The 55893-nt window shown below is 61.8% G+C and carries 55 protein-coding genes, 2 tRNA genes and 1 pseudogene (1 of these 58 only partly in view); 26 read left to right on the top strand and 32 right to left on the bottom strand.

Annotated elements, in window-relative coordinates; all coding sequences use genetic code 11:
* From sufC to NKJ01_RS04890, 3 genes are all read right to left on the bottom strand, one after another.
* Positions 1-530, bottom strand: the 5' portion of a protein-coding gene (gene sufC, locus NKJ01_RS04900) for a Fe-S cluster assembly ATPase SufC (RefSeq protein WP_023759796.1). It extends 226 nt beyond the left edge of the window; only the first 530 of its 756 coding nucleotides appear in the window; the start codon lies at positions 528-530; the stop codon falls past the left edge of the window.
* Between the two features lie 27 nt (positions 531-557).
* Positions 558-2075 carry a Fe-S cluster assembly protein SufB gene (gene sufB / locus NKJ01_RS04895; RefSeq protein WP_023759797.1) on the bottom strand — a complete coding sequence of 506 codons (1518 nt, stop codon included), beginning with the start codon at positions 2073-2075 and terminating at the stop codon, positions 558-560.
* 186 nt (positions 2076-2261) lie between these two features.
* Positions 2262-3440 (bottom strand): cysteine desulfurase family protein, encoded by a 1179-nt coding sequence (locus NKJ01_RS04890; protein ID WP_352726560.1) that lies wholly within the window; start codon positions 3438-3440, stop codon positions 2262-2264.
* Between the two features lie 236 nt (positions 3441-3676).
* On the opposite strand from NKJ01_RS04890, the gene NKJ01_RS04885 reads away from it, so the two are divergent.
* Positions 3677-4351 carry an alpha/beta hydrolase gene (locus NKJ01_RS04885; protein WP_013532163.1) on the top strand — a complete coding sequence of 225 codons (675 nt, stop codon included), beginning with the start codon at positions 3677-3679 and terminating at the stop codon, positions 4349-4351.
* 79 nt (positions 4352-4430) lie between these two features.
* Here the strand turns inward: NKJ01_RS04885 and NKJ01_RS04880 are convergent, their stop codons facing one another.
* From NKJ01_RS04880 to NKJ01_RS04870, 3 genes are all read right to left on the bottom strand, one after another.
* A complete protein-coding gene (locus NKJ01_RS04880; protein ID WP_352726559.1) occupies positions 4431-5177 on the bottom strand; it encodes a phosphatase PAP2 family protein in 747 nt (248 codons plus the stop codon).
* Between the two features lie 126 nt (positions 5178-5303).
* Positions 5304-6947, bottom strand: a complete 1644-nt coding sequence (locus NKJ01_RS04875) for an ArnT family glycosyltransferase (RefSeq protein ID WP_352726558.1) — start codon at positions 6945-6947, stop codon at positions 5304-5306.
* Positions 6948-7288: 341 nt separating this feature from the next.
* The gene (locus NKJ01_RS04870) at positions 7289-7558 is read right to left on the bottom strand and encodes a hypothetical protein (protein WP_352726557.1); all 270 of its coding nucleotides are present in this window, start codon (positions 7556-7558) and stop codon (positions 7289-7291) included.
* Here NKJ01_RS04870 and tyrS point away from each other — a divergent pair.
* Positions 7545-8798 carry a tyrosine--tRNA ligase gene (gene tyrS / locus NKJ01_RS04865; protein WP_352726556.1) on the top strand — a complete coding sequence of 418 codons (1254 nt, stop codon included), beginning with the start codon at positions 7545-7547 and terminating at the stop codon, positions 8796-8798. The two genes, NKJ01_RS04870 and tyrS, sit on opposite strands and share 14 nt — an antisense overlap.
* Positions 8799-8804: 6 nt before the next feature.
* Here the strand turns inward: tyrS and NKJ01_RS04860 are convergent, their stop codons facing one another.
* Positions 8805-12185 (bottom strand): hypothetical protein, encoded by a 3381-nt coding sequence (locus NKJ01_RS04860; protein ID WP_352726555.1) that lies wholly within the window; start codon positions 12183-12185, stop codon positions 8805-8807.
* Positions 12186-12280: 95 nt separating this feature from the next.
* On the opposite strand from NKJ01_RS04860, the gene NKJ01_RS04855 reads away from it, so the two are divergent.
* Both NKJ01_RS04855 and NKJ01_RS04850 read left to right on the top strand, forming a co-directional pair.
* A complete protein-coding gene (locus tag NKJ01_RS04855) occupies positions 12281-12748 on the top strand; it encodes a peroxiredoxin (RefSeq protein WP_352726553.1) in 468 nt (155 codons plus the stop codon).
* 146 nt (positions 12749-12894) lie between these two features.
* Positions 12895-14199, top strand: coding sequence for a M23 family metallopeptidase (locus NKJ01_RS04850; protein ID WP_352726551.1), 1305 nt, complete (start codon positions 12895-12897; stop codon positions 14197-14199).
* 224 nt (positions 14200-14423) lie between these two features.
* Here NKJ01_RS04850 and NKJ01_RS04845 read toward each other — a convergent pair whose 3' ends face one another.
* The gene (locus tag NKJ01_RS04845) at positions 14424-15242 is read right to left on the bottom strand and encodes a methyltransferase domain-containing protein (RefSeq protein ID WP_352726550.1); all 819 of its coding nucleotides are present in this window, start codon (positions 15240-15242) and stop codon (positions 14424-14426) included.
* Between the two features lie 236 nt (positions 15243-15478).
* On the opposite strand from NKJ01_RS04845, the gene NKJ01_RS04840 reads away from it, so the two are divergent.
* The 7 genes from NKJ01_RS04840 (at position 15479) to NKJ01_RS04810 (ending at position 21057) form a co-directional block, all read left to right on the top strand.
* Entirely contained in the window at positions 15479-16645 is a 1167-nt protein-coding gene (locus NKJ01_RS04840) for an ROK family transcriptional regulator (RefSeq protein ID WP_352726548.1), read from the top strand.
* Positions 16642-17406, top strand: a complete 765-nt coding sequence (locus tag NKJ01_RS04835) for an ATP-binding cassette domain-containing protein (protein WP_352726547.1) — start codon at positions 16642-16644, stop codon at positions 17404-17406. Before NKJ01_RS04840 ends, NKJ01_RS04835 begins: the two co-directional genes overlap by 4 nt.
* Positions 17407-17446: 40 nt before the next feature.
* The gene (locus tag NKJ01_RS04830) at positions 17447-18487 is read left to right on the top strand and encodes a sugar ABC transporter substrate-binding protein (protein ID WP_352726546.1); all 1041 of its coding nucleotides are present in this window, start codon (positions 17447-17449) and stop codon (positions 18485-18487) included.
* 148 nt (positions 18488-18635) lie between these two features.
* Positions 18636-19631: an ABC transporter permease gene (locus NKJ01_RS04825; RefSeq protein ID WP_352726544.1), complete on the top strand. Its 996-nt coding sequence runs from the start codon at positions 18636-18638 to the stop codon at positions 19629-19631.
* A 13-nt stretch (positions 19632-19644) separates the two neighbouring features.
* Positions 19645-20415 carry an SDR family oxidoreductase gene (locus NKJ01_RS04820; protein WP_352602738.1) on the top strand — a complete coding sequence of 257 codons (771 nt, stop codon included), beginning with the start codon at positions 19645-19647 and terminating at the stop codon, positions 20413-20415.
* Between the two features lie 233 nt (positions 20416-20648).
* A complete protein-coding gene (locus NKJ01_RS04815; RefSeq protein ID WP_084025452.1) occupies positions 20649-20828 on the top strand; it encodes a hypothetical protein in 180 nt (59 codons plus the stop codon).
* Positions 20829-20838: 10 nt separating this feature from the next.
* The gene (locus tag NKJ01_RS04810; protein WP_352726542.1) at positions 20839-21057 is read left to right on the top strand and encodes a hypothetical protein; all 219 of its coding nucleotides are present in this window, start codon (positions 20839-20841) and stop codon (positions 21055-21057) included.
* A gap of 70 nt (positions 21058-21127) precedes the next feature.
* Here the strand turns inward: NKJ01_RS04810 and NKJ01_RS04805 are convergent, their stop codons facing one another.
* Entirely contained in the window at positions 21128-21568 is a 441-nt protein-coding gene (locus NKJ01_RS04805) for a hypothetical protein (protein ID WP_352726541.1), read from the bottom strand.
* Positions 21569-21792: 224 nt separating this feature from the next.
* On the opposite strand from NKJ01_RS04805, the gene NKJ01_RS04800 reads away from it, so the two are divergent.
* The 3 genes from NKJ01_RS04800 (at position 21793) to ligD (ending at position 25726) form a co-directional block, all read left to right on the top strand.
* Positions 21793-21993, top strand: a complete 201-nt coding sequence (locus tag NKJ01_RS04800) for a hypothetical protein (protein WP_352602743.1) — start codon at positions 21793-21795, stop codon at positions 21991-21993.
* Positions 21994-22309: 316 nt separating this feature from the next.
* Entirely contained in the window at positions 22310-23179 is an 870-nt protein-coding gene (ku, locus tag NKJ01_RS04795) for a non-homologous end joining protein Ku (protein ID WP_023759815.1), read from the top strand.
* Positions 23180-23182: 3 nt separating this feature from the next.
* Complete coding sequence (gene ligD, locus NKJ01_RS04790; RefSeq protein WP_352726540.1) at positions 23183-25726, top strand: DNA ligase D; 2544 nt, start codon at positions 23183-23185, stop codon at positions 25724-25726.
* 81 nt (positions 25727-25807) lie between these two features.
* On the opposite strand, the gene NKJ01_RS04785 is transcribed toward ligD, so the two are convergent.
* The 3 genes from NKJ01_RS04785 to ku (NKJ01_RS04775) are packed head-to-tail and all read right to left on the bottom strand — an operon-like array spanning position 25808 to position 28905.
* The gene (locus NKJ01_RS04785) at positions 25808-26806 is read right to left on the bottom strand and encodes an ATP-dependent DNA ligase (RefSeq protein WP_352726538.1); all 999 of its coding nucleotides are present in this window, start codon (positions 26804-26806) and stop codon (positions 25808-25810) included.
* Positions 26803-28053 carry a cytochrome P450 gene (locus tag NKJ01_RS04780; RefSeq protein WP_352726537.1) on the bottom strand — a complete coding sequence of 417 codons (1251 nt, stop codon included), beginning with the start codon at positions 28051-28053 and terminating at the stop codon, positions 26803-26805. The genes NKJ01_RS04785 and NKJ01_RS04780 overlap by 4 nt, the downstream gene beginning before the upstream one ends.
* Before the next feature lie 51 nt (positions 28054-28104).
* A complete protein-coding gene (ku, locus tag NKJ01_RS04775; protein ID WP_352726536.1) occupies positions 28105-28905 on the bottom strand; it encodes a non-homologous end joining protein Ku in 801 nt (266 codons plus the stop codon).
* A gap of 76 nt (positions 28906-28981) precedes the next feature.
* Between ku (NKJ01_RS04775) and NKJ01_RS04770 the strand changes: the two genes are divergently transcribed.
* Together NKJ01_RS04770 and NKJ01_RS04765 are read left to right on the top strand one after the other, a co-directional pair.
* Positions 28982-29314 carry a type 1 periplasmic-binding domain-containing protein gene (locus NKJ01_RS04770; protein ID WP_352726535.1) on the top strand — a complete coding sequence of 111 codons (333 nt, stop codon included), beginning with the start codon at positions 28982-28984 and terminating at the stop codon, positions 29312-29314.
* 73 nt (positions 29315-29387) lie between these two features.
* On the top strand, positions 29388-29828 hold the full coding sequence (locus NKJ01_RS04765) for a DUF2267 domain-containing protein (RefSeq protein WP_023759820.1): 441 nt from the start codon (positions 29388-29390) through the stop codon (positions 29826-29828).
* A 143-nt stretch (positions 29829-29971) separates the two neighbouring features.
* On the opposite strand, the gene NKJ01_RS04760 is transcribed toward NKJ01_RS04765, so the two are convergent.
* The 4 genes and pseudogenes from NKJ01_RS04760 to NKJ01_RS04745 form a co-directional block, all read right to left on the bottom strand.
* Positions 29972-30121, bottom strand: a complete 150-nt coding sequence (locus tag NKJ01_RS04760; protein WP_245266653.1) for a hypothetical protein — start codon at positions 30119-30121, stop codon at positions 29972-29974.
* 340 nt (positions 30122-30461) lie between these two features.
* Entirely contained in the window at positions 30462-30740 is a 279-nt protein-coding gene (locus NKJ01_RS04755) for a hypothetical protein (RefSeq protein WP_352485736.1), read from the bottom strand.
* Positions 30741-30824: 84 nt separating this feature from the next.
* Positions 30825-31190 carry a PRC-barrel domain-containing protein gene (locus NKJ01_RS04750; RefSeq protein WP_352602757.1) on the bottom strand — a complete coding sequence of 122 codons (366 nt, stop codon included), beginning with the start codon at positions 31188-31190 and terminating at the stop codon, positions 30825-30827.
* 276 nt (positions 31191-31466) lie between these two features.
* Positions 31467-31765: pseudogene (locus NKJ01_RS04745) on the bottom strand (DUF1236 domain-containing protein).
* 214 nt (positions 31766-31979) lie between these two features.
* Between NKJ01_RS04745 and NKJ01_RS04740 the strand changes: the two are divergent.
* Both NKJ01_RS04740 and NKJ01_RS04735 read left to right on the top strand, forming a co-directional pair.
* Positions 31980-32801, top strand: a complete 822-nt coding sequence (locus NKJ01_RS04740) for a DUF1236 domain-containing protein (protein ID WP_352726534.1) — start codon at positions 31980-31982, stop codon at positions 32799-32801.
* 294 nt (positions 32802-33095) lie between these two features.
* The gene (locus NKJ01_RS04735) at positions 33096-33263 is read left to right on the top strand and encodes a DUF3309 family protein (RefSeq protein WP_352602760.1); all 168 of its coding nucleotides are present in this window, start codon (positions 33096-33098) and stop codon (positions 33261-33263) included.
* 139 nt (positions 33264-33402) lie between these two features.
* Here NKJ01_RS04735 and NKJ01_RS04730 read toward each other — a convergent pair whose 3' ends face one another.
* The 3 genes from NKJ01_RS04730 to NKJ01_RS04720 all read right to left on the bottom strand — a co-directional run bounded on the left by NKJ01_RS04730 (position 33403) and on the right by NKJ01_RS04720 (position 35049).
* The gene (locus NKJ01_RS04730; protein WP_023759826.1) at positions 33403-33930 is read right to left on the bottom strand and encodes a YciE/YciF ferroxidase family protein; all 528 of its coding nucleotides are present in this window, start codon (positions 33928-33930) and stop codon (positions 33403-33405) included.
* 406 nt (positions 33931-34336) lie between these two features.
* Positions 34337-34768, bottom strand: a complete 432-nt coding sequence (locus NKJ01_RS04725) for a hypothetical protein (protein ID WP_352726532.1) — start codon at positions 34766-34768, stop codon at positions 34337-34339.
* A 205-nt stretch (positions 34769-34973) separates the two neighbouring features.
* Positions 34974-35049: transfer RNA gene (locus tag NKJ01_RS04720), tRNA-Val, on the bottom strand.
* Positions 35050-35265: 216 nt separating this feature from the next.
* Between NKJ01_RS04720 and NKJ01_RS04715 the strand changes: the two genes are divergently transcribed.
* Positions 35266-35342, top strand: a tRNA-Asp gene (locus NKJ01_RS04715).
* Between the two features lie 124 nt (positions 35343-35466).
* Here the strand turns inward: NKJ01_RS04715 and NKJ01_RS04710 are convergent.
* From NKJ01_RS04710 to NKJ01_RS04695, 4 genes are all read right to left on the bottom strand, one after another.
* Complete coding sequence (locus NKJ01_RS04710) at positions 35467-35784, bottom strand: hypothetical protein (protein ID WP_352726530.1); 318 nt, start codon at positions 35782-35784, stop codon at positions 35467-35469.
* A 335-nt stretch (positions 35785-36119) separates the two neighbouring features.
* Complete coding sequence (gene rbsK / locus NKJ01_RS04705) at positions 36120-37049, bottom strand: ribokinase (protein WP_352602765.1); 930 nt, start codon at positions 37047-37049, stop codon at positions 36120-36122.
* A gap of 4 nt (positions 37050-37053) precedes the next feature.
* Positions 37054-37506, bottom strand: a complete 453-nt coding sequence (locus tag NKJ01_RS04700; protein WP_352726529.1) for an RbsD/FucU family protein — start codon at positions 37504-37506, stop codon at positions 37054-37056.
* 27 nt (positions 37507-37533) lie between these two features.
* Entirely contained in the window at positions 37534-38592 is a 1059-nt protein-coding gene (locus NKJ01_RS04695) for an ABC transporter ATP-binding protein (RefSeq protein WP_352602769.1), read from the bottom strand.
* A gap of 285 nt (positions 38593-38877) precedes the next feature.
* Between NKJ01_RS04695 and NKJ01_RS04690 the strand changes: the two genes are divergently transcribed.
* The 3 genes from NKJ01_RS04690 (at position 38878) to NKJ01_RS04680 (ending at position 42724) form a co-directional block, all read left to right on the top strand.
* The gene (locus NKJ01_RS04690; protein ID WP_352602771.1) at positions 38878-40554 is read left to right on the top strand and encodes an ABC transporter substrate-binding protein; all 1677 of its coding nucleotides are present in this window, start codon (positions 38878-38880) and stop codon (positions 40552-40554) included.
* 85 nt (positions 40555-40639) lie between these two features.
* On the top strand, positions 40640-41761 hold the full coding sequence (locus NKJ01_RS04685; protein WP_352726527.1) for a carbohydrate ABC transporter permease: 1122 nt from the start codon (positions 40640-40642) through the stop codon (positions 41759-41761).
* Between the two features lie 45 nt (positions 41762-41806).
* Positions 41807-42724 (top strand): carbohydrate ABC transporter permease, encoded by a 918-nt coding sequence (locus NKJ01_RS04680; protein WP_023759834.1) that lies wholly within the window; start codon positions 41807-41809, stop codon positions 42722-42724.
* Between the two features lie 94 nt (positions 42725-42818).
* Here NKJ01_RS04680 and NKJ01_RS04675 read toward each other — a convergent pair whose 3' ends face one another.
* The 3 genes from NKJ01_RS04675 to NKJ01_RS04665 all read right to left on the bottom strand — a co-directional run bounded on the left by NKJ01_RS04675 (position 42819) and on the right by NKJ01_RS04665 (position 44628).
* On the bottom strand, positions 42819-43013 hold the full coding sequence (locus tag NKJ01_RS04675) for a hypothetical protein (RefSeq protein ID WP_352726526.1): 195 nt from the start codon (positions 43011-43013) through the stop codon (positions 42819-42821).
* A gap of 277 nt (positions 43014-43290) precedes the next feature.
* Entirely contained in the window at positions 43291-44034 is a 744-nt protein-coding gene (locus NKJ01_RS04670) for a creatininase family protein (protein WP_352726524.1), read from the bottom strand.
* Positions 44035-44037: 3 nt separating this feature from the next.
* Complete coding sequence (locus NKJ01_RS04665; RefSeq protein ID WP_502905857.1) at positions 44038-44628, bottom strand: SIS domain-containing protein; 591 nt, start codon at positions 44626-44628, stop codon at positions 44038-44040.
* A gap of 151 nt (positions 44629-44779) precedes the next feature.
* On the opposite strand from NKJ01_RS04665, the gene NKJ01_RS04660 reads away from it, so the two are divergent.
* Positions 44780-45802: an aldo/keto reductase gene (locus NKJ01_RS04660; protein ID WP_352726522.1), complete on the top strand. Its 1023-nt coding sequence runs from the start codon at positions 44780-44782 to the stop codon at positions 45800-45802.
* An 88-nt stretch (positions 45803-45890) separates the two neighbouring features.
* Here the strand turns inward: NKJ01_RS04660 and NKJ01_RS04655 are convergent, their stop codons facing one another.
* The 5 genes from NKJ01_RS04655 to NKJ01_RS04635 all read right to left on the bottom strand — a co-directional run bounded on the left by NKJ01_RS04655 (position 45891) and on the right by NKJ01_RS04635 (position 52761).
* Positions 45891-46163 (bottom strand): HU family DNA-binding protein, encoded by a 273-nt coding sequence (locus tag NKJ01_RS04655; RefSeq protein ID WP_015318196.1) that lies wholly within the window; start codon positions 46161-46163, stop codon positions 45891-45893.
* Between the two features lie 298 nt (positions 46164-46461).
* Positions 46462-48873 carry an endopeptidase La gene (gene lon, locus NKJ01_RS04650; RefSeq protein ID WP_352485743.1) on the bottom strand — a complete coding sequence of 804 codons (2412 nt, stop codon included), beginning with the start codon at positions 48871-48873 and terminating at the stop codon, positions 46462-46464.
* Positions 48874-49178: 305 nt separating this feature from the next.
* Positions 49179-50453: an ATP-dependent Clp protease ATP-binding subunit ClpX gene (clpX, locus tag NKJ01_RS04645; RefSeq protein WP_023759839.1), complete on the bottom strand. Its 1275-nt coding sequence runs from the start codon at positions 50451-50453 to the stop codon at positions 49179-49181.
* Between the two features lie 296 nt (positions 50454-50749).
* Positions 50750-51379, bottom strand: coding sequence for an ATP-dependent Clp endopeptidase proteolytic subunit ClpP (gene clpP / locus NKJ01_RS04640; RefSeq protein WP_023759840.1), 630 nt, complete (start codon positions 51377-51379; stop codon positions 50750-50752).
* 278 nt (positions 51380-51657) lie between these two features.
* Entirely contained in the window at positions 51658-52761 is a 1104-nt protein-coding gene (locus NKJ01_RS04635) for an NAD(P)/FAD-dependent oxidoreductase (RefSeq protein ID WP_352726521.1), read from the bottom strand.
* A gap of 104 nt (positions 52762-52865) precedes the next feature.
* Here NKJ01_RS04635 and NKJ01_RS04630 point away from each other — a divergent pair, with 104 nt between their 5' ends.
* The 3 genes from NKJ01_RS04630 (at position 52866) to NKJ01_RS04620 (ending at position 55324) form a co-directional block, all read left to right on the top strand.
* Complete coding sequence (locus NKJ01_RS04630) at positions 52866-54116, top strand: cytochrome P450 (RefSeq protein ID WP_352726520.1); 1251 nt, start codon at positions 52866-52868, stop codon at positions 54114-54116.
* Positions 54113-54286, top strand: a complete 174-nt coding sequence (locus NKJ01_RS04625) for a hypothetical protein (protein ID WP_352605304.1) — start codon at positions 54113-54115, stop codon at positions 54284-54286. The genes NKJ01_RS04630 and NKJ01_RS04625 overlap by 4 nt, the downstream gene beginning before the upstream one ends.
* A 153-nt stretch (positions 54287-54439) precedes the next feature.
* Positions 54440-55324: an AraC family transcriptional regulator gene (locus NKJ01_RS04620; RefSeq protein ID WP_352726518.1), complete on the top strand. Its 885-nt coding sequence runs from the start codon at positions 54440-54442 to the stop codon at positions 55322-55324.
* 56 nt (positions 55325-55380) lie between these two features.
* Here NKJ01_RS04620 and NKJ01_RS04615 read toward each other — a convergent pair whose 3' ends face one another.
* Positions 55381-55728, bottom strand: coding sequence for a cupin domain-containing protein (locus NKJ01_RS04615; RefSeq protein WP_352726517.1), 348 nt, complete (start codon positions 55726-55728; stop codon positions 55381-55383).
* Between the last annotated feature and the right edge of the window lie 165 nt (positions 55729-55893).

Genomic DNA, 55893 nt, shown 5'->3' with positions numbered 1-55893 from the left:
CCGGAGTCGGTCTCGTCGAGCACGCACAGCTTCGGCTCCAGCAGTTTCATCTGCAGGATCTCGGCGCGCTTCTTCTCGCCGCCGGAGAAGCCGACATTGAGCGGCCGCTTCAGCATCGCCATGTCCATACTGAGCGAGGCAGCTGCCTCCTTCACCCGCTTCAGGAATTCCGGAATCTTCAACGGCTCCTCGCCACGCGCCTTGCGCTGCTCGTTCATCGCCACCTTCAGGAATTCCATCGTCGCCACGCCCGGTATTTCCATCGGGTACTGAAAGGCGAGGAAAATGCCTGACGTGGCACGCTCGGCCGGATCCATTTCGAGGATCGACTGGCCATTGTAGAGGATGTCGCCTTCGGTGACCTCATAGTCCTCGCGGCCGGCGAGGATGTAGGACAGCGTCGACTTGCCCGAGCCGTTCGGCCCCATGATCGCAGCGACCTCGCCGGCTTTCACCGTCAGGCTCAGGCCGCGGATGATTTCGGTGCCGTCATCGACGATGCGGGCGTGCAGGTTTCTGATTTCAAGCATTCTTGTGTTTCCTGAATATCTGTCCGGTCAACCGACCGAGCCCTCAAGCGAAATTCCGATCAGCTTTTGCGCTTCGACCGCGAATTCCATCGGCAGTTGCTGGATGACGTCCTTGACGAAGCCGTTGACGATCAGGGCGATCGCCTCTTCCTCGGGAATGCCGCGCTGCATGACGTAGAATTTCTGGTCCTCGGAAATCTTCGAGGTCGTGGCTTCATGCTCGAACTGCGCCGTCGAATTCTTGGCTTCCATGTAGGGCACGGTGTGTGCGCCGCACTGGTCGCCGATCAGCAGGGAATCGCAGTTGGTGAAGTTGCGGGCGTTGGTCGCCTTGCGGTGCGCCGAGACCTGGCCGCGATAGGTGTTCTGCGAGAAGCCGGCGGCGATGCCCTTGGAGATGATGCGGCTCGACGTGTTCTTGCCGAGATGGATCATCTTGGTGCCGCTGTCGACCTGCTGATAGCCGTTCGACACGGCGATCGAATAGAACTCGCCGCTGGAATCGTCGCCGCGCAGGATGCAGCTCGGATATTTCCAGGTGATGGCCGAGCCGGTCTCGACCTGCGTCCACGAGATCTTCGAACGGTGACCACGGCAATCGCCGCGCTTGGTGACGAAATTGTAGATGCCGCCCTTGCCTTCGGCATCGCCCGGATACCAATTCTGCACCGTCGAATATTTGATCTCGGCATCGTCGAGCGCCACCAGTTCGACAACTGCCGCATGAAGCTGGTTCTCGTCGCGCTGCGGCGCCGTGCAACCTTCGAGATAGGAGACGTAGGCCCCCTCCTCGGCGATGATCAGCGTGCGCTCGAACTGGCCGGTGTTCTTCTCGTTCATACGAAAATAGGTCGACAGTTCCATCGGGCAGCGTACGCCCTTGGGTACGAAGACGAACGAGCCGTCGGTGAACACGGCGGAGTTCAGCGTGGCGTAGTAGTTGTCGGAGGTCGGCACGACCGAGCCGAGATATTTCTTCACCAATTCCGGATGCTCGCGGATGGCTTCCGAGATCGAGCAGAAGATGACGCCGGCCTGCGCCAGCTCTTTCTTGAAGGTGGTGACGACCGATACGGAATCGAACACGGCGTCGACGGCGACACGGCCCGATTTATAGACATTGTCGCTGGCTTCCTCGAGCTCGGAGGCGTCGGCCTTTTGCACGCCGGCGAGGATTTCCTGTTCCCTCAACGGAATGCCGAGCTTCTCGTAGACCTTCAGCAGTTCGGGATCGACATCGCTGAGCGACGTCGGGCCGGGCGTGCTCTTCGGCGCAGCGTAATAGTAGATGTCCTGGAAATCGATCTTCGGATAATGGACGCGCGCCCAGGTCGGCTCGTCCAGCGTCAGCCAACGGCGATACGCTTCCAGACGCCATTCGAGCATCCAGGACGGCTCGTCCTTCTTGGCCGAAATGAAGCGGATGATGTCTTCGCTCAGGCCCTTGGGGGCCTTGTCCATCGCTATTTCGGTCTGGAATCCATATTTGTATTGGTCGACGTCGATCTTTCGGACCCGATCGATCGTGTCCTGCACAGCAGGCATATGCGTTCTCCATCCACGCCGGGGTCAAGGCCCGACAGTTTTCAAACTATGGCACTGCCAATCAACGCCGAAAAAAGCGCTCGCGGCAGCGTGAGTTCCATATAGTGCGTCTCGACCGGAAATTCACCCGGCCAGCACGAAACGCACGGCTCTACCAGGCCGAAAGGCCCAAACTTGTCCAACCGCTCACGCGGCCTGGTCTCTATCCGCCTTCTCCCTGGCGGTTTGCCGTGCGGCGATCCCCGCCAGCGCGGTGCGGAACAGCTCGATATCCTCAGCGCCCGTCGCCGAACCGATCGACACGCGCAAGGCGCCAAGACTGTCGCCGTATCCCATGGCCTTCAGCACATGGCTCGGTCCGACCTTGCCCGACGAACAGGCGGAGCCGGCCGATAGCGCCACGCCGGCCAGATCGAAAGCGATCTGAGCGGTTTCGGCCTTGACGCCCGCAATAGCGAAGAATGTCGTATTGGCAAGCCTTGGCGCACCCGTTCCAAAGATTTCCGCGTCCGGCACCAACATTTTCACAATGGCTTCGATCTCGTCGCGGCGCTGCCGCACCGCATCCATGGCCGGCAGCCCGCCCAGAGCCGCGCGTGCGGCGGCGCCAAAACCGGCAATGGCGGCGAGGTTTTCCGTGCCGCCACGGTGGCCCTTTTCCTGGCCGCCGCCATTGATCAGCGGCTTCGGCATCATCAGATCGGAGGCGGCGACTATGGCGCCGACGCCCTTGGGGCCGCCGATCTTGTGCGAAGACAGTATCAGATAATCAGCGTAACCCGCTGACATATCGATTGAAAGGCGTCCGGCAGCCTGAACGGCGTCGACGACGAGGATGCCGCCCGCTTCCTTGACGATACCGGCGATGCGATCGATCGGCTGAATGACACCGGTCTCGTTGTTGGCGGCATGGATGGCGACCAGCGGCAGGCCATCGACCTTGTCATGCGCCACAAGTGCTGCGGCCAAGGCTGCAAGATCGGCGGTGCCGTCAGCATCGACGCCGAGCCGCGTCACCAGTCCGGCCGGGAAGCGCCCGCCGTTCAACAGGCAGGGATGATCGGCTTCGGACATGTAGAGCCGGCTCATGCGTATGGCGCCGCGTCCCATCTGCCAATCGGGTGAAAGCAGCGTCGAGGCGGCTTCAGTCGCGCCGGAGGTGAACACGACGTGCTCGGGCTTGGCGTTGACAAGTGCCGCCACATCACGCCTTGCGGTCTCGACCAGGCGTCGCGCGGCGCGGCCTTCGGCGTGGACCGAGGACGGGTTGGCGGCGAAATCGAGCGCCGCGACCATTGCCTCGCGGGCCACTGCAAGCAGCGGCGCACTGGCATTGTAGTCGAGATAGGCTCGTTTTGCGGCCATTTTCGTCCAGTTGGTCCCGTTAGAAGCCATTCCGCCGACGTATCGCGTTATTTCCTTGAAATTCCAAGGCGAGGCGTCCTATTTACGCGGCTTGCGGCGCGGGTGGCCCGGCTCGATGGCTTGCCACTCAGTTTTGAACAATTCTAAACTAGCTTCTAAGAAGACGCTCGCCCTGCGTCAAGGCCAGAGGAAGACATGTTCCGGGCGCCGCGCATTCGTTGCAAGTGGAGTATTTTATGCCTGAGGTCATTTTCACCGGTCCTGCCGGCCGCCTGGAGGGGCGCTACCAGCCTTCCAAGGAAAAGAGCGCGCCGATAGCCATCGTTCTGCACCCGCACCCACAGTTCGGCGGCACGATGAACAACAAGATCGTCTACGACCTCTTCTACATGTTCCAGAAGCGGGATTTCACGACGCTTCGCTTCAATTTCCGCGGCATTGGCCGCAGCCAGGGCGAATTCGATCACGGCACCGGCGAATTGTCGGATGCCGCCGCAGCGCTGGATTGGGTGCAGTCGCTGCATCCGGATTCCAAGAGTTGCTGGGTCGCCGGTTACTCCTTCGGCTCCTGGATCGGCATGCAGCTTTTGATGCGCCGGCCGGAGATCGAAGGTTTCATCTCGATCGCGCCGCAGCCCAACACCTATGACTTCTCGTTCCTGGCGCCCTGTCCGTCATCGGGCCTGATCATCCATGGCGATGCCGACAAGGTGGCGCCACCAAAGGATGTGCAAGGCCTGGTCGACAAGCTGCACACGCAAAAAGGCATCACCATCACGCAGAAGACGTTGCCCGGCGCCAACCATTTCTTCTCCAACGACGCCGACCTGTTGCTCGAGGAGTGCGCTGATTATCTCGACCGCCGGCTTGCCGGTGAATTGTCGGATCCGCGGCCGAAGCGGCTGAGATAGGAAGAACGGCAGCCATTTACGAGCCTCCCCATCTCAGGGAAAGGCGCACGCCAGGGCCGGTTCGAGCCAGACCGAACGCTCAGGCCTTCCTTGTCGGTCCGATCAGCCGAAACGTGTTCTTGCGGACCGGCAATCCTGACGGCATCGGACGAAAGATGAAGCCGAGCCGGGCAAAGAGCAGCCCGCAGGCCAGCGCGAAGGCGCAGCCGAGCCCGAAGCCGGCAACAGTGTCGCTGGGATAGTGCGCGCCAACGAAGACCCGCGTCGAGGCAATGCAAGCCGTGATCGCCAATGCGATGTACCAGCGCCTTGGAAACAACAGCAGGGCGACGCCGAATACGGCGCCCATGGTAGTGGCATGGCCGGACGGGAAGCCGGCGAAGCGCGCATCGAAGGCAAAGGGATGCAGGGCCAGCACACCAAAGTCGCCGAAATAGAGCGGGCGAGCCCGACCGATCGCGTATTTCAGCACATTGACGGTGAGGCCCGACAGGCCGACGGCGCCCAGCACCAGAAAAGCCAGGCAGGTCCAGTTGTATGCGAGCATCAGCGAGCGCCTTGAGAGGCTTCGCCAGTCCGTCAGGTTCGCGGCTACGAGCAGAAGCGCCGACGGGATGAGATACCAGCCACCGAGGCCGAGCTGCGTGAAAAAGTCGGCAAGCCGGACAAATTTCGCCGACCACTGGCCGTGAAGCACTCCAGCCGGTGTGTCGAGGCGGACGAACGCTGCTGCCGTCAACAAAGCCCAGACCAGTATCCAGACCGACCACAAAATGTTCGGGTATCTGGCCGGACGGACGGCAAAGCGCCTTTTGACGATCCGCATCGTATCGCGAAAATTGTCCAGGGACCGGCGCCCTAGCCCAAGGAGCAGGCCGGAAACGGAAGGGCGCGATTTTACCAACATCTGAAATTCGACCCCATTGTTGCCGTCATGGGCATCGACGAGCCGTCATTGGGCCACACGATAGAGGCCGAGAGACAGTTTGTCTCCCGACGAATAGTTGAGCCCATCGATCCGCGCCACTCGGTTTGCCGACTTGCCTTGTGCGGCCAGCAGGCCGTTCAGTTTCTGCTCGTCGCCGACCTGTGCCAGCGCCAGCGCGCAGGCAGGGTCGCCAAGCAGATGTCTGGCGACGCCATCGACATCGGTCAGCACCGTCTTCGTGCCCACCAGGAACACCAGGCTCGGCTCGTGATATTCCGCCGAAGCGAGCACCGTGGTCTCGCAGGGCCTGTTGGCACGGACCGCCGCTTCGATGGCCGGGCTCAGCCAGATCGGCTTCAGCGACGGCGCGATGATGCCGAACAGCAAGCCATAGGTGATGCCCGCGCAGACCGCGATGGCGCCGATGCGGCGCAGCGGCACTTGCAGCTCCCTGGAAAAAGCGAAGTAGCCCGCCCCCAGTGCTGCCGCGGCTGCCGGAATGCTCCACCAGTAGAAGGTGCCGGTGAGGTAGATCGGCGCTCCGATGCAGACCGCCGCCAGGCCGAGGCTGACCACGACCAGACCGAATGCTGTCGACCACCACAACCAATTCTGCCAGCGCCTAAGTGGCGCATTCGCCTCCTGCGGCGACAACGTCAGCAACCAGCCGATCAGCAGCGCCATGCCGGGATAGGCCGGCAGGACATAGTGCGGCAGCTTGGTCGGGATCAACTCGAATACCAGCCAGAACGGAATGTACCAGGCGAGACAGAAACGCAGCCGCGGATCGTCGCGCAACCGGTTGAGGGCCTGAAGGCCGGCGCCGACCGCGATCAAGCCGAAGGGCCACATGAACAGCGAATAGGTCAGCATGTAGAAACCGGGCGGCAGGCCGTGCGACTCCTCACCCGACGCGACCTTGGCCACCATGTCCTTGCCGACGGCATCCTGCAGAAAGGCGCCACCGCTCTTCCAGGTGATGAGCGCGACCCAAGGCAGCACGATAAGGAGCACCAGAGCGACGCCGCGCACGAGCTTCAGCTTCAGGATCCAGCGCCAGTCGCGCTCGAAGGCGAAAAGGGTGGCGACCGTCAGCACCGACAACAGCGGGGCGACGGGTCCTTTGATAAGGATCCCCAGGCCTTGGGCCGCCCAGAAGACCCACGGCAGATGGGCGGCTATCGGTTCCTTTCGCCGCGACGCCAGATAGATCTGGGCGAGCGCGCCTTGAGCCGCGACGCAGCAGGCCAGCAGCATCGCGTCGGTCTTGGCGTCGCGGCCCTCGAAGGCGGTGGCGAAGATCGCCGCCATCATCAGACCGGCGGCGAGACCCGCATTTGCCCCGAAGAGCTTCGTGCCTGTCCAGGCGATACCGACGACGGCCAGGGCAATGCCAAGCATGGAGACGAGGCGATAGACCCAGATCGGCGCCGCCGCGCCCTCGCCGCTCAGCGCCACGGCCGCCGATTGAAGCCAGTAGATGCCGATCGGCTTCTTGTAGCGCGAGGCATCCTGAAAACGGATGTCGACATAGTCGGAGGTTTCGACCATCTGCTTGGTGGCCTGGACAAAACGCGACTCGTCGCGGTCGACCGGCGGAAGGCTCATCAGGCCGCCGAAAGTCATCAGCAGACTGAACAGAAAGAGGAGGAGATAGTTCCTGTTCATCGCGGGAGCTTTCCGAGTCTGATCTGCGGGATGGCCCCGTCGTGGCGCTTCGGCCCTGCCCCTGCGCGGCGCCTCAATACGCCAGCCAAAAGGATGAGGCAAGAAGTGGGCTTGGCCATCCAGGGCTCCGAACTCAGGTAAAACCTGACGGCAGCCAGTTCAGCGGTGTCGGCAGCTTCTGTACCGGCAGCTTTTCACGATAGGAATTTTTTCTTGACTCCGTGACCTCAGCTAAGGTATATATTTCGTTTATGGTGCTGACTTGCGCCAGTGACCCGCCGCACAGGCGGGTTTTTCGTTTCCGTCAGCCTACGCGCCGGCAAAGGCTCCGAAGGAACCCGTCAACCCGAGTCGTTGCCCTGCTTGGCCACCCGCCCGGGCCGCAAAACCGGAAACCACTTTTGCTGATCGCGAGTTCTTTGTTGAAGTGCGATCCGACGCAAAACCGGAAACCACTTTTGCTGATCGCGAGTTCTTTGTTGAAGCGCGATCCGACGCAAAACCGGAAACCACTTTTGCTGATCGCGCTTGGATGCTAAACGCCCGCGTTCATGCACGTCCGAGCCGCAGCGGCCGGGTGCTTTCGGGAAAGAAACAATGTCCGCCTTCAAATCCGATTTCCTGCGCACGATGAGCGAGCGCGGTTTCATCCACCAGACTTCGGATGATGCCGGCCTCGACAATATCTTCGCCAAGGAGACGGTGACCGCCTATATCGGCTTCGACGCGACCGCCAAAAGCCTGCATGCCGGCTCGCTGATCCAGATCATGATGCTGCACTGGCTGCAGCAGACCGGTCATCGGCCCATCGCGCTGATGGGTGGCGGCACCTCGATGATCGGCGACCCGTCCTTCAAGGACGAGGCGCGCAAGCTGCTGACCCCGCAGGATATCGACGACAACCTCGCCGGCATCCGCCGCAATTTCACGCCGTACCTCAAATTCGGCAGCGGTCCGAACGATGCCATCATGATCAACAACGCCGACTGGCTGATGGAGATCAACTACGTCAATTTCCTGCGCGACGTCGGCCGTCACTTTTCCGTCAACCGCATGCTGGCCTTCGATTCCGTCAAGCTCCGGCTCGATCGCGAGCAGTCGCTGTCGTTCCTCGAATTCAACTACATGATCCTGCAGGCCTATGATTTCGTCGAGCTCTACAAGCGTCTTGGCTGCCGCCTGCAGATGGGTGGCTCCGACCAGTGGGGCAACATCATCAACGGCATCGATCTCGGCCACCGCATGGAGAACGCGCAGCTTTATGCGCTGACCACGCCGCTGCTCACCACCTCGTCAGGCGCCAAGATGGGCAAGTCGGCGTCGGGCGCGGTGTGGCTCGATGCGGAGATGCTGAACCCCTACGAGTTCTGGCAGTACTGGCGCAACACCGAGGATGCCGACGTCGGCCGCTTCCTGAAACTCTACACGACGCTGCCCCTGGACGAGATCGCGCGGCTCGAGCGGCTCGGCGGATCCGAGATCAATGAGGCCAAGAAGATCCTCGCCACCGAGATCACCGCCTTGCTGCACAGCCGCGCAGCCGCGGAGACAGCAAGCGAAACCGCGCGCAAGACGTTCGAGGAAGGCGCGCTCGCCGAATCGCTGCCGAGAGTCGAGGTGGAGAAGGCCGCTCTCGAAGCTGGTGTCGGCGTCTTGTCGCTGCTCGTCACCGCCGGACTGGCGGCGTCGAACGGCGAGGCGCGGCGGCATGTGCAGGGCGGCGCCGTGCGCCTTAACGACGAGCCTGTCAGCGACGAGCGCCGGCTGGTGACTTCAATGGATTTGGGTCCGGAAAACGCCGTAAAGCTTTCCTTGGGAAAGAAAAAACACATTCTGGTACGGCCGGCTTGAGGCCACTCACCGGTATTCGAAGATCGACCTGAATATACCGGGCGCGATGACCGACAGCGGATTGATGTCGAGCAGCGGCTTGTTGGCATTGCCCTTGAGCCGGTAGGTCACGCCGATCAGGCCGCGGTCGCGGCCATTGCCGAGCAGCGCGCCGACGATGGGCAGTTCACCGAAGATGCGATTGAGGCCATAGACCGGCATGAACGTGCCGGTCATGTCCATGTTGTTGTTCTGGTCGTAGAGCGTGCCCTGGAACGTCGTACCGATGCGCGGGCCGCGCAGCACGCCATTGGCCAGTTTCAGGTAGCCGCTGCCCTTGTCGATCTCGGCATAGCCGCGCTCGAACTTCACCCGCGACGTGTCCAGCTTACCCTTGACCGCCTGATTGAGGCTGCGGTTGTCGCCGGCCGGCGTGGTCGAGACGATGGAGGCCAGTTTCGGCTCGTTGACCACGAAAAAGTTGCTGGTGTCGACCTTGCCCTTCAGCGCTCCGTCGCTCGGCCCCGCCAGCGCAAGGGTGATCGTTCCGCCTTCCATATGCTCATAGATGTTGAGGAACCTGAGGACGGCGCCAGCGTCCGCGGACTGCATGTTGAGGGCGCGTCGGCCGGCACCGGTGGTGTTGCTGATGGTTATGGCAGCGCCCGAACTTGCCATGGCGCTGACCTTCAGCCCGTTCACCCGCGATCCGGCCGCACTGTAGTCGAGCTTCAAATTAGACAATTGCTCGTCGTGGAAACCGGTCAGCTGATCGACATCGGCGCTGACTGAAATGGCATCGGAACCTGTCGTCTTGGTGGCCGTGTCCACATCCGAGGTGAACTGCTTGATAAGCGATCGGGCATCCAGGGCATTGCCTGTTATGTCGACCGCATAGCTCTTGCCGGATCGCTTCACCGACACCGCGACGTCGTCGCCCCTGTTCAGGGTGACCTTGCTGAACCGCGCCGACGACAAGCTACCATTGACCAGCACGATGCTGCCGTCGATGGAGAAACTCTCTCCGTCGAGGTTGAAGTCGGACAGCGTCGTCGTATCGCCGGCCTTGGTCATGACGAATGTGACATTGGCGGGGACCCCCGCGCCCTTGCTCCAACCCGCCCAGGGGATGTCCAGCCTGGCATTGGTCAGATCGGCCGAGACGTTCTGGTTGCCGCTCCCGTTCTTGTCGATCGCTACTTTCACCGTTCCGGCAAGCAGCGGCTTCAGACCCGGCATGGCGGCGGCGCGGACTTTGTCGTCGAGCACCAAGGTCACCTTGCGGCTGCGCGCCGGCCCATCATCCCTGAGCGGCTCGATCAGCTTGAGTTCGGCCGGAATGCCGTTCAGCGACGCCTTGGCGGAGATCACCGCCTTAACGGGGTCGACGGTGATCGAACCGTCGGCATCCGTCACGGTCTGCCCCTCGAAGGGTTTGGCCAACGACATGCCGGTGTAGTCGAGCGACACCAGCCAATCGAGCTTCGAGGAGTCGACGCCGGACTGCAGGGGAATATTCGCCCTGACGTGGCCGGTGACGCTGCCCGACAGTTCTTCCGGCAGAATGCCGACATGACGCATGGCGTTGATCGGCTCGTAGGATGCGAGTTCGGCAACAGCGGATGCGTCGCCGTCGACGTCGATGTCGAGCGCGCCGATGACCGGCGGGTGATTGGCCGCCTTGACCGCCAGCGTGCCATTGCTGGCCGCCACGGTGCGGCCGCTGGGCATATAGACGGTGCCAGAGGACAGGGAGATATCGACATCGTTGCCGTGAAAGCCGACGACGCCAACCGCGTCGCGTATCGGCGGAATGCGGCCGGCCGTGTCGAAGCGCGAACCCTCGATCTGGAAGCGGCCGAATATTTCGTCGGCGGACAGCGGCACGCCGTTGCCCAGCCGGCCCGGCACGACCTGGAACTGGAGGTTGGCGTCGACGACGCGGCCACCGAACAGATTGGCAAGCACCCACAGCCGGGCGTTGCGCGCCGAAAACCACGGCCACAGCTGCTTCACGTGAGAGACCTGCATATTGTGGATATTGACGGCAAGGTTGATTCCCGGCGCCTTGCCGTCGACGAATGCCACGGCAGCGGTGCCAAGCACTTCGCTGGAAGCAGCGGACCGAAGCGCGATCTGGTCGGCGACCAGTCTGTGGCTCACCGTGTTGTAGACACCGGCAATCCGGGCGAGGAAGGTCAGCGCTGGCTCAGGCGACTCCGAAGGCGCAAGCGACGAACCGTCGCTTGTCAGGTCATAGCGATAGGAAGGCTCCTCACCCGCCGCTCCGCTTGCCGGCTTCGGCCCGATCGAACCGGCGAAATCGAATGTCGAGCGACCGGTCTTCAGCAGCAACCTGTCGATCTGGACCTTGTTGCTGCCGGCAACAAGCGTTGCGTCGACATCGACGTCGGCCGGCAGCAGCCCGCGCGTGCCCAGATCGAGAACGGAACCAGTCGACGACAAAAGAGCCGTCAGCCGCGATGCATTTGCCCCCGATCCTTCCGATCCCGTCAGCTTCAGCGCGACCGCGCCCAACTTCCCAGCGGCGGCCGCGGGACCGTCGGCATCCGCCAGGTCGATGATGGCGTCCAGCGCCGTGACGCGGTGTGCCACGATGTCGCGGGTGGCGGAAGCGGCAACGGTAACCGTCCTGCCGTTGACATCCGCCTTGGATGAAAACTGCATGCCGCCCGGTCCCGATTGCACGACGGTGGCGTCGGTTATCTTGAAGAGGTTGATCGTTCCGGTTTCGGGCAGCACGAATTCGACATTGCGAAGATCGATCTGGCGCAGCGAATCTTCCCGCACGGCATCGAGCGCGCGGTTGACGTTTCCGAACACCGCATTGGACAGCTTCTCCGGGTCGATGAGGCCGTCCGCATTGCGCAGGGCGGCGGTCCAGTCGCCGCCGGACGGCATCGCCGCCACGACAATGCGGGCATCGGAGATCCTGGCGCTGGTCAGCCGCACATCCCCCCACAGCAGCGGAACCAGGCGAACGCCGAATCGCACGCGGCCGGCATCGGCCATCGGCTTGCCGTCGGCAGTCTTCAGGCTGACATCGCTGACCTGCAGCGCTATGAAACTCGAACTGTCGAGCGTGATGCGCGCTGGCCCCACCGCGACATTGACATCGACGCCGGCCAGCTGCTCAAGAGCCGTTTCCGCCTCGATACGAAGCCGGTCGGCCCCGATGCCGGAGGCGCCAACCAGATAGACGAGCACGGCGGCCAGCAACACAAGAGCGACCAGACTGGCGAACAGCCGCGACAAGATGCGAAAGCCGCGTCCGATCCGCGCCTGACCGAGCGGCGGCACACGACATGCCGACGGGAAAGCCGCCAGGTCGGTGATCTCGCCACGCCTGAATCGGATCTTCTTGTGTTGCGGTTGCTCCTGATCCAAGCAATTTTCCGTTGTACGAACTCGATCGTGGACGACTCCCCGCTCGACACTATATCGGTGTGGCTTCGCGCGTAACCTCAAACAAGGGCATCGGTATGGCTGACCTCGACGTGGGCGATCTTGCGCCGCAATTCGATCTGCCGCGCGACGGCGGCGGATCGCTCAGCCTTGCCGCATTCTCCGGCAAGCCCATTGTCCTCTATTTCTATCCGCAGGACGACACAACAAGCTGCACGCAAGAGGCGATCAGCTTTTCGCGGCTGAAGCCGGACTTCGAGAAGGCAGGCGCCGTGGTGATCGGCCTGTCGCCCGATACCGCCAGGAAGCACGACAAGTTCAAGTCGAAATACAATCTGACCATCGACCTTGCCGCCGACGAGGAGCGCAAGGTGATCGAGGCCTACCATCTGTGGGTCGAGAAATCGATGTATGGCCGCAAATACATGGGCGTCGAGCGCGCGACGTTCCTGATCGGCCGCAACGGACGGATCGCTGGGATTTGGCGCAAGGTCCGCGTCAAGGGCCATGCCGAGGAGGTGCTCGAGGCCGTTCGCGCGCTTTGAGGATTACCGGCACGGGCGTTCGTGCCTCCCCCAACCTTATCCTCGCCTGACGGACACCCGCCGCAAGCTTGTGCACAACAAGCCTTTGTTAACCTTAATAATGTGTAGTCAAGCTGTCGTGGTGTCGTAACCGAAAGCTTGGTCCCGTGAACGCAACCGGTCAGTCAGCAGTCTTCGGCAGGCGCAAGGAGCCCCATACGGTCATCATCGCCCGGGGCAACGAGATCAGGCACTTCACGATCCGTCCCTGGCTCGCGGCCTTTGTCGGCTCGGCACTGGCCGCCATTGCCATCGGCTACCTCATGGCCACCTCTTATCTCGTGCTGCGTGACGATTTGATCGGCGCCACCACGGCGCGGCAGGCACGCATGCAGCAAGCCTATGAAGATCGCATTTCGGCGCTTCGCGCCCAGGTCGACCGCATCACCAGCCGCCAGTTGCTCGACCAGCAGCTGATGGAAACCAAGGTCAGCGAGCTGCTGGAACGGCAGAGCCAATTGACCCAGCGCCACGGTCGGCTTGGCCCGCTGCTCGAACGTGCTGAGAACGAAGTCGGCGCGGCGCCAGCCGAAGATCCGGCAGCGGTGGACAAGCCGGACAAACGCGCCGAAGTGACCGGCAGTATCAAGGAGCCAGCGCAGAACTATGCGGTCGCCAGCCTTAGCGCCGACCTCGGCGCCGGCGACACCAGGCCGTTTTCGCTATGGTCGACCCGCTCCGATCCGCTGCCCAACGATTCAGCCGCCGATCGTGCCGACAAATTGTTCGTGTCGATCAACCAGTCGCTGAAATCCATCGAGAATGACCAACTGACCCGCATCAGCACGCTTGCCGACAACGCCTACAAGAGCGCCGACGCGATCACGCAGGCGCTTCAAGCAGCGGGACTGCCGGTCGACAGCGATTTCGGCAAGGGCGATAGCGATGTCGGCGGACCGCTGATCCCGCTCGACTCCTCGATGAAGTTCGACAGCAAGGTCAAGGAATTGGACGAAGCGCTAGACGCGCTCGACAATCTCAAGAAAGAAGCGCGCCAGCTGCCGCTCACCAACCCGGCGCCGGGTCATTCCGTCACCAGCCCGTTCGGGGTGCGCACCGACCCCCTTCTCGGCACCGCGGCACTCCATTCCGGCATGGATTTCAGGGCCCCGATCGGCATGGCAGCCAAGGTCACGGCTCCCGGTATCGTCACCAAGGCAGGCTGGAACGGCGGCTATGGCCGCATGGTGGAAGTCGACCACGGCAATGGCTTTGCGACGCGTTACGGACATCTCAGCGAAATCGACGTGACCGTGGGCGAGAAACTGGATGCCGGCGCCGTCATCGGCAAGACCGGCAGCAGCGGCCGCTCAACCGGCCCGCATCTGCATTATGAAGTCCGCCATAATGGCGAAGCGATCGATCCCTTGCGCTTCCTCACCGTCGGCAGGAAGGTCGCACAGTACCTCTGACGCGCGCAGGCCGGGAGCAGAATCCCGGCTCTCAGGCAATCGAGCCGTTCGGGCAACCTCCATCTCGCCAGACCTCATTCCTTCATTCGGACTCTTGTCGCCGTTCGAGCTTTCCCCTTGCGGGGCGAACGCAGATTGTCGAAGCCCAGTTGTCGGCATCCAACGCGTTCCACCTCAGCCTCAAATGGCACCAGCGTCGACATGCCCGGCGCCGTCTTTGCCGCTTAGCTCTTTTGCAGGAGCGTGGACCGTTCCGGCCGATGCATGCCGGCAAGCAGCCATTTGATGCGCCCCGTGATGGTGCGCCGCTTTAGCTTTGTCACCTTTGAAAAGTACTCTTCAGGGTGAACACGATCAAGGAACGCAGGGGCGACCGGGACGAGACCATGATTTCTTGCGGTCTCGTCGTCAGCCAAAAAGATCAGGTTTTGCCGGTAATAAACGGGGATTGACGTGTCAGTCCAAATCACCGGCCGGATTATGTCGTAGGCTTTGAAGCCATATGTTTCGAAGGCATTTGCCCAATGGCTTTGCCATTGTTCGTTGATGTGGTGCATGCCGCCCTGAAACGGAATAGCGGCAGAAAACAGCACTGCCGGCGCGCTGCGGCACAGCCACTCGACAGCTCTGAGAGACGCCGGGCCAGAGATATGCTCCAGCACTTCTGCCGAAATCGCCAGATCGAATCGGCCAAGGTCGGGCAAATCTTCTTCAAAATTCGCTTCGGTGAATTCGTGTGGGGCGATGAGCCTCTGCTCTGCGGGCACCCAAGGTCCGTCGATACCTCTTATTTTCTGCACGCCCAGGTGTTTTGACGCGGCGAGCCACGATCCCGTAGCTGTTCCAAAGTCGACAATGGATTTCGGCCGCAGTAGGCTAATCAAAGGGCGCAGGACCGTTTCAGCAATACCAACCTCCCGGCTGCGAGATTCAAAGAATGCCGGCCCGTACTCCTTGCTTAAGTCTTTGCCCACAAAACTTCCCCCTCCAAAAAAACTGGCCCTGTACCAGAATTCGAGTGCGCGAGCGACAGTAAAGATCAAGCCCCTCAGAGTTTCGCACTGCCTTCCTCGCTTGTGGGTCGACTGGTTCACTCACCCTTGGCGCGGTTCGAAATGGTGGCAATCGGCCTACGACGACGCGTGAGCAGGTCCTGAACCGGGTGTGCGGTCCACGGCCTTCTCTGGATTTGGATTCGCCCCATCAATTTATTTTTGAATTCCATTTGACTGAATAAATAACAGGTGCGAAGCTAATCTCTCCTAAGGGCACGCAAGTCATGGCACTACGGGGGACCAATCAGGAGTTCGGGCGGCCGTACAACCGGCGCATCGTGCTTGAGTCCATCCGCCTGCATGGGCCGATCGCCCGCGGCGAGATCGCCCGGCGCGTCGGGCTCACCGTCCAGACCGTATCGACCATCGTTCGAGAGCTGGAAGAACAGGGCTATATCCTGTCGCTGCGCGAAGAGCCGAAAGGGCGCGGCCTGCCTCCGGCGACCCTGCGCATCAATCCCGAGGGCGGATATGCCGTCGGTGTTCACATTACCCCGCTTGGCATCAGTGCAGCCTTGATCAATCTGAGCGGCGACGTCATCGAGAGCACCTATCGCGAGGCGCCGAACGCGACGCCGGACCATGCCTTCGATTTGATCGGAGCGATGGTGATCGAACTGACCGGCCTGCGGGCTGGAGGACGCGTGCTGGGCGTGGGATTGGCCCTGCCCGGGCCGTTCGATGTCGAATCCATGAGTTTCGTCGGTCCGACCACCATGACCGGTTGGAAGGGTGTGGCACTGGGTGAGCGACTGGCGACTTCCACCGGGCTGCCGGCCTTCTTTGAAACCGACATGGCGGCTGCAGCCATGGGCGAGCGCCTCTATGGCCTCGGCGCCCAGTTTTCCGAATACTACTATCTCTATTTCGGCGTCGGCCTTGGCGGGGTCATGGTTCATGACGGCTCCGCATTGCGCGGCGCCTGGGGAAATGCCGGCGAGATCGGGCACATTCCCGTCGTTCCCGGTGGCGAGGCTTGCCCGTGCGGCAACCGAGGCTGTCTCGAACGCTACCTGTCACTCGAAGCGCGGGGGCGTTGGACCGGCGGCGAGGCCGAATGGGTGGCCGAAGTCGCACCGATCTTTCACAATGCCGTCGCCACCATCGAGAACCTGTTCGACCCTGAAACGGTCATCCTCGGCGGGCTGGCATCCACCGATCTGCTCGAACGGCTGGCTGGTTCGACTGTCGGCCTGCACAACTCCGTTTCGGCACGGCAGGACCGCACGACAGCTCGAATCCTCGTCGCGCGCGGCGGCCAACATTCGGTGTTGCGCGGCGCAGCCGCCCTTGCGGTTTCCGGCGTGCTGTCGCCTCGCTTCGGCCAGATGTTCGCTGCCGAACGCGAGCGCGAGCGCGACCTTCTCAAAGGCAGGGAGATTGCGGCATGAACGAACCCTTGCTGGTGCTCGACAACGTCACCAAGAATTATGGCGCCATCGAAGCGCTCAAGGGGATCAGCTTCTCGATCGGCAAGGGCGAAGTCGTGGCGCTGCTGGGCGACAACGGCGCCGGCAAATCGACACTGGTCAAGATCATCGCTGGCGGGCTGGAGCCGACCTCGGGCCGCATGCTGTTCGAAGGCAAGGAGTTCCTTGCCCGAACACCCGCCGAGGCCAAGGCGGCGGGCATCGAGACCGTCTATCAGGACCTGTCGCTGTGCACCAACGTCGACGTGGTCGCCAATTTCTTCATGGGCCGCGAGATCACCAGGAAGGTTTTTGGCATTCCCGTGCTCGATGAGCGCGCCATGGAAGCCGTCGTCGGAAAGGCGCTGGCCAGTGCCGGCACCCGTATTCCGTCGCTGCGCACCAATGTCGAGCACCTTTCGGGGGGTCAGCGGCAAGCCATCGAACTCAACCGCTTCGTGCACTGGGGCGGCAAGCTGGTGCTGCTCGACGAACCGTTCGCAGCCCTTGGTGTCGAGCAGACGCGGCGCGGTCTCGACATGATCCGCCAGGTGGCCAACCAGGGCATCGGCGTCGTCATCATCACTCACATTATGCAACAGGCCTTCCAGGTCGCCGATCGGATCGTTGTGATCCGGCAAGGCGTCGTGGCGGGCGACGTCGCACGCAATAAAACAAGTCCCGACGCGGTGATCAACATGATCACCGGGGAGACGCTTGCCGGTGCCGGACCGGCGGGCTGAGGGACAAAAAGAGGGGTCCGGCTTAAGAGGAGCGAACGACATGAAGCGAATACTTCTTGCTGTCTTCGGTATCCTGGCATTGGCCTTTGCCACGCTCACGCCGGCATTCGCGCAGTCCAAGGGTATCGTCTACTATCTGGTGCCGACACTGCTGGATGAGTTCCAGACCGGCTCGGTGAGCGCTCTGGAGCTGTTCCTGAAGCAGACCGGCTATGAGATGAAGACGCTGAACGCCGACAACAAGACCGACGCTCAGCAATCGCAGATGAACGACGTCATCGCGCTGAAGCCGGCGGCCATCATTCTGGCGGCCGTCGATTTCAATGCGCTGAAACCGTCCGTCGAGGCCGCCCGCGCGGCCGGCATCCCTGTGGTCGAGTTCGACCGCCAGATCACCGCGACCCCCTCCGACTTCACCTCCGTCGCCGGAACGGTCGAGATCGGCTACGTCGCCGCCGACCAGGCCGAGAAACTCCTGAAAGCCAAGAACGGCTCGGTGAAGGGCAAGGTGCTGCAGGTGCTCGGCGACCCGGGCGACCCCTACACGCTCGATATCCAGAAGGGGTTCGAGGAAAAAATGAAGGCGTTCCCGGACGTCAAGATTATCTCGTTGCCGGCCATGCAGTGGGAAGCCAGCAACGCCGGCACAATCGTTGCCGACCAGATGCAGGCCAACCCCGACATCGACCTGATCTTCAGCCATGCCGCGCACCTCTCGGTTGCTGCCGTCGCCTCGCTCGAGGCCGCCGGCAAGAAGCCGGGCGACGTCATGCTGATGAGCTCGAACGGCGCTCCGGTCGGACTCGACCTGATCCGCAAGGGCTGGCTCAACGTCGAAGTCGAGCAGCCGCTCTACGCGCAGGCGGCGGCCGTGGCCATGTTCATGGACAAGATCGTCAAGAAGCAAGAGATCAAGCCCGGCGAATACGACGTGCTCGGCCTGAAATCGACCGTGACCAAGGAAGCCTGGGGCCCGAATATCAAGATCCCCGGTGCGGCCATCACCAAGGAGAATGTCGACAACCCGGCCTTCTGGGGCAACCAGAAGCCGCCGACGGCCACCGTCAAGTCCGTAGAATAGTCATCCGAACGCGCTCCGGGCCGTAGCGGCCCGGAGGCTGCCCTTTCACAACGCCGCGTCCGAAGGACGCCGTGGCGAATTTGTTTCCGCGCCTGAATGCGACGAAATCGATTTGATTTCGCCGGGCATGCGCCAACCGGATCAGCCCATGAACCCGCGCACACGCAAAGCCCTGGAGTTCGTTCTCGATAACCTCGTCTGGTTCATGCTGCTGTTCGTGCTGGTGGTCTTTTCCATCTTTGTCCCGAACTATTTCCAGCTCGGCATCTTCGCCAACATCATCGAGGCTTCGAGCGTGCTCGGCGTCATGTCGATCGGCCTGGCGCTGGTCATCATCGCCGGTCACATGGATCTGTCGGTGGAATCCGTGGCCGCGCTCAGTGCCATGGCGGTCGGCATCTTGTTCTGCTCGGCTGGGATTGGTCTTGGCATCCAACTCCACCCGGAATGGCTGATGGTTCCGGTGTCGCTGCTGCTGGCGCTGGCAGTCGGCGGCATCATCGGTGCCTTCAACGGCTACCTCGTGGTCAAGGTCAAGATGAGCGCCTTCATCATCACGCTGGCGTCCTACATCTGGGTACGCGGCCTTGTGCTGGTCGTTTCGGGCGGCCGCTCGGCGCAGGACCTGGCGCCGGCCATCCGCTGGTTCGGCATCCAGCGCCTTGTCGGCCTCCCGCTCACCGCATGGATCGCGGTTGGCTGCTTCGTCGTCTTTTCGCTGATCATGGCCAAGACGCCGTTCGGCCGTCATCTCGTCATGATCGGCGGCAACGAGACGGCAACTTTTCGCGCCGGCATCCGCGTCAACCGCAATCTCGTCATCGCCTTCGTTCTCGCCGGCGCAATCGCCGGCCTCGCCGGCTGGCTGCTGGCGATCCGCACGTCAGGAGCCACCGCCAATCTCGGCGTCGGCCTGCTGTTCAATGCCTTCGCCGCCGTCGTGATCGGCGGCGTCAGCCTGAAAGGCGGTGTCGGCACCTTGCCCGGCGTCTATGCCGGGGTGCTGCTGCTCTCGGCCATCAACACGGCAATCAACCTGATGGGCCTGCCGGCCAATTTCACCCAGGTCATCCATGGCCTGCTGGTGCTGGCCGCAGTGCTGCTCGATGCTTTCAAGCAAACCATCCGCCAGAGGCTCGCATGACAGGGCTGCTCGCATGACCGACCGACTGAAGGACAAGGTGGCGCTGATCATCGGCAGCGCCCGCGGCATCGGCAAGGGCATCGCACGGCGCTTCGCCGAAGAGGGTGCACGGCTGGTCCTCGCCGACACGGAGGATGGGGCCGGACAAGCGACCGCGGACGAGCTCGCCGTCCCTTTCATCCGCACCGACATCTCGCTGATGGCCGATGCCGAGGCAGCGGTGGCGCTGGCGCTCAAACAACACGGCCGCCTCGACATCATCGTGCAGAATGCCGGCATCTATCCCTGGCAGTTGATCGAAAACACCAGTGCCGACGACTGGGACCGTGTCATGGCGGTCAATCTACGCGGCACCTTCAATGCCAGCCGCGCCGCTCTGGTGCCGATGAAGGCGCAAGGCTTCGGCCGCATGCTCTACACCTCGTCCATCACCGGCCCACACGTCACCAGCCCGGGCCACGGCCACTATTCCGCCAGCAAGGCCGGCATCAACGGCTTCATCCGCGCTGCAGCGCTCGAATTCTCCGGCTACGGCATCACGGTCAACGGCGTTGAGCCTGGCAACATCCTGACCGAGGCGATCGAGTTGCATCGCGGCGCGGCCTACATCAAGAACATGGAGGACTCCATTCCCCTCGGCCGCCTTGGCAGCCCGCGCGACGTCGCCAACGCCTTCCTGTTCCTGGCTTCCGACGACGCCAGCTACATCACCGGCACGACCATCGTTGTCGACGGCGGGCAGCTGTTGCCCGAGGGCAATGATTTCAGGCTTTTGCCGCCTTGAGCATTGCGCTCGCATTGGCGAGTGACTCAGCCTCGCGGTTCGGCAACGGCTTGACCGCTCGCGGACGGCGCGGCGAACCTCGGCAGCGACCGCCGGGTAGTTGGCTGTGTTCGGCTTCTCAGGAGCCTTAGCTTCCCGACCGAAGCGCGGAGAACGCGTGATGATCAGTGCGCGCGGCAATTCGCGGAACAATCGACCGTGCCATCGGTTCTTCTCCAGGAAGGAGTTCAGCCATGAGCAAGAAACCCCCACCCGTCCCAGCCGAAAATCGGAGTCCCAAGGGTGTCGGCGAACGCAAGTCGGTTCGGCTCGATGAGGCGAGCAAACGCCAGGCTCCCAACCCCGAGAAGCAGGGCCAGCAAGGCAATATCAACGTCAACACCACTCATCAGATCAATCAGCAAGACCGCTGAGGCGAGAAAGATGTCCACGTCCAAGAAAACGCCTGCGAGCATCCGGCAGGGTGGCCCTGGCGCTTCACACGAAAATGCCAAGGCTCCGCTCAAGATCAACAGACCGCCCGCGGATTCCGACCAGCGCAAGCGCAGCAAGATTTCTGGAGGCGGCGGCGAGCGTGACAGCCACCATACGCATGATGCAGAAATGAAAGGTGGCGGCACCAGGCCAGCGCACCAGCCATAATCCGGCTGAGCAGAAATCGAGGATGAACGACCGGGAGCCGTGAGTGGGGTCTCCGTACGGGACCGCCAGCTCACCGTGCTACCAACTCATGAAATTGCTCGCGGACGCCGGGCCTGTCCTCAGCCACCACAAGTGCAAGTCCGCGGGCGTCAAAAATCTCGAACCATTCTTCCCATTCAACCTGTTCCGGTCCACCCATGGTCGGTGGTCGATCCGCTCCTCGATCCTGGTCCTGATAGGTGTGTTGGCCGAAGACGATGACAAGCGAGGGCTCATTTTGTTCGATCGAAGGTTCGGCTGGGAGAAGCGCGGGGAAGCCAGCGCGTGCTGCGGCCCAATCCCGAATAGCCTCGTGGTCGACAAGGGTGACCATCCCTGTCGACACTGGCTCCGGCTCATTCGGCGCCTGCGACACCCGGTCTGACCATCCGCTCTTGCGCGCGGATTCCGTCTGCCTTGCGTTCAGCCCACGCTCGCAGATACGGCCATGTTCCTCGCCATCTTTTGCCATGTGTCACTCCCGATATGCTCCTAGCAACAAACTGGGCCGGTCAGGAAATGTTCCAACTACCCAGCGAGAGATCTGCTGACGGTCGCGTCGTTGGACACTGATCGGGAACACTCCTCGCCTTCGAGGGTTAGCTTGGCGACAGGCTCACATCCGCCGCATCCCATGGGGTCGCTTCGAATGCGAATTCAAGCATTATCCCAAGCCAAAAGAAGGAGTGTTCTGGAATGGGTGCCAGCGATATGAAAGCGCGACCGCTCGAGGTCAAGGCGATCACCGGAGTGATAGAGGAACTCGAAAGGCAGGCGGCCGAAAACCCGTCGAAACTCAAGGTTCGACGGGATGGCGATAAAATAATCGTCGATGGCGAGATCGACGTCGACGCGCTGGTTATGGTGGTCGTCGGCTCCATGGCCGGAGGTCCGTAACATCGCATGAGCCAACGAACCACCGGCGCCTGGTGCGCAGCCGTTGATGTTCCGCCGCTCCCAAAGGTTCGACTGCCCGATGTGAAACGACGAACAGCGCAGCGCTTCATTGCGCCGGCGGCATTCCAGGCTGGTCGCCACCCGTCGTGGTTGCGAGGGCGCGACTCCCAGGCGGTCGAGACCATTCGGCAGGCGCGCGAAGATAGGGTTTGCAGGTGGCGGCCGCGATCGCATGGCATGATTGTTTATCTCCAGGAACAAATCCCGGCGCCGCCACGTTGCACCTCATCACGTGTTGGACCAGCGAGGCAGTATCTTGGCGCCCAGGGCAAATTGGAAAGGTTTCCTGAAGGTAGGGGAGCTCAGCTGCCCGGTGGCGCTCTACACAGCCGCCTCGACCTCCGAGCGGATTGCCTTTCACACGGTAAACCGCGCGACCGGCCATAGGGTTCATCGCGAGTTCGTCGACAGCGAGACCGGTAAGCCGGTGGAGAAGGACGAGCAGGTCAAGGGTTATGAGACAGGTTCGGGCGAGTATGTCGTGGTCGAGCCCGACGAGGTCGCCGCCGCCGTCCCCGAAAGCGACAAGACACTGTCGGTCTCAGCCTTCGTCGGCTGCTCGGGCGTCGACGACGTGTATTTCGACAAACCCTATTACCTAGCCCCTTCGGACAAGCATGGCGAAGAGGCATTCACGCTCATCCGTGAAGGCATGCGTCGGAAGAAAGTCGCCGCCATCGCCCAAACGGTTCTGTTCCGGCGCGTCCGCACCTTGCTTATCCGCGTCTACGACGAGGGCCTGATCGGGACCACGCTCAATTTCGACTATGAAGTGCGCTCGGCGACCGACGCCTTCGAGGACGTACCCGACATCAAGGTCCAGGGCGAGATGCTCGATCTGGCCGAGCACATCATCAAAACCAAGCGAGGCAAGTTCGACCCGACCACATTCGACGACCGCTACGAGGCGGCGCTTGCCGAACTCGTCAAGGCGAAGCTTGAGGGCAGGAAGATCGAGCCACCCAAGCAGCCGAAGCGCGAGAAGGTCGTCGACCTCATGGACGCGCTGCGCCAAAGTGCAGGCGTTGGCGAAAAACAGCCAACGCCGCGGAAAGGCGCTGCAAAATCCAAGGAACCGCAGCGTGCGAGGGCAAAGGAAACCGCACCGCGTCGCAAAGCCGGCTGACAGATGGCGCTCGAGACCTATCGCAGGAAGCGCAATTTCTCCATCACCCCGGAACCGCAGGGCCGCAAGGCGGCGAAGACCGGCAACAGCTTCGTCATCCAGAAACATGCCGCAACGCGGCTCCATTACGACTTCCGTCTCGAAATGGATGGCGTGCTGAAGAGCTGGGCGGTCACCAAGGGACCGAGCCTCGTCCCCGGCGAAAAGCGTCTTGCCGTGCACGTCGAGGATCATCCCCTGGACTATGGCGGCTTCGAAGGGACGATCCCGAAGGGCGAATATGGCGGCGGGGCCGTCCTCCTGTGGGACAAGGGCACCTGGACCCCGATCGGCGATGCCCGCCGTGGCTACGCCAAGGGCCAAATGGATTTCGAACTGCATGGCGAGAAACTTGGCGGCCGGTGGCACCTGGTGCGCATGGCCGGAAAGCCGCGGGAAGAACGTGAGAACTGGCTGCTGATCAAGGGCGACGACGACGCCGCGCGCGATAAGAGCGAGGCCGACATCCTGGACGAGCGTCCGGAATCGGTCCTGACCGGCCGCGAGATCGAAGATATCGCCGGCGAGGAGCCCGGCTGGTCATCGAGAACCGGCCGCATCCGAAAGACCCGTGGCCGGCACACAAAGGCCGCCCCGCTCCAAGAGCAGACCGCCCCTGTCGACGTGACGGACCCGTCCAGCATCAAGGGCGCCAGGAAGGCGGCGCTTCCGGATTTCGTCGAGCCGACGCTGGCGACGCTAGTTTCGACGGCGCCATCAGGTCAACGCTGGCTGCACGAGATCAAATTCGACGGTTACCGGCTGCAGGCCAGGATCGAAGCCGGCCGGGTGAAGCTGCTGACGCGCAGCGGCCTCGACTGGACGAAGAAGTTCGGCAAGGCGGTCGTTACGGCGCTGGCCGAGCTCGCCGTCGGCACGGCGCTGATCGACGGCGAACTCGTGGTTGAGACATCGGTCGGCGCATCCGACTTCGGCGCCCTGCAAGCCGATCTCAGCACCGGGCGCAACGATCGCTTTCGCTTCTACGTCTTCGACCTGCTGTATCTCGATGGATACGACCTGCGCGATGTCGCCTTGGCCGAACGCAAGAAGCTGTTGGGAAAGATCACAGCCGCCGGCCCAGAGCTCATCCGTTACAGCCAGCATTTCGAGGAGAACGGCGCGCTGGTGCTGCGGCATGCCTGCCGGCTGAGCCTCGAAGGCGTCGTCTCCAAGCTTCGCGATGCGCCCTATCGCTCCGGCCGCGGCAGGAATTGGGTCAAGTCCAAATGCTCCGCGCGGCAGGAGTTCGTCGTGGCCGGCTATGTGCCGTCGACCACCTCGCGCAATGCCATCGGCTCGCTCGTGCTCGGCGTCCATGACCAAGGCAAGCTTCACCATGTCGGGCGCGTCGGCACTGGTTACACGGCCGCGGTCGCGCAGGACCTGTTCAAGACGCTCGAGCGCATGCGCGTTGCCTCGAGCCCGTTCGACGAGCGGCTCAGTGCGGAAGAGGCGCGGCAGGTCCGTTATGTCAGACCCGAACTCGTCGCCGAGATCGAGTTTCGCGCCTGGACCGCCGACGGCAATCTTCGCCATGCCTCATTTCGCGGATTGCGTGAAGACAAGCCCGCCAAAGAGATCGTCCGCGAGGCGACGAAGATGAACAAGGAGACCGAACAGCCGCAGCGGCGGACCGTCAAGCTCACCCATCCCGATCGCCTCTACTGGCCGGACCAGGGCGTTACCAAGGAGGGCCTCGCCGACTACTATGCCGAAGTCTGGCGCTATGCGTCGCCCTATATGGTCGGGCGTGCGTTGGCACTGCTGCGCTGCCCCAACGGCATTTCAGGCGAGCAGTTCTTCCAGAAGCATGCCTGGAAGGGTCTCGATCCCAACATCGTGCTGGTCCAGGACCCCAGGGATCCGCCGGATGAGAAGCTGATCAGCATCAACGATCTCGACGGCTTGATGGGTCTCGTCCAGTCGGCGGCGCTGGAGATTCACCCCTGGGGGTCGATGGTGAGCGACTGGGAGCGTCCCGATACGATCATCATGGATCTCGACCCCGGCGAGGGCGTGAGCTGGGAGGCGATGACCGAAGCGGCTGTCGAGACACGCGAGCGGCTGCGGGAAGCAGGGCTTGTCCCATTCCTCAAGACCTCCGGCGGCAAGGGCCTGCATGTGGTAGCGCCGTTGAAGCCGCAAGCCGAATGGCCCGCCGTGAAAGCCTTCACCAAGGCAGTCGCGGACGCCATGGCCTCCGACAGCCCCAGCCGCTACGTCGCGACCATCACAAAGTCCAAGCGGCGCGGGAAAATCCTCGTCGACTATCTGCGCAACCAGCGCGGTGCCACCGCGGTCGCTCCTTACTCGACAAGGGCACGGCCGGGAGCGGCGGTCTCGATGCCGTTGTCATGGGACGAACTCGGTCCCGGCGTCGGGCCGGCCTATTTCACAGTAGACAACACCCCAACCCGGCTTGCCTCCCTGTCTTCTGATCCATGGCAAGATTTTCGCACAGCCGCGGTGCCAATCGAAGAGCGCCAGCGCAAGAAAGCGGCGTGAGGAGCATCAACGCAGAGCAGGCGCCTTTGCCTCGACGCAATTCCGGGTGGAAAACGTTTCCACTCTTTTCCTGGAATTGCCCTAGGTGATTTGCTCGAACGTGCACTGCTCTGGCGCCTTTTCCGGTCGCCAGCGCAGGAATTTGGTGCCGTGCCGGAAACGATCGCCGGTCACATGATCGAATCGAACCTCCACCACCAGTTCCGGCCGAACCGGCTCCCATTCGCTGCTGCGCTCGGTGCTCCAGCGGCTCGGCCCACCCGGTGCCTTTCCGGTGAAGCCCGGCGGTTCGCGCATCGCTTCGAGCTTGCGGGTGAGCTCGGCCCTGTGGTCATTTGCGATTGTCGAGGTGAACCCGACATGATCGAGCTTGCCGGCTTCATCATAGAGGCCCAGCAGCAAGGAGCCGACCTGCGAACTGTCGTTGAGATAGCGAAAACCGCCAACCACGCAATCGGCCGACCGCAGCCGCTTCACCTTCACCATCGACCGCATGCCTGGCCGGTATGGCTCGTCGAGCCGCTTGGCGACGACGCCGTCCGTCGATCCATGTCCTGCATCGCTCAGCCAGGAATGTGCCTCGCTTACGTCACGTGTAGCATGCGAGAGTAGAATGTTCTTGCGATCGGCCGAAGCGACAAAGTCCTCGAGCGCCGCCCTGCGTTCCTTCAGCGTCCGGTTCGTTATGAGTTCTCCATGCTCGTCGCAAAGCATATCGAACAAGATCAGATCGGCCGGCGTCTCGACGGACAGCTTGCGTATCCGCGTCGCTGCCGGGTGAAGCCGCATCTGCAGCGCGGCGAATGACAATTTACCGGCGACCGAGACAACGATCTCGCCATCGGCGACAAATCGGGGCGACGGCAGCTCCATCAATGTCGCGACGAGCTCGGGAAAGTATCGGCCGAGCGGCTTGCCCGATTTCGCACGCAAATCTACCGCCTCGCCCTGCCGGAACGCCAGGCAACGGAAGCCGTCCCATTTGCGCTCATATTGCCAACCCTCTCCTTCGGGAATTTCGTCTACCGCCTTTGCTTCCATGGGAGGCGTGTCGAGTGGCAAGGCGAAGTCGCCGCTCATTGCCCTGCCCCGGTGTCGCTGCGGCGGATGTCGCGCAATTGCAGGCCCTTTTTCGGCAGTGCCGGTATGCGAGACAGGTCCAGCGGCGACACTTTGTCGGTGATTTCGTACGTCATCGATCGGGTTAACACACGGATCGCCTCCTTCATCAACGCGACTGTCACCGCCTCGCCCGGACAACGGTGCGTAACCGACGCGTCGCCGCCGCCATGCGGCACGAAATCGAAGCCTTGCATCCGCCAGCCAATGTAGCGGTCGAGCGAAAAGGTGTCCGGCGCGGGAAACCGCCGCGAGTCATGATTGGTACCGTGGAGATCAAGCAGCACCCAGGCGCCCTTGTCGATCCTGTAGCCATGCCACACGAACGTCTCCCGGGCGACGCCGCCGATGAACGGAAAGAACGGATAAAGCCGTCTCACCTCTTCGGCAAACGCTTCAAGGCTGGCCTCATCCCCGGCTGCGAAGCGATCCGCCCATTGTTGCTGCTCGTTCAGCGCCATGGCGGTAAAGACGATGTAGCGGCCGATCGCGACCACCGGGCGCAGGATATTGATGATTTCGACCGCTGCGTCCGATATTTCGAGCAGATTTCCTGTCTCATCACGATGCTCGGATATGATCCGGATCGGTGCGTTTTCGCCGAGCGTGAGTTCTCCTGAGCGGATACGCCGTACCACGGAGCCGACAAATCGCTCCGTTCGCCGGCGCCGCCAAAGTGCAAGCCACGTGCTCGGTCCGAAACCGCCGGCATTCTCGACCACGCCGCTCAGTTCGCGACAGAGGCCTTCGGCGCTGATTTCGCATCGCGCGACGGATCTCGTCAGGATGAGGTTCACCTCTTCGAACAGGCTGATCTCGCCGCGCCGCTGCCAGTGCCTCAGCGCCTCAAGCCACTCCTCGCGGAAAATCCTGCGCAGGCGCTCCACCGGATCCGCCGCAAGGAGCAAGGAAAGAAACATTGCCTTGCGCTGGCGATGGGCGCCATCGTCGAGAGCCTGGACACTGCCCTTGTCCTGCAGCAGTCGCAGCGTCGTTTGCGGCATCGCACCGTTTCGGGTGAAGCGGTCGCCGCCATAGAACATTTCGGCGGCGCTTGCGCCGCGGACGCAGATCGCCCTTTTCAACAGCAGGCGCGTGACAAAGATGTCGGTGTTGAGCCGGCCGCATCGGCGGCCGATAAACTCGTAGCCTTCGCGAAGCAGTGCCAGTGTATTGTCCAAAGCGGGTTCATGGGGGATGGCCTTCATGATCTTGCCTCGTTTGCGCCGCCGCCACCCTGCCCTTCCTCCTCCAAGGGCCTATTTTTTTCCCGCCTCCGAACGGATGCTTTTGCGCAGCGTATCCATGATGTCGATCACGTTGCTGGGCGGCTGCCCAGCCTCGGCCTTGGCTTTGGCCGGGCGCTTCTTGCCCTTCTTCTTCGAGGCGATGATCTCGAGCAGTCGCGCTTGGACGGGATCTGCCGACATGGCAGGATCCCATTGCTTGGTGCGCTCGTCGATCAGGGCCTCGACCATGTCCATCAGCTTCTTGTCAGGTTTTCTCTCGCTGATCTGGCCGAAGTAGCCCTTGGGATCGCGCACCTCATCGCCGTAGCGAAGCGTCCACAGCACAATGCCCTTGTCGCGCGGCTCCAGCATCACGGCACGCTCGCGCCGATACATCACCAACCGCGATATCCCAACGGTTCCGGTCGATTTCATCGCATCGCGAATGACCGAGAATGCCTCCTCCCCGACCGGATCGTCCGGCGTCAGGTAGTGAGGCTTGTCGTACCAGATCCAGCCGATGCTGTCGGCCTCGACGAACATATCGATATCGATCGTCCGCGTGCTCTCCAGTGCGACCGCGTCGAGCTCCTCATCCTCGAGAAGCACAAATTCGTCCTCGCCGCGTTGGTAGCCCTTCACCTCATCGTCCTCAGCCACCGGCTTACCGCTGACGGCATCGACATACTGGCTGATGACGCGGTTCCCGCTCTTGCGATTGAGCGTGTGAAAGCGGACCTTTTCACTCTCTGTGGTAGCGGGCGTCATCGCGACCGGGCAGGTGACCAGCGAGAGCTTCAGATAGCCTTTCCAGAAGGGACGTGGCGCCATTGGGAAACCTTGAGATGCAAAACAGTCGAACGCGCCAGACAGATCGATTGTTCCCGGTCTCACGCGACTGAAGGCCGTGAACAACATCGTCACCATCGCCGCGGCCGATATCTATGCCGCCCACGACCTCGCGATGATCACGCCCATCGCTTCCGACACGGCGCTGACCGAGCGCGCTTTGACGAACGTCTTTTGCTTCACCAACCGGGACGATCAGACCGGAGCAGCCATTGCCCGATATCTCTACGATGTAATGGGCAAGCGCCGCGCTGTTCTGATCGAGACGGAAACGATGTACGGCCACAGCATGGCGTGCGCATTCTCGCGGGCATTCCTGTCTTCCGACCTCTGGCCCCGTCTTTTCCGGTGCTTGCCACAGGCACCAATTTGCTCGCCGCCGAGACAATAATTGTCCTCGGATGACGAAACAATTGTCTCCGAGCATCGTTTCGATCCAGTCATGAGTTTGCAAGGAGGCGATGATGAGCGCAACCGGCTTGGATGTCTTCGACAAGACGCTGCAGACCACCAACATCTGGCTCGACGAGATCATGGCCGATCTGGGTCCCGACCGGCGCATTGCCTGGCACATATTGGGCGCTGTCCTGCGGACGCTAAGGGACAGGCTGCAACTCGGGCTCGCCGCCAAACTGGGCGCTGAGCTGCCGCTGCTGGTACGCGGCGCCTACTACGACCAGTACCGGCCTGCGGCTGAGGCCGAAAAGACAGGCTCGCTGGAAGAATTCTCGCAGCGTATCAGTGAGGAATTGAAGACCATTCGCCCTGTCGACCCCGAGGATGCGGCGCGTTCGGTCTTTCGGGTGCTGGCGCGGCATGTCGACCTTGGCCAGTCGGCAAAGGTGCGGGATGCACTGCCGAAGGAAATCCAGGCGCTCTGGCCCGACAGCGTCGGCGTCCGATAGCGCTAAACCAGCCTATCATTTTCAGTTGGTGCTCAGGAGACGTTCAGTGCCTCCCGAACCAGTGGAAGCAGGTTCCGCACCCCGGAAAGCCACCAATCCTCTTTTTCGCAAGTTACCAGCGCGCTGCGGACGCCGATGGGCCGTCAGTCCCGCAAACGGTTGGCAGACTGGTCCTGGCGCTGCTCGGTTGCGACCTGTTTGGAATCCAGGCCACGTTCTCGGGTATGCTGGGCCTTGTCGCGATTAGACAGGATCTGGTTTTCCTTGAGCTTGTCCTTCGGCGTCATGGTCATGGCGCCCGTGCCGGAACCCTTTCCACGTGAACCCGCTCCGATTTGTTTCTTGCTTCCGCGTGACATTGGCTGCTGCCTCCATCGTATCCAGTAATCTCCCACGAACCGCGCTATTCGTCGGCACGATTCTCGTTGTGGACTCTCTCCTAGTCCTTGCTGCGGAGGATGCGGATTTCAGGATCAACAAGATGAGGCATGTCGGTCCTGACATCCGATCCCCTGCGCAATGACCAGCCGCTCTCACAGAGCATTTGAGAGCGTCGCTATCCAGCTCAGCGACTGGAAGCTGTCGTTCCACGCTGCTTCGCGCGTCTTCCTGCAACCGTCGACTGAGGGAATTCTACGGCTCGTCGATGTCCAGCTTCGAGGGGTTCTGCGAAATGAGACGCTCTTCCTCGTCATCCGGCAGCGCTTCGTCGCTGTTCTGGTACGCGTTATCGTCCTCTTCGTCGGGCAATTCACCACTCTTCTCGGTGGCGTTGCGACTGTCGCCGTCTGGCGGCACACCATCCGGAAGAACCTCGCTGCCTCGGATCGCGTCCCAATCCTGCTTTTCGAGTGCTGGTCCTTCGGATGTGACGACAGGTTTCTTACCTGGTGTCATCGGGCCTGGTGTCATCGGGCTCTCCTAGGCTTCGGCATTCACCTTCGGAGCGCGCATTCGCGCCCACATCAGCATACGCCGCAAGGGCTGGCATAACGATCAGTGCCAGTAGGGTTCGACCCTCCAATATCGATACGAAGCTTCGCGGGCCGGCCTTCCATCATCGACGGTGAGTTCATCGATCGAGTAGGCGGGCGCGGCCTTGAGCTGATCTGTGCTGAAAGAGACAACGTATCCGCCGCGGTCCGGATCATAATCCAAGAGGGACCATGGCACCGCGTGGTATCTTTCACCGATGCCCAGAAAACCGCCAAAGGAAATCACTGCGAACATGATGCCATTCGCGGTCTTTTCGAGCATCACGTCGTCGATCGTACCAATTTCCTTGCCCGCCGTGTTGTAAACAGTTGTGCCAATCACGCGCGAGGCGCGGATGGCGTCGGTATGGCCACTCGGAGTTGGCATTTCTTGAGCTCCTCTCTGTCCAAGTCAGATACCCACCAAACGGGCGGTCGGCGCTGATGTTCCCAAAAAACTGCCGGTGCTCTGTGGTCCGGACTCGACGGAGTGGCCGTCGCACAGCACGTCGTTACACGGCTGCGATAACGCCTGCCGATAACGGAATTCCTGGTCCTCGGTTCGAACAGTAGCGAAAGGCGACGAGGGTACCCTCACCGCCTCTGCTACGGAAAAAGGCGCGTCGGAATTCCGTGCAGCGCCCCCGTCCGAATTGATCGCCGATCACTGAATCACCTTGACCACCTTGCGGGTGCTCGGATCTACCAGCAGCGTCTGATTGTCGACGACGACATAGCGGTATTGGACGTTGGGTATCTCGTGCAGTTCGACGGTATCGGGCAAGGCGGAACCGATGTTGAGCTCGACGCCGGGCAGGTTAACTGAAGCCAGAGGCTGCTTCCTCACATACTCCTTGATGACCGTCTCCTGCTCGGGTTGAATCACACATCCTGAGCAGCCGCCGCGCCAACGCCCGCCAGCAGCAGGAAGCCCGCCGCAACACTGGTAAGATGCAATCTCATGATGGTCTCCTTTGAAAGCTGGATGGTCTCCTGTGAAAGCCGGCCACCTCTCGGCTGCGTCACATCGTTGCCGCCCGCAGCCCGGGCTGCCTGGTTGTAAACGCCATCGGATGCAGCTTGTTCCTCCGAACCGCCCGCCAACAGGACCGGGAACAAAGTTTTTGGGTCAGAGTTCTACCCCGCGAAGGGACTCACACGTTCAAGGAGAATTCCCATGAAACGCGTTCTGATCACCAGCATGCTGGCGCTTGGCGTCAGTTGCGGGGCGGCACTCGCCCAGACGCAGCAACCTGCGGACAACCAGTCGGGCGGCGATACCAAGTGCACGATGGGTACCGCCAAATGTCAGAAGGGTTCCAATATGGGCCAGCGGGCCCAGGGCAAGATCAAGACCGAAGAGCAGACCCAGGGCAAGGCCAATGCGAAGACTGAGCAGCAGGCCCAGGGCAAGGCCAATGCGAAGACTGAGCAGCAGGCCCAGGGCAAGGCTGGCGCAACCACCGAGCAGCAGGCGCAGGATCAGGCCGGCACCAACTGCACAGCTGGAATGCCCAATTGCAAGAAGGGCTCGAAGAAGGGCGAACAGGTCCAGGGCAAGGCTTCGACCCAGACCAACGAGCAGGCGCAGGGCAAAGCCGGCATGACCACCAACCAGCAGGCCCAAGGCAAGGCGTCGACCCAGACCAACCAGCAGGCGCAGGGCAAAGCCGGCATGACCACCAATCAGCAGGCCCAAGGCAAAACCTCGACCCAGGACAACACCTCGACCGCGTCCATCAACAACGTGACGGTCGAACAGAAGACGCAGATCGTCAACGTGATCCATGAGACCAGGGTCGAACCGGTGTCGAATGTGACCTTCGACATCAGCGTAGGCGTTGAGATTCCCAGGAAAAAGGTTCGGCTGCATCGTCTGCCTGCCCGTATCGTCAAGATTGTCCCAGCCTATGAGGGCTACGAGTACTTCGTGCTGGCCGATGGCCGCATCGTGATCGTCGACCCGAATACGCTGAAGATCGTCCTTATCCTGACCTGACGGGGACACATGCCCGCCGCGCCGAAGGCATGGCGGGCCTTTCCACACTGATATCTCCATAATCAAGCCCAGTCTGATACGCTGCTCCGTGGCTGTCGCCGCAATAAAGCTGGAAGGTTTCGTGGCTCTCGCCCTCTCGCTGCTTTCTCTCCAGCGCTCTGCAGGCTGATCGTTCCCGCCTATATCAATCGCGTGTTCGGGCCGCCGCTGGGAACAGGACGGCTTGCTGCGCGTTCCATAGTCATCTTCATCAAAATACGCGGCAAACGCACGCGTTGGCAAAATGGAGAGGACATGAGCATCCTCGGAATTATTCTCATCATCATACTGGTACTTGCCCTGCTCGGCGGCCTCAGCGGCCTTGGCGGCGGGCCGTTCTATGGCACCGGCTACTACGGCGGCGGTGGGCTTGGACTGGTGTTGATTATCATCCTCATCCTGGCTCTCCTCGGGCGCATATAGCGCAGCGACCCAGTCTGTCCCTCAGGGCGGGGCCCCGCGCCGTGGTCGGCGTGACAACGAACGCCGACCAACTTCCGAGAGAAGAGATAAGACGGCGGAAGCCCGACGCGTCGCAGGGATCCCGCCGATCGCAATCGGGCTACGCAGCTTGCTGCAGAGCGCGCTCGTTGACACCCCCCTCGCCCAGCCTGGAAAGCGCTTCGTCGGTCGCCATCTCTTCCTTAAGAGTGGCATTGAGCAAGTCCGCGACGTCTCTCTTACCCATCTGTTCGGCCCAGGCAATCAGAGTGCCGTATCGAGCAATCTCGTAGTGCTCGACTGCCTGCGCGGCTGCAACCAGTCCGGCGTCAAGTGCGGGCGCGCCTTCATATTCCTCCAGCACTTCCGAGCCCTCTTCGACAATGCCGTCGATGGCAGGACAGGTCTTGCCGCGCGCCGACCTGCCGATTTTCTCGAACACTTCCTCGAGGCGATCCACATGGCCTTCCGTTTCCATCCGGTGTTTCTCGAAGGCGGCGGTCACTTCTTCCGATTCCGCCGCTCTGGCCATCTTGGGCAGGGTCCTCAGTATCTTCTTCTCGGCATAATAGAGATCCTTCAGTCCGTCGAGGAATAGGTCCTCAAGACCCTTCCTTGCCGCTTTCGTTGTTTTCTTCGTGGTTGCCATAATCGTCTCCCGCTGGGTTGGTAGCTGCCTCCGCAAAAGCGCGAGGCACTCGATAACCCACCTGCCGGAAACAAGTTCCCGGGCGACCGAGCACCGTCGAAGAATTCTCCAGGGACGAGGCTGGCCCGGCATTTCGGCAATTTCTCCGGCGTTCTTTTTCACGTCTGCCGCGGGCGACGTATCAGCTGACGTGCTCCCCTGGTCTTGCTTGGGGCCTCTCTTCAGTGGCGAGGTGCGCCAGCTCAATTCGCTGAAGCGAAGGCCAAAATGACGCTTACAGCGAAAGCAGCGCCTTGCTTCGTCGAAGCCCTTCAATGGCGCATGAGGGCCGGCTCTAGCCGGTGCGCCGCGATGTTGCTGAAACATCCGCCGGCAGTCACCGTTTAGATGCTTTTGCAAAGCGGCTTCAGTGTACCAGCACGTTTCGCAGCCAGGCTATCAGCCTGCTTCCAGGGATGGTCTTGCGCACCCTGGCGGCAGCCCAGCTGGCTTGCATCGTTGCCCCGATATGGCAGCTGCAGACGATGTCGTGCAGTTGCCCATCGCTCAGCTTGAAGAAGCGTTTTGCTTCCCCGTAGCTATCACCCTGGAGACCCGAGGCACGCAGCAGCGGATCCTCGAACGCAACGGTGATCGCCGACCCCGCCGTTCGCGTTTCCGCGCGGACTTTCGGATGAAGATGTTCGGTGCCGATCAGTGCTCCAAGGCATCGCGCGGGTTGCCGCTCGAGGAGCTCTGCCCAACGTTCGATCCTTTGCGTTCTGGTCATGATGGCGCTTTGCGCCAAGGGATTGACGTCTGCGATTGTTCGCAGCTCGTGAAGCGTCTGGTGTTTCATGGTCGGCTCCTGTCGACAGCGCAGCATTCACCCCTTCAGGAGAAGTACCGCGACGGCATCAGCCGACAAGAGCATTGCCGAAAGAGTTCCATCAAACGATGCTGCAATCCTGTCGGAAGGCTGGCCTGCAACACCTCGTGCGCTGGTTTCTCACGCATCGAGGCCGATGGGGGCGTGACAGGCCAATGGCCCTGAAATTTGCATATGGTGGGCGATGACGGGCTCGAACCGCCGACATCTTCGGTGTAAACGAAGCGCTCTACCAACTGAGCTAATCGCCCGCTCCGGGCCGGACCTTTAAGCGGTCGGGATCGGCTTCGCAAGGCCAAATGAGCGCAGAACGCTCTGGTTGGATACCGGTTTTGCCAACAAAAGGCCGGCTGTCAAAAAACCTTCTCCTGTTTGCTGTTATGCTGTCCCGTCACGCTTGACACCCGGTGGCGAACCCCTTATCCAGCGCCCCAACGACGAACACGGCTGACACGTGTTCGCCATGCGCGGGTGTAGCTCAGTTGGTTAGAGTGCCGGCCTGTCACGCCGGAGGTCGCGGGTTCGAGCCCCGTCACTCGCGCCATTTAACTTACTGATAGTTAAATGGTTTTCGCGCTAATTAGGCTTCGGCCTTGTCAGACAATCGGACCGTGTAGGCAGGCAGCGAAGAATTCGCGGACGACTGCTGCCGCTTGAAGCGCGCGCCCCTAGATGCGCGCAGCGCCATTCTCCCGGCTGCCAAAATGCCGTGCCGTTGATGCGGCCGGTCGATCGTCACTTGGCCTTTGGTCTGATCCGCAGCCTACCTCGATGATTCCGACCAGTGCGCGAACAAATTCAACCATATCGTTTGCCGTAATGGCGGCCTTGTCGGGACTTTGGCCAATGCGTTCGGCGGCTGCGCAACATGACAGGCGGATGAGATCGTAGTGTGAATCCCTTTCATCCTCCGGCATCGCCGCTAATTTCATGGCTCGGCGATGAATCAACCGCAGCAATTGTTCGAGAGCTGCTCCGACACTCATGCGTTTGCTCCGCATTGGTCGACCGTCCCACCGGAAACGTCGACGAGGACGTGTTTTCCCCCGTGATGTGGAAGGCTGCATCACGGCTGTTAATATATCGTTTAGTGCTAATATAATGACGCTCCGCGGAGCTGTCCTGCTACCGGAGCACCCGAGGGCAACCTTGAAATCGTTCGTTGTGACAGAAGCCCGCCTGAGGCAGCGGGCTTGGCCTAAACGGCTCGGCCTCTACAGCGATTGCGGGCCTGATCACGGCCTTCGTTGTCAGGAATGAAGCTGAAGAACATCGGTTGGCGGTCGCGTGCCCCAGCCCTGCAATCCGAGCAGCCCTAACCTCATCCCCTCGCCAGCAGCGCCTCGACCTCCTGCAGCGTCGGCATCGATGGCGCGGTCCCTGGCCGGGTCACCGAAATTCCGGCAACGGCGCAGGCGAAGCGCACGGCTTGAAACGGCTCCACGCCTCGCGAAAGTGCCGCGGCCAAGCCGCCATTGAAGGCGTCGCCCGCCCCGGTGGTTTCGACCACCGGTCCCGCACTGACGGCGGGAACATGGTCGGAGCGGCCCTTCGAGTGCAAAAGCGCGCCCTTGTCACCCAGTGTGACGATGACCGTGCCGACGCCCTTTTCAAGCAGCTTGTCCGCAGCGGCTCGCGCCTCGTCGACCGACGAGACCTTCATCCCGGTCAATTCCTCCGTCTCGGTCTCGTTGGGCGTGAAATAGTCACACAGCGTATAGATGCGGTCGGGAAGCTTTGCCGCCGGGGCCGGGTTGAGGATCGTCGTCACCCCTGCCCCACGTGCGATCTCCAGCGCCCGCATAGCTGCTTCGATCGGCTGTTCGAGCTGGGTGACGAAAACGCCGGCACCGCGGATGAGCGCGGCATTGGCCTCGATGTCGGCCGGCGAGATCAGCATGGCGGCACCGGGGCTGACGATGATGGCATTGTTGCCGGTCGTCTCCTCGACGAAGATGTAGGCCGCACCGGTATAGCTTTCCGGCGTATCGATGACGGCATTCTTGACGCCGGCCCGCGCCCAGGTCTGCCTGGCCATGTCGGCGAAGGGATCGACGCCGAGGCGCGTGAGGAAGGTGACGTCGGCACCAAGCTTGCCGGCTGCAACCGCCTGGTTCGAGCCCTTGCCGCCCGGACCCAGCGTGAAGGATGTCCCGAGGATCGTCTCGCCCATGCGCGGCTGCCGCTGCGCCCTGTAGGCGGTGTCGGCGACGAACACACCCAATATGACGACAGGCTTGCCCGAAGCCATGCCGCTACTCCGCGTCCGGAGGCACGACGCCCTTGCGGAAGGCGAAGCAGCCATAGAAGCGGCGCTCGCCGGTCTGGATGACGCAATAGGCCTGCTTGGCGCGCTCGTAGAAGGCATAGCGCTCGACCGCTATCATCGGCCACGACTTGCCTTCGGCCGCGTCGATTTCCTTTTGTACCTCGTTCTGCACAGCGGGAACCTCGTCCGGCTTGCCGACAATCTCCATGCGCGCGGCGGAGTCGTCGACGAACGTATCCAGCGGATAGAGCGACAGCACCGCCTTTGCGACCTCGGCGGCCGAGGCATCGATGCGCAGCAGGCGGCCGAGCGCGGTCTGGCGCGCCACCGAATCGGACGGAAAATTGGTGTCGGCGATGATCAGATCATCGCCATGCCCCATTGCCCGCAATGCCTGCAGCACGTCGGCATTGAGCAGCGGGTTGATGCCTTTGAGCATGATATTCCTCGTGAAGTCCGATTGAGATCAGAGACGCTTGCCGGTCTCGGCGTCGAAAAGGTGGATCTGGTCGAGCCGCGGCTTCAAGGTGAGCGTGTCGCCCGGCTTGAAGTCGTGGCGCTCGCGAAACAGCGCCACCATCTCGCCTTCGCCGAAGCGCAGGAAGACCAGAGTTTCAGAGCCGGTCGGCTCAACCACAGAAATCTTCGCCGGCACGCCATCGGGATGGATTTCGAGATGCTCCGGCCGCACACCGTAGACAATGGCCTGGCCGTCCTGTGCGGCATTGTCCGCTGCAACCGGGAACAGCGTGCCCGCAATATCGACACCTGGCTTCGCACCCTTGCGCATGACGCCCTTGAGCAGGTTCATCGAAGGCGAGCCGATGAAGCCGGCGACAAACAGATTCGCCGGCCGGTCGAACAGTTCCAGCGGCGCGCCGACCTGCTCGATGCGGCCGTCGCGCATGACGACGATCTTGTCGGCCATGGTCATGGCCTCGATCTGGTCATGGGTGACGTAGATGGTGGTGGTCTTCAGCCGCTGGTGGAGTTCCTTGATCTCGGTGCGCATCTGTACGCGCAGCTTGGCGTCGAGATTGGAGAGCGGCTCGTCGAACAGGAACACTTGGGGATTGCGCACAATGGCGCGGCCCATCGCCACGCGCTGGCGCTGGCCGCCGGAAAGCTGGCGGGGATAGCGCTTCAGATAGGGATTTAAGTCGAGGATGTCGGCGGCGCGCTTGACCCGTTCGGCGACCACGGCCGGATCGGTTTTCCGCAGCTTCAGCGCAAAGGCCATGTTCTGCTCGACCGTCTTGTGCGGATAAAGCGCATAGTTCTGGAACACCATGGCGATGTCGCGCTTGGCCGGCGGCAGATGGTTGACGATCCGGTCGCCGATGGCGATCGTGCCGCCGGAGACCGTCTCCAGCCCGGCCACCATCCTGAGCAGCGTGGACTTGCCGCAACCCGAAGGGCCCACCAGAACCACGAACTGCCCGTCTGATATGTCGACGCTGACTTCGTGTAGAACCTTGACGGCTCCGAATGCCTTGGCCACCTTGCTGATCGCGACTTGCGCCATATCTCCCCCGCCGGCTCCATTAGCCGTAGGCGCAGAAGCTAACCAACGCGACCGGTCAGGGCAAGTCAGTCTGATACAGGTAAGCCCGTTCTCGTTGACACGGCGTTTGGTTGCGAGAATAGTGGCAGGCGCTGGTCAAAATGTCGGTACCCGATCCGCAATCGGAACTTCAATCAACGCAGGGTGGGGTCCTGCTAATTCGTTTCCGAACCGGGAGCATCGTTGGCGCTCCAGCGTCCGACAGTTAGTCAGCTTATTCACACTGAATTCTGGGAGGAACAGGCGATGAGAACGGATCTTTACGAGAAACTGGTTCGTGCCGGCGCCACAAGGCGCGACATATTGAAGGGTGCGGCCAGCATGGCCGCAATCGCAGCGGCATCTGGTGCAGGGCTCGGCGCCTTGACGCGCCCGGCTTCCGCTGCAAGCGAACTTCGCTCCAAAATCCTGCAGATCCCCGGCGTCGGCAAGGGTCAGCCGACCGATGCCGATTTCCAGAAGGTCGGCGAGCTCTGCCTCGAAGCCACCAAGGCCAACGTCAAGGAAGGCGAATTCGCCGGCGTCGAGCTCTCCTTCATGGGCCTCAACAACCAGAACCTGCACAATGTGCTGTTCCGCGGCTTCCTGAAGCCGTGGGAGGCCTATACCGGGGCCAAGATCAACTGGATCGACCTGGCGCAGGCCGACTACAATCCGCGCCTGCAGCAGGCTATCGCCACGAACACAATCGACTTTGATATCGTCGAGATGGGCGCGCCTTTCGAAGGCGATGTCTGCGGCAAGGGCCTCACTTCCGAGATGCCCGACTGGGTCAGGAAGCAGATCGATATGGACGATCTGGTGGCCTATCTGAAGCCGCCGGTCGGCACCTGGAACGGCAAGCAGTATCGCGTTACCGTCGACGGAGACGCGCACAACTTCAACTACCGCACCGACGTGTTCTCCGACTCTGATCTGGCAGCAGCCTGGAAAGCCGATAGCGGCGACAAGGCAGGCCTGACTGAATGGGGCGTGCCGAAGACCTGGCAGCAAGTGCAGGTAGTGACCAAGTTCCTCAAGGGCAAGCAGGTGAAGGGCCAGGACGTCTACGGCTACCTCGACGCGCCCAAGCCCTGGGGCGGCTTCGGCTTCTATTTCCTCGGCAGCCGCGCCTCCGCCTATGCCAAGCATCCGGATGACAAGGCGTGGCTATTCGATCCGGATACCATGAAACCGCGCGTCAACAACCCGGCTTGGGTGCGCGCGATCCAGGACGTGATCGATGCGCTGCCTTCCGAACCGCAAGATCAAATCAATGCAGACCCGAACCAGACCTGTTTCTCCCAATTCCTGGGCGGCACCGGTTCGATGCTGGCTTGGTGGGGAGACGCGGGCTCGAATGCGAAAACTAACGATTCGTCGGTCGTCGGCGATGTCACAGGCTTCTCGATCCTGCCAGGCTCCGACGATGTCTACAATTCCAAAACTGGCAAGTGGGACAAACTGGCCAGCGGCCCTAACTATGCGCCGAACTGCGCCTATCTCGGCTGGGGCGTCTATGTCATGGCCCGCGTCGACAGTGACGAGAAGAAGAAAAAGGCAGCCTGGTCCGCGGCAGCCCATCTCGGCGGCAAGGACCTGTCGCTCTGGTGCGCCGCATATCCATCGGGCTTCCAGCCCTACCGCAATTCCCATTTCGACATTCCGGAATGGGTGGCGGCCGGCTACGACGAGGCGTTCATCACCTCCTACCTCAAGTCGGAGGCCGACAGCTACAACCATCCGAATGCGGCGATCGAGCCGCGCATCCCCGGCATCTTCCAATACTACAGCGCCGCCGAGGACATCCTGGCCAACACCTTCGCCGGCAAGATGAAGGCGCAGGAAGGCGCCGACGCCATTGCGGCGGCCTGGGAGAAGCTGACCGATCAGATCGGCCGCGACAACCAGATCAAGCTCTACAAGGCCTCGCTCGGCATGTAGGCTGGCTTATAAACCGTGGTTCGGCGGCGCAAGGCCGCCGGACCTGACCGGCCGGCAAAGGGCCTTCTGTGAACGGACGGGACGCGTGGCTAACCAGACTTTGCCCACCAATGCGTGGCCGGCAGACGCCGCCCCTTACGATCTGATTTCACCGAGCCGCAAACGCCTGGGCTGGGCTTTGATGGCTGCTGCAACTCTCGGTCTGCTGGCGGTGATCGCGCTGGAGATCCTGTACAAGACCGAAGCCGACACCGTCGGCTTCGAAACCTGGCGCCCGGTCGTCTACGCCTATGTGCTGTGGGGCGTGGCTATCGGCATCGGCCAGGTGCTGACGCGCGGCGAAGACGGCCAGCGTGCGCTGTTCCTGCTGCCGGCGCTGCTGTTCACCATCGCCATGGTGATCTTCCCGACGCTGTTCGGTTTCTACATCGCGCTCACCGACTGGAATCTCAGCTCCTTCAGTGGACGCAGGTTCAACGGGCTCGCCAATTTCTGGCAGATGCTGGGCGATCCCTACTACCGCAATGCGCTGTTCAACATGGTGCTCTATGTGCTGGCGGTGGCGGTCGAATATGTCATTGCCTTCGGCCTGGCGCTGCTGCTTAACGCGCAGATCCGGGCACGAAAATTCTTCCGCGTCGTCTTCCTCTTACCCTTGATGTTGTCGCCGGTCGCGGTGTCGTGGATGATCGGCAAATCGCTGATGGAATACCGGTTCGGACCGGCAGCGACGCTGGCGCGCCATCTCGGCTGGGAGAATCCAGCCTTCTTCAGCGATCCGATCATCGCGCGCATCGCAATCATGGTGCTGGATGCCTGGACGTTCATTCCGTTCATGATGATCATGCTGCTGGCCGGGCTGCAGGCGATGTCGCGCGAGGTGCTCGAAGCCGCCCGCGTGGACGGCGCCAATGTGTGGCAGACCTTCTGGCAGGTCACCTTCCCGCTGATGCTGCCGGTGTCGGTGACGGCGGTGATCCTGCGCATCATCTTCAAGCTGAAGCTTGCCGACATCATCATCACGGTCACATCGGGAGGCCCGGGCGGCGCCACCGATTCCGTGTCGAGCTTCATCTATCGCGAATACCGCGACCGCTCGAATGTCGGCTACGGAACCATGCTGGCGATGGCCTACCTAGTGATCATCATCGTGTTCGTCACGTGGCTGTTGAAATTTGCCAACCGTTTCGTGCGCAATGTGAATTGAAGCAGGGCGGGTCAATTGAAGCAAGATCGGGTGAATTGAAGCAAGATGAGCGTACTCACCACCGAATATGTAGCCTCGGAGATCCGCTCGCCGGCGAGCTTCCTCGCCAGCCGCTTCTTCATCTACGCGGCGCTGGCGTTCTGGGCGTTCGTCTGCCTGTTCCCGATCTACTGGACGATCACGACCTCGTTCAAAACCGCGGTCGACGTCACCCAAGGCCATCTGATCCCCTTCGTCGACTTCCAGCCGGACTGGAAGGGCTGGCGCTCGCTCGGCCTGTCGCCGGACTCGATCTTCCAGACCTCGACGGTGCGCGAGGAGTTCCTCAAGCGCTTCATGAATTCGGTGATCACCTCGGTCGGCGCATCGAGCCTGGCCATCGTCATCGGCAGCCTCGCCGCCTACGGGCTCACCCGCTATCGCTACCATTTCGCCTGGTTCAAGAACGAGGACATCTCGTTCTTCTTCCTGTCGCAGCTGATCCTGCCTCCGGTGGTGCTGGCACTGCCCTTCCTGGTGCTCTACCGTGAAGTCGGCCTGCTCGACACGCGCGTCGGGCTGATCCTGCTCTACACGCTGATGGTGCTGCCGATCGTCATCTGGATCATGCGCGACCAGTTCAACTCCATCCCGGTCGAGCTCGAGGAAGCAGCGCTCGTTGACGGGTTGTCGATCTGGGGAGCCTTCTTCCGCATCGTCATGCCGATCGCGCTGCCCGGCATGGTCGCCGCCTTCATCCTGGCGATGGTTTTGTGCTGGAACGAATATTTCTTCGCTGCCCTTTTGACCTCGACCGATGCCAAGACCATCCCCGTCATGGTGGCGAGCCAGACCGGCTCGCAAGGCATCAACTGGTGGTCGATGGCAGCGCTTGCCACGGCGGCCATCGCGCCGCTCGCGGTCATCGGCATTGCGCTTGAGCGCTATCTGATCATGGGCATGACCGCGGGAGCGGTGAAGTAGGCATGGCGATGCCGGCCAGCGCCCTGATCGGCTGTTGATCGCCGAGTACAGTGTTGATAGGCGTGGGGCGAGCATGCCCCGAGTTTGTTTGCGCCTACATCGCCTCCGACGGCGCAAAGAAGCAATTTTCGTGCTCCTCTGTCGGATGCAGGCAGATGTGGAAGTTGTCGTCTCCTGACGGAATGACACTGTCGTAGGGAACGAAGTATCGGTTCTGGTGGGTGACTTTCTGATGGTCACCTGGCCGCAGAATGATCACATAGCCGTCGGCCTGCGGTGTTACGGTCATGCTGGGAATCCTGCCGCACTCTCCTGTCGTTGGATTGCCGTGACAGCAGGCTGGCGGATAAGTCCAGCCGCTATCGGCATTGTGCGCAAACGCAGAAACATTCTGAACTGCTGCAGCCGTGACGATCACGCCTGCCAAGCTTGCCATACGTCGTTTTCCGACCTCGTGCACCGAGCGGCTCCAGGGCCTAAAGGCATTGCCGGAGCGATAGTATACCATTACCGATTGCTAATATATAAGAAGCGGTCTCCTGATAGTCCCGTTCGAAAGGAGCCCGCTAGCTTGAAAGCGTGGCGCGCAGGTGGTCGAGGATCATGGCGACACCCTTTCGTCCCAACTCCGCCGAAGCATCCTTGGCGCTCGCCGTATACCAGCCGGTATTGTCGGCGTAATGGCTGGCATCCACCGCTTCAGGACATAGCGCCAGCATCAGCGAGGTCTCGCCAATGCCGACATGGTCGAACGGGTACTTGCCGTTCATTGCCACTGGCATCAGTGGATGCACCTGCACCCAGTTGAAGAAATTGGCGCCCTCGGCGTGCTCGGCATAGTAGTCGGCCATCGCCTCGGAGCCCCACCAGCCTTCGCCGCGTTCCTTCTCGAGAAAGCGGAAGATCGCCTGGCGGCCGGCGGTCTTGAACGCCAGATCGGTCGGCATGCCGGCGGTGAAATTCTCGGTCTGGTGGTGGATGATGGCGTGGATGTTGCGAAAGCCGATGCGCAGCAGGCTGTAGAACAGCTCCTCGCCGAACGGTGCCAGCGCATTGCCGCCGACCTGCACCGAGCCGCTGCCCTCCGGCGGCGCCACAGCGTAGCTCGCAGCACCGTAGTAGAAGGGTGGCAGGATGACGACGTCCCTCTCCTTTTCGAACAGCTCCAGCGTCTTGATGACGGCCAGCGTGTCCATGCCGACCGCCATGTGCTCGCCATGGTATTCGAGCACGCCGAGCGGCAGGGCGAGCGGCCAGTTCTCGGCGATCGCCCTGCGGATCTGGTGAGGCAGCATCAGTTCGTAGCGCATGATCTATTCCATGTTGGTGTGGCGGGCGCGCATGGCGTCCGGCGACGCGCCGATCAAGTCTTTGAGCTTCAGCACCATCACCTCGAACAGCAGGAACAATGCGCCTTCAAAGACCGAACCCATCGGCAGCACCGACGTCTTCCGCGCTCCCTGGTCGCTGGCCATGGTCTGCGCGGGAATGAGCAGCGTGAAATCGGCGCCCTTTGCCGCGCTGCCCTCGTCCTGGGCCGTCAGCAGCAGGTTGGTCGCGCCTGCATCGTTCGCGACCTGCATGAGCGTCAGCACGGTCGAGGTTTCTCCGGGTCCGGAACTGACCAGGAAGACATCGCCTGGCCCCAGGGGCGGCGTGGTCATGTCGCCGACCACGGCGACCGGCAGGCCAAGATGGTAGAGCCGCATGGCAAAGCCCTTGACCTGCAAGGCCTCGCGGCCACAGCCATAGACGACGATCTGTCGGGCGCCGGCCAGCATCTTGCAAGCAGCATCGATCCGGTGCTCATCAACGCGCGCCAGCACGCCGCCGAGTTCGTCAAGCGCGGTCCCGAACAGGCCTTTGCTCTTGTCGGTCACGGCAAACCTGCCATTGAAAATCATCCTGGGAGTTGCGCTCTTGCTGCCACGAACAGCTTGATTTCGTTCATGCTAGCAATCGCGAAAATGCGTGTCCAACGCTGCGCGGCGCTTTTGCCTGATCACAGGCATGATAATGTCATGCAGACAAATCAAGTGAGGCAAACGGCAGGATATGAAGACACGGCATTTCGACCGCATCGGCAATGGCGGCATCAGCTTCACCGAACTCGGCTTCGGCACGGCGCCGCTTGGCAATCTCTACCGTGCCGTCTCGGACGAGGATGCCAACGCCACGCTGGAGGCCGCCTGGGCGACTGGCTGCCGCTACTACGACACTGCGCCGCTCTACGGGCTTGGACTGTCGGAAACGCGGCTCAACCCTTTCCTGCGCGGCAAGAAGCGCGACGACTATGTGCTGTCGAGCAAGGTCGGCCGCATCATGCGCGTCTGCCCTCCGGAAGAGCGCACCGGCATCGGCAAGTTCTTCGACACGCCTTCGCGCCGCGAGGTGTACGACTACAGCTATGACGGCGTCATGCGCTCGTTCGAAGCCTCGCTGGAGCGCCTCGGCGTCGACCGTATCGACATCCTCTTCGTACACGATGTCGACATCTTCACCCATGGCAGCAAGGAAGCGTCCGACCGGCGCATCGAAGAATTCATGCGCTCCGGCTATTGCGGTTTGCTCTCGCTGCGCGACCAGGGCGTGATCAAGGCATTCGGCGGAGGCATCAATGAGTGGCAGGTTGCGCAGACGCTGGCCGAGCGCGGCGATTTCGACCTGTTCCTGCTTGCCGGGCGCTACACGCTGCTGGAACAGGAGGCGCTGACATCCTTCCTGCCGCTTTGCCAGGCGCGCGGCATCGGCATCGTTCTGGGCGGGCCCTACAACTCCGGCATCCTGGCGACGGGACCGAAGCCCGGCGCATACTACAACTATTCCGAAGCGCCGAAGGACATCCTCGACCGGGTCGCCGCCATCGAAAGCGTCTGCAAGCGCCACGGCGTGCGCCTGATCGAGGCCGCGCTGCAATTCCCGCTGCTGCACCCCTCGGTCGTCTCGGTGATCCCCGGTGGCCAGCGGCCGAGCGAAGTCGAGAGCAACCGTTCGCTGCTCGATGCAAAACTGCCCGCAGCGCTTTGGGCCGATCTCAAGAAGGAAGGCCTCATGCGCACCGAGGCGCCGACCGCATAACCCAGTCGCCATGCGCATCGGCGTCGGGCACAAAAATGAAAAGCCGGGCAAGCCCGGCTTTTCTGGTCTCTGAAAAGAAAAAAGGCGCTTAGTTGACTGCGTCCTTGAGGCCCTTGCCGGCCGAGAACTTCGGCACGGTGCGTGCCGGGATCTTCACTTCGGCGCCGGTCTGAGGATTGCGGCCGGTCGACGCCGCACGCTTTGACACGGTGAAATTGCCAAAGCCGACAAGCCGGACATCGCCGCCCTTCTTCAGTTCGCCGCTGATCACGGAAAATACCGCATCCACCGCCGACTGCGCGTCACCCTTCGAAATGCTCGCGGCGTCGGCGACAGCGGACACCAGTTCGTTCTTGTTCATAAAAATTCCCTTCCATGAGAACACCGGAACTTACGACTCATCCGGCAGGAAACGGACTTTAGAAAGAAGCGTTGCCGCAACCAAGTCGCAAAGCCGTGAAAAAAGCGGAAAAAGCCCGGAATTCCGGGGTTTTTCACATGAAAAAGCCGGGCGCGAAGCCCGGCTCTCTGTTTGTGCATTGCAACCTTGGCGAAAACCAACGCATGGCTCCGAAAAACGCAGCCGGTTTTCGGAAAGGGCCATGCGCAAGTCCAAGTCCTAGAGCGTCCTTTGCTCGTCCAAGCGGACGCGCACCGCTCTAGTGCGCAAGCGTCTTCCCGGCATCGTCCGTGGTGTCGGTCGCGGCCGGAGGATTCACCGGCTCGATCCATTCGATCGCCTCCGGCATACGCACCAGCGCGTGGCGCAACACTTCACCGACCCGTGCGACCGGAATGATCTCCATGCCGTTCTTCACGTTGTCCGGAATGTCCGCCAGATCCTTGGCGTTGTCTTCCGGGATCAGCACCTTCTTGATGCCGCCGCGCAATGCGGCAAGCAGCTTCTCCTTCAGGCCGCCGATCGGCAGAACCCTGCCGCGCAACGTGATCTCGCCGGTCATCGCCACATCCGCCTTGACCGGAATGCCGGTCAGAACGGAGACGATTGCGGTCGCCATCGCCACGCCTGCCGACGGTCCGTCCTTGGGCGTCGCACCTTCCGGAACGTGCACGTGGATGTCGCGCTTGTCGAACAGCGGCGGCTCGACGCCGAAATCGATGGCACGGGAGCGGACATAGGAAGCCGCCGCCGATATCGATTCCTTCATCACGTCGCGCAGATTGCCCGTCACCGTCATGCGGCCCTTGCCGGGCATCATGACGCCTTCGATCGTCAGCAGCTCGCCGCCGACTTCCGTCCAGGCGAGCCCGGTAACGACACCGACCTGATCGTCAGCCTCGACCTGACCGAAGCGGAACCGCGGAACACCGAGGTAGTCGGCGAGGTTCGCCGCCGTGATGTCCACCGTCTTCTTCTTCGTCTTCAGGATCTCGGTCACCGCCTTGCGGCCGAGCTTCATCAGTTCGCGCTCCAGGCTTCTGACACCCGCTTCACGGGTGTAGGTCTGGATGATGGCGCGGATCGCGTCCTCGCCGACGGAGAACTCCTTCGGCTGCAGGGCATGGTCGCGCACCACCTTCGGCATCAGGTGCCGCTTGGCGATCTCTATCTTCTCGTCCTCGGTGTAGCCGGCGATACGGATGATCTCCATGCGGTCCATCAAGGGCGCAGGGATGTTCAGCGTGTTCGCCGTCGTCACGAACATCACGCTCGACAGGTCGTATTCGACCTCGAGGTAATGGTCCATGAACGTCGAGTTCTGTTCGGGATCGAGGACCTCCAGCAGAGCCGATGACGGATCACCACGGAAGTCCTGGCCCATCTTGTCGATCTCGTCGAGCAGGAAGAGCGGGTTGGACTTCTTCGCCTTCTTCATCGACTGGATAACCTTGCCGGGCATCGAGCCGATGTAGGTGCGGCGGTGGCCACGGATCTCGGCCTCGTCACGCACGCCGCCAAGCGCCATGCGGATGAATTCGCGACCGGTCGCCTTGGCGATAGACTTGCCGAGCGAGGTCTTGCCGACGCCGGGAGGGCCGACGAGGCACAGGATCGGCCCCTTCAGCTTCTTCTGACGGCTTTGCACGGCAAGGTACTCGACGATGCGGTCCTTGACCTTGTCGAGGCCGAAATGGTCGGTGTCGAGCACGTTCTGCGCGAAAGCCAGATCCTGCTTGACCTTGGAGTTCTTGCCCCACGGGATCGACAGGATCCAGTCGAGATAGTTGCGCACGACCGTCGATTCAGCCGACATGGGCGACATCGTCCTGAGCTTCTTCAACTCGGCTTCCGCCTTTTCGCGGGCCTCCTTGGAGAGCTTGGTTTTCTTGATGCGCGCCTCGATCTCGGCGGCTTCGTCGCGGCCGTCCTCGCCCTCGCCGAGTTCCTTCTGGATCGCCTTCATCTGCTCGTTGAGATAGTATTCGCGCTGCGTCTTCTCCATCTGGCGCTTGACGCGCGAGCGGATGCGCTTCTCCACCTGCAGGACGGAGATTTCGGCCTCCATGAAGCCCATCGCCTTTTCCAGACGCTCCTTCACCGAGAGCGTGGCCAGCATTTCCTGCTTTTCAGGGATCTTGATGGCGAGATGCGAAGCGACCGTGTCGGCGAGCTTGGAATAGTCGTCGATCTGGCTGGCGGCACCCACCACTTCGGGCGAGATCTTCTTGTTCAGCTTGACGTAGTTCTCGAAGTCGGTGACGACGGAACGAGCCAGCGCCTCGACCTCGACCTCTTCCTCGTCCGGCTCGACCAGTGCCGAGGCGCGGGCCTCATGGAAGTCGGGACGGTCGGTGAACGAGACAATTTTCGCGCGCGAGGCGCCTTCGACCAGAACCTTGACGGTGCCGTCGGGCAGCTTCAGCAATTGCAGCACATTGGCGAGCGTGCCGATGTCGAAGATGGCATCGGGCTCGGGATCGTCGTCTGCGGCATTCATCTGAGTGGCAAGCAGGATCTGCTTTTCCTGACCCATCACCTCTTCCAGCGCCTTGATCGACTTCTCACGCCCGACGAAGAGCGGAACGATCATATGCGGGAATACCACGATGTCGCGCAGTGGGAGGACTGCGAAGACGCCGTCGCTGGGTGCCTTGGATATTTTGGCCATTGTCCAACCTTTCATGTCGCGGCCGCCAATCAGCCAACCGCGAATCTTATATTAACGACCGGGGATCGTTCCGCCTACCATCGTTTGTGACGGGATTTTTACAGCACAGAAATCGGGCACCTCGGCCTTCTCCATTTAGTTGGATGCACGATCCCCAAAGATCAAGGGGCGAGTCCAAATCCGTAGCTCCAGCGTGCCCGCAAGTGACACATTTACGACGACCACACCGAACGTCCTGCAAAAACCTGCGCGACAGCAAAACGGCGCCTTGCGGCGCCGTTTCAGAACTTCGCTGCGGGCTCATGTCAGGCGCTGACATTGCCCTTCTTTTCCTTCTGCTCGGAGTAGATATAGAGCGGCCGGGCGCTGCCGGTCACCACCTCCTCCGAAATTACCACCTCGCGCACGCCCTCGAGCGCCGGGAGTTCGAACATCGTGTCGAGCAGGATCGCTTCCATGATCGAACGCAGGCCGCGCGCGCCGGTCTTGCGCTCAATGGCGCGCTTGGCGATCGCCGACAGCGCGTTCTCGTGGAAAGTCAGGTCGACATTCTCCATCTCGAACAGCCGCTGGTACTGCTTGACCAGCGCGTTCTTCGGTTCGGTCAGGATCTGGATCAGCGCCGGTTCGTCGAGGTCTTCCAGCGTCGCCAGGACCGGCAGACGGCCGACAAACTCGGGAATAAGACCGAATTTCAGCAAATCCTCGGGCTCGACCAGGCGGAAGACATCGCCGGTGCGGCGATCCTCGGGCGAGGCGACAATGGCACCGAAGCCGATCGACGTCTTGCGGCCGCGATCCGAGATGATCTTGTCCAGCCCGGCGAAGGCGCCGCCGCAGATGAACAGGATGTTGGCGGTATCGACCTGCAGGAACTCCTGCTGCGGATGCTTCCTGCCGCCCTGCGGCGGCACGGAGGCGACGGTGCCTTCCATGATCTTCAACAGCGCCTGCTGCACGCCCTCGCCCGACACGTCGCGGGTGATCGAAGGGTTGTCCGACTTACGCGAAATCTTGTCGATTTCGTCGATGTAGACGATGCCGCGCTGGGCCCGCTCGACATTGTAGTCGGCCGACTGCAACAGCTTCAGGATGATGTTTTCGACGTCCTCGCCGACATAACCGGCTTCGGTCAGCGTCGTCGCATCAGCCATGGTGAAGGGCACGTCGATGATGCGGGCGAGCGTCTGCGCAAGCAGCGTCTTGCCGCAACCGGTCGGGCCGATCAGCAGGATGTTGGACTTCGCCAGCTCGACATCGTTGTTCTTGCCGGCATGCGCGAGGCGCTTGTAATGGTTGTGGACCGCCACCGACAGCACGCGCTTGGCGTAGGGCTGGCCGATGACATAGTCATCGAGAACCTTGAGGATCTCCTGCGGCGTCGGCACGCCTTCGCGCGACTTCACCATCGAGGTCTTGTTCTCCTCGCGGATGATATCCATGCAAAGCTCGACGCACTCGTCACAGATGAAGACCGTCGGACCGGCGATCAGCTTGCGCACTTCGTGCTGGCTTTTGCCGCAAAACGAGCAGTAAAGCGTGTTCTTGGAATCGCCGCTGTTGTTGCCGACCTTGCTCATTTTCATGTCCTTTCATGGCCGCCCGCCGATGGTCTGGCTGAAAGGGCGCATTCTCTATCTATCGCGGGAATCCGCCGCCGCCAGTGTGTCCCGGCTCCCGCAACGCTTCCCTACGAAACACAAATCAGAAAACGTGGCAATGATTCGCGACAACCCCGCATAAAGCTAAGCCGCCGAAACTCAACATAGGCTTAACGTAGGCAATCCTGTCCCCCGAGGGAACAGCCAATTGTGGCCGAAATGCCGCAAGACACGCCAAAAGCGCGTGATGGCGCCATCCAGCTGCCAATAAGCCCTTATACCAGAGCGACTTCTGCCGCCTCGCGCGACGAAATGACCTTATCGATGAGGCCGAACTCCCTGGCCTCGTCGGCGGTCATGAAATGGTCGCGGTCGAGCGTCTTTTCAATCTCTTCGTAGCTTTTGCCGGTGTGCTTGACGTAGACCTCGTTGAGGCGGCGCTTCAGCTTGATGATGTCCTGCGCATGGCGTTCGATGTCGGACGCCTGGCCCTGGAAACCACCGGAAGGCTGGTGAACCATGATGCGGGCGTTCGGCGTGGCAAAGCGCATGTCCTTGTGGCCGGCGGTCAGGAGCAGCGAGCCCATCGAGGCGGCCTGGCCGATGCAGAGCGTCGACACGGCCGGCTTGATGAACTGCATGGTGTCGTAGATCGCCATGCCCGAGGTGACGACGCCGCCCGGCGAGTTGATGTAGAGATTGATTTCCTTCTTCGGATTCTCGGCTTCGAGGAACAGCAGCTGCGCGCAGACCAGCGTCGCCATGCCGTCCTCGACCGGACCGGTGATGAAAATGATGCGCTCCTTGAGGAGACGCGAGAAAATGTCATAGGCCCGCTCGCCGCGATTGGTCTGTTCGACCACCATCGGAACGAGGTTCATGTAGGTTTCGACGGGGTTTTTCATCAGATATCTCTTATCTCGCGGTGGGATTCCGGCGCCGGCAATGCTGGCAGATCGGGCAGAATCGGTTCTGGATCGGTATTCCGTAAATAGGATGCCGGCTCATCCTTGTGCAAGGCCGACCCCTCCTAGCCATCTGGGTAAGTCGAATCAAGCTTTCTGACCAAGGATTCGCAGGGCAGGTGCTCCTGCGAGCCTATAGCCGTACCGCCATTACCGCATGGTAGCTGTTTCTTAACCGCGTCCGAGGCATTGCCGCTTAGGTTGGCCGCCGGCGGCGTTCAGGCCACCTCCGCCCGCAGCCAGCGCTTCAGGCCGGCGACATCGCCATTGCCGACGGCAGCGGCAACACGCCGGCCGACCGCCGCCCCGAACTTGTAACCATGGCCGGAGCAGGCCGAGACGATCAGGCATTTGCCTTTTTCATGTGCCATGAATTTCTCGTCTGATGTGAAAGTGTAGGCGCAGGTGACGACTTCGGTCACCTGGTACTCCGCGATACGGGCGATCGGCGGCGAGAACAGGTTACGGATCGCCTCTCCCTCGCCCGGCACTGGCTGACGGTTCCAGTCGGCATCGCTGGTCGGCACCCTGTGCAGCCCGGAACCGAATTTCATACCGGCGCCGCCGGAGGGCGGGATCACATAGCCGTCGACCGCGCCGCCGATATCGAGGACAACCGGTGAAACCTGCCAGGCCGCTCTCAAGTCGGCCGGCGGTTCGACATAGGCGAGCGCGGTTCGATAGGTCTTCAGTTCGCCGTCCAGTTCCGGGAACAGTTTCAACACCCAGGCTCCTGCCGTGACGATGATGCGGTCGGCCTGCATCGTGTCGCCGCTTTCGAGCACGAGGCGGCCGGCTTCGGCATCGATTGCCGTCACTTTGCTGTGCTCGTACACATTGGCGCCGTTGGCACGCAGCCAGGCGGCAAGGCCGGAAGCTATCTTGCGGCAGTGGAGCGCGCCGCCTTCCGGCGAATAATAGGCATAGCGGAACGTGCCTGGCTCGAGAAACGGCCAGCGTTTCACCGCCGCGTCCGGCTCCAGCAATTCGAAAGGAAAATTGCCCTCTTCCAGGCCCTCGCGATATTCCTCGGCCTCGTCGCCCGGCTCGCGCGAAATGCAGACAAATCCGCGCGCATCGAGATGGCTTTCGCCGAGATCGGCCCACATCTCGTCCCAGGCCTGATAGGCTTCGGTGATCAGCCGGCCATAGCCGGTTCCGGCCCGGTAGGCGCGGCGGATGATGCGATGGTGGTCACCCGACGCGGCCAGCGGATTGGGGATCGGTCCCTGCTCGACGATCGACACGCTGTGGCCGGCCTTGACCAGCGGCCACGCGGTGGAGAGACCGGCAATACCCGCGCCGACAACGATCACATTCATCAAATCAGACTTTCCGCAGCGGTATCGGCTGGCTCAACGCATTGGGTTGCGGGCGCCAACATACGGTCTGGAAACAGGCTGGCAAGCCGCGCTATTGGTCTGGCATGAGCAAATTGGCGCCGCCCGCCCTGGCCTTTGATCCAGTCACTCGACGCCTGCGGCTTGACCCGCACGAGCCGACCTTTTTTCAAAACCCGTACGAGGCCTATGCCCTTCTGCACGGCGCATCGAATGCATTCTTCTGGGAAGAATTCGGCTTCTGGTGCTTTGGCGGCTTCGACGACGTCAACCGGCTGCTGCGCGACCGCCGCTTCGGCCGCCAGAACCCGGCCGGCATTCCAGACAGCCGCGGCATCGGCGAGGACCGCAGCCATCTCAGGGCATTCGACGGCATCGAAGCCAATTCGATGCTGGAACTGGAGCCGCCGGTGCACACGCGGCTGAGAACACTGGTCAACCGCGCCTTCGTCTCGCGGCAGGTCGAACGGCTGCGGCCGCGTGTCGAAGCGCTCGCCAGCGAGCTGATCGACCGTTTCCAACCGGGCAAGACCGTCGATCTGTTGCCCGCCTTCGCAGCGCCGCTGCCGATCACCATCATTGCCGAAATGCTCGGCGTGCCGGTCGAGATGGGGCCGCAACTGCTCGACTGGTCGCACCGGATGGTTGCCATGTACATGCATGGCCGCACGCGCGAAACCGAGGAGACGGCCAACCGCGCGGCGGGCGAATTTGCCGATTTCCTGCGCATTTGCGTCACCGAGCGGCGCAAGAACCCAGGCGACGATCTGCTGTCGCTGCTGATCTCGGCGCAGGAGGACGGCCAAAAACTGTCGGAGGACGAGATGGTGTCCTCGGCGATCCTGCTGCTTAATGCCGGTCACGAAGCGACGGTGCATCAGACCGGCAATGCCATCCGCTCGATCCTGGCGCAAGGCGGCGATGTCAGCCGCTTCTTCGGTTCACCCGAAGCGACCGCGGCCACGGTCGAGGAATGCCTCCGCTTCGACGCGCCGCTGCATATGTTCACGCGTTACGCCTACCACGAGATCGAAGTCTCGCCTGGAATCGTCGTGCAGCCGGGTCAGACGATCGGGCTGCTGCTCGGCATGGCTAACCACGATCCGCGCGCCTTCGTCGATCCCCTCGCCTTTCAGCCCGGCCGTTCGGACCAGAAGAACGTGTCCTTCGGCGCCGGCATTCATTTCTGCATCGGTGCGCCGCTGGCCCGGCTCGAATTGCAGGTGTCGCTGAAAACCCTGTTCGAACGGCACCCAAAGCTCCATCTTGCCGAAAGCCCAAGCTTCCGCGACACTTACCACTTCCATGGGCTGGAAACGCTCGCGGTCGGCTTTTGACGATCGCGGGTTGGCCGCCGGCCTATTTCAACCATGGCGCCCTGTGCGGCTGCCTTGCCCGCGAAATGCTGGCCCAGGGCATCGGCCAGGAAGGGCTCGATCTCCTGGCGCAGTATTATTGCGACGAGATCTCCGATGCGGCCTGCCTCAGCCAGTTTCCGGTGAAATAGTCATACCCAGGCAGTGCAAGCTTGGCTCGATGCTCGCGGGGAGCCTGAAAGCCGTTGCTGGCAGGCCCCTGTTGATCCATGCCAAATCGCAAGATCGGTCGAGCGCGACATATCCCGAAAGGCCTAACTGGTGTCGTCACGGAGGAAGAGACGTTGAAGGCCGCACTTGAAAACTACCAGGCCCGAATGCAGCGGGTGCTGGACCATATAGACCAGCATCTCGATGACGATCTGAGCCTGGAGGCGTTGAGCGGTGTCGCGGCGTTCTCGAAATACCATTTCCACCGGCAGTTCACGTCCACCTTCGGGGTGTCCGTGCATCGCTATGTCCAGCTCGCCCGCATGAAGCGTGCTTCGTACAGGCTTGCCGAGAGTGACGCCCAAAGCGTCACCGACATAGCCATGGATGCCGGCTACGACGCGCCGGATGCCTTCGCCCGCGCCTTTCGGCAACGGTTCGGACAATCGCCCTCGTCGTTCCGGAAGTCTCCCGACTGGGGGTCGTGGCTCATGGCCTTCGGGCCCCTCGAAAAAGCAAGGAACACGCTCATGCAGATAATCTTTGAACACGACGACGTGACGATCCGCGATGTGCCTCCGACCCCGGTGGCGATCATGGAGCACCGCGGAGACCGGGCGACGCTCCAGGACACCATCCAGCGGTTCATCGCCTGGCGTAAGGCCGCTGGCTTGTCGCCCGAGACAAGCCCGACCTTCAACGTCTTCCGTTCCGAAAGGGAGCCCGCGGTCCCGGCTGACTATAGCATGGACATTTGCGCCGGGACCGACCAGCCGATCGAGGCGAATGACGCGCGGATGAAGGCTGGCGTGATCCCCGGCGGGCGCTGCGCGGTGCTGCGCTACCCCGGCAATACCAACAATCTCGAACCCGCAGCACTTTACCTTTATCGGGAATGGCTTCCGGCGAGCGGCGAGGAAGCACGCGACTTTCCGATCTATTGCCAACGGCATCTGTCCCACTTCCCGGAGGGGCCGCTACGCGAAGTGGTCGTTGAACTCTTTCTGCCTCTGAAATAGCTCGGCAGGACAGCGGCTTGTCCCCTTCCGATCGCGAGAATCATGGCGATGCGAGATCAGAGCTTGATCACGTATTCCTTGCGAGTCGTTTCAAGCACTTCCCAGCTGCCATTGAAGCCTGGCCTCAGCACGAAGCTGTCGCCGGTCTTGACGGTGCGCGCTTGCCCACCGTCCTCCGCGATCACCGAAACGCCGGACAGGATGTGGCAGAACTCCCACTCGTCATAGACGATGCGCCACTTGCCGGGAGTCGATTCCCAGATGCCGGCATAGAGGCCGCCGTCGCGCTCCTCGACGTTCCAGGTGCGAAATTTGGGATCGCCAGAGATCAGGCGATCCGGCGCCGGCGCGCCGGATTCGGGTTCGACGCTGTCCGTCGATATTGTCAGGTAATGCGCCGACAAGACTTGCCTCCACGAAAAGAGCCGGCGCTGCGCCCGGCTCGGGGGGGGGCCCCGCCCGCGGGGGCGGGGGCCCCCCCCCCCCGCGCGGGGGGGGGGGGGGGGGGGGGGGGGGGGGGGGGGGGGGGGGGGGGGGGGGGGGGGGGGGGGGGGGGGGGGGGGGGGGGG

Origin of the sequence: Mesorhizobium sp. M0276 (assembly GCF_040321755.1) — a bacterium.
Lineage (GTDB): Bacteria > Pseudomonadota > Alphaproteobacteria > Rhizobiales > Rhizobiaceae > Mesorhizobium.
This window is presented reverse-complemented; position numbering and strand designations above follow the sequence as displayed.

Coding starts and splice junctions, on each gene's coding strand:
- sufB (WP_023759797.1), bottom strand. CDS start 2,075: ATGCCTGCTGTGCAGGACACGATCGATCGGGTCCGAAAGATCGACGTC.
- NKJ01_RS04890 (WP_352726560.1), bottom strand. CDS start 3,440: ATGGCCGCAAAACGAGCCTATCTCGACTACAATGCCAGTGCGCCGCTG.
- NKJ01_RS04885 (WP_013532163.1), top strand. CDS start 3,677: ATGCCTGAGGTCATTTTCACCGGTCCTGCCGGCCGCCTGGAGGGGCGC.
- NKJ01_RS04880 (WP_352726559.1), bottom strand. CDS start 5,177: ATGCGGATCGTCAAAAGGCGCTTTGCCGTCCGTCCGGCCAGATACCCG.
- NKJ01_RS04875 (WP_352726558.1), bottom strand. CDS start 6,947: ATGAACAGGAACTATCTCCTCCTCTTTCTGTTCAGTCTGCTGATGACT.
- tyrS (WP_352726556.1), top strand. CDS start 7,545: ATGTCCGCCTTCAAATCCGATTTCCTGCGCACGATGAGCGAGCGCGGT.
- NKJ01_RS04855 (WP_352726553.1), top strand. CDS start 12,281: ATGGCTGACCTCGACGTGGGCGATCTTGCGCCGCAATTCGATCTGCCG.
- NKJ01_RS04840 (WP_352726548.1), top strand. CDS start 15,479: ATGGCACTACGGGGGACCAATCAGGAGTTCGGGCGGCCGTACAACCGG.
- NKJ01_RS04835 (WP_352726547.1), top strand. CDS start 16,642: ATGAACGAACCCTTGCTGGTGCTCGACAACGTCACCAAGAATTATGGC.
- NKJ01_RS04830 (WP_352726546.1), top strand. CDS start 17,447: ATGAAGCGAATACTTCTTGCTGTCTTCGGTATCCTGGCATTGGCCTTT.
- NKJ01_RS04825 (WP_352726544.1), top strand. CDS start 18,636: ATGAACCCGCGCACACGCAAAGCCCTGGAGTTCGTTCTCGATAACCTC.
- NKJ01_RS04820 (WP_352602738.1), top strand. CDS start 19,645: ATGACCGACCGACTGAAGGACAAGGTGGCGCTGATCATCGGCAGCGCC.
- NKJ01_RS04815 (WP_084025452.1), top strand. CDS start 20,649: ATGAGCAAGAAACCCCCACCCGTCCCAGCCGAAAATCGGAGTCCCAAG.
- NKJ01_RS04810 (WP_352726542.1), top strand. CDS start 20,839: ATGTCCACGTCCAAGAAAACGCCTGCGAGCATCCGGCAGGGTGGCCCT.
- NKJ01_RS04805 (WP_352726541.1), bottom strand. CDS start 21,568: ATGGCAAAAGATGGCGAGGAACATGGCCGTATCTGCGAGCGTGGGCTG.
- NKJ01_RS04800 (WP_352602743.1), top strand. CDS start 21,793: ATGGGTGCCAGCGATATGAAAGCGCGACCGCTCGAGGTCAAGGCGATC.
- ligD (WP_352726540.1), top strand. CDS start 23,183: ATGGCGCTCGAGACCTATCGCAGGAAGCGCAATTTCTCCATCACCCCG.
- NKJ01_RS04785 (WP_352726538.1), bottom strand. CDS start 26,806: ATGAGCGGCGACTTCGCCTTGCCACTCGACACGCCTCCCATGGAAGCA.
- NKJ01_RS04780 (WP_352726537.1), bottom strand. CDS start 28,053: ATGAAGGCCATCCCCCATGAACCCGCTTTGGACAATACACTGGCACTG.
- ku (WP_352726536.1), bottom strand. CDS start 28,905: ATGGCGCCACGTCCCTTCTGGAAAGGCTATCTGAAGCTCTCGCTGGTC.
- NKJ01_RS04765 (WP_023759820.1), top strand. CDS start 29,388: ATGAGCGCAACCGGCTTGGATGTCTTCGACAAGACGCTGCAGACCACC.
- NKJ01_RS04760 (WP_245266653.1), bottom strand. CDS start 30,121: ATGACCATGACGCCGAAGGACAAGCTCAAGGAAAACCAGATCCTGTCT.
- NKJ01_RS04755 (WP_352485736.1), bottom strand. CDS start 30,740: ATGACACCAGGCCCGATGACACCAGGTAAGAAACCTGTCGTCACATCC.
- NKJ01_RS04750 (WP_352602757.1), bottom strand. CDS start 31,190: ATGCCAACTCCGAGTGGCCATACCGACGCCATCCGCGCCTCGCGCGTG.
- NKJ01_RS04740 (WP_352726534.1), top strand. CDS start 31,980: ATGAAACGCGTTCTGATCACCAGCATGCTGGCGCTTGGCGTCAGTTGC.
- NKJ01_RS04735 (WP_352602760.1), top strand. CDS start 33,096: ATGAGCATCCTCGGAATTATTCTCATCATCATACTGGTACTTGCCCTG.
- NKJ01_RS04730 (WP_023759826.1), bottom strand. CDS start 33,930: ATGGCAACCACGAAGAAAACAACGAAAGCGGCAAGGAAGGGTCTTGAG.
- NKJ01_RS04725 (WP_352726532.1), bottom strand. CDS start 34,768: ATGAAACACCAGACGCTTCACGAGCTGCGAACAATCGCAGACGTCAAT.
- NKJ01_RS04710 (WP_352726530.1), bottom strand. CDS start 35,784: ATGAGTGTCGGAGCAGCTCTCGAACAATTGCTGCGGTTGATTCATCGC.
- rbsK (WP_352602765.1), bottom strand. CDS start 37,049: ATGGCTTCGGGCAAGCCTGTCGTCATATTGGGTGTGTTCGTCGCCGAC.
- NKJ01_RS04700 (WP_352726529.1), bottom strand. CDS start 37,506: ATGCTCAAAGGCATCAACCCGCTGCTCAATGCCGACGTGCTGCAGGCA.
- NKJ01_RS04695 (WP_352602769.1), bottom strand. CDS start 38,592: ATGGCGCAAGTCGCGATCAGCAAGGTGGCCAAGGCATTCGGAGCCGTC.
- NKJ01_RS04690 (WP_352602771.1), top strand. CDS start 38,878: ATGAGAACGGATCTTTACGAGAAACTGGTTCGTGCCGGCGCCACAAGG.
- NKJ01_RS04680 (WP_023759834.1), top strand. CDS start 41,807: ATGAGCGTACTCACCACCGAATATGTAGCCTCGGAGATCCGCTCGCCG.
- NKJ01_RS04675 (WP_352726526.1), bottom strand. CDS start 43,013: ATGACCGTAACACCGCAGGCCGACGGCTATGTGATCATTCTGCGGCCA.
- NKJ01_RS04670 (WP_352726524.1), bottom strand. CDS start 44,034: ATGCGCTACGAACTGATGCTGCCTCACCAGATCCGCAGGGCGATCGCC.
- NKJ01_RS04665 (WP_502905857.1), bottom strand. CDS start 44,628: ATGATTTTCAATGGCAGGTTTGCCGTGACCGACAAGAGCAAAGGCCTG.
- NKJ01_RS04660 (WP_352726522.1), top strand. CDS start 44,780: ATGAAGACACGGCATTTCGACCGCATCGGCAATGGCGGCATCAGCTTC.
- NKJ01_RS04655 (WP_015318196.1), bottom strand. CDS start 46,163: ATGAACAAGAACGAACTGGTGTCCGCTGTCGCCGACGCCGCGAGCATT.
- lon (WP_352485743.1), bottom strand. CDS start 48,873: ATGGCCAAAATATCCAAGGCACCCAGCGACGGCGTCTTCGCAGTCCTC.
- clpX (WP_023759839.1), bottom strand. CDS start 50,453: ATGAGCAAGGTCGGCAACAACAGCGGCGATTCCAAGAACACGCTTTAC.
- clpP (WP_023759840.1), bottom strand. CDS start 51,379: ATGAAAAACCCCGTCGAAACCTACATGAACCTCGTTCCGATGGTGGTC.
- NKJ01_RS04635 (WP_352726521.1), bottom strand. CDS start 52,761: ATGAATGTGATCGTTGTCGGCGCGGGTATTGCCGGTCTCTCCACCGCG.
- NKJ01_RS04630 (WP_352726520.1), top strand. CDS start 52,866: ATGAGCAAATTGGCGCCGCCCGCCCTGGCCTTTGATCCAGTCACTCGA.